The organism is Flavobacterium arsenatis (genome assembly GCF_031456785.1).
GTDB classification, from domain to species: Bacteria; Bacteroidota; Bacteroidia; order Flavobacteriales; family Flavobacteriaceae; genus Flavobacterium; species Flavobacterium arsenatis.
Window position 1 is genome coordinate 1 of record NZ_JAVDVI010000019.1, and the last position, 57671, is coordinate 57671.

Annotated in this window: 38 protein-coding genes (1 of these 38 running past the window's edge); 19 read left to right on the forward strand and 19 right to left on the reverse strand. The window is 36.9% G+C overall.

All coding sequences use genetic code 11. The annotated features are described in order from the left end of the window. Nucleotides 1-94: 94 nt before the first annotated feature. Nucleotides 95-775, reverse strand: coding sequence for a DUF4294 domain-containing protein (locus J2X31_RS16510; RefSeq protein ID WP_310028303.1), 681 nt, complete (start codon nucleotides 773-775; stop codon nucleotides 95-97). A gap of 87 nt (nucleotides 776-862) precedes the next feature. On the opposite strand from J2X31_RS16510, the gene J2X31_RS16515 reads away from it, so the two are divergent. Beyond that, nucleotides 863-1951, forward strand: coding sequence for a M42 family metallopeptidase (locus J2X31_RS16515; RefSeq protein WP_310028305.1), 1089 nt, complete (start codon nucleotides 863-865; stop codon nucleotides 1949-1951). A gap of 49 nt (nucleotides 1952-2000) precedes the next feature. On the opposite strand, the gene J2X31_RS16520 is transcribed toward J2X31_RS16515, so the two are convergent. Next, a complete protein-coding gene (locus J2X31_RS16520; protein ID WP_310028307.1) occupies nucleotides 2001-2492 on the reverse strand; it encodes a DUF2135 domain-containing protein in 492 nt (163 codons plus the stop codon). A 245-nt stretch (nucleotides 2493-2737) separates the two neighbouring features. Here J2X31_RS16520 and J2X31_RS16525 point away from each other — a divergent pair, with 245 nt between their 5' ends. Next, entirely contained in the window at nucleotides 2738-4165 is a 1428-nt protein-coding gene (locus tag J2X31_RS16525; RefSeq protein ID WP_310028309.1) for an L-serine ammonia-lyase, read from the forward strand. 28 nt (nucleotides 4166-4193) lie between these two features. On the opposite strand, the gene J2X31_RS16530 is transcribed toward J2X31_RS16525, so the two are convergent. Then, nucleotides 4194-4616 carry a nuclear transport factor 2 family protein gene (locus J2X31_RS16530; RefSeq protein WP_310028312.1) on the reverse strand — a complete coding sequence of 141 codons (423 nt, stop codon included), beginning with the start codon at nucleotides 4614-4616 and terminating at the stop codon, nucleotides 4194-4196. A 171-nt stretch (nucleotides 4617-4787) separates the two neighbouring features. On the opposite strand from J2X31_RS16530, the gene panB reads away from it, so the two are divergent. The 7 genes from panB to ypfJ all read left to right on the forward strand — a co-directional run bounded on the left by panB (nucleotide 4788) and on the right by ypfJ (nucleotide 15288). Further along, the gene (panB, locus tag J2X31_RS16535; protein ID WP_310028313.1) at nucleotides 4788-5606 is read left to right on the forward strand and encodes a 3-methyl-2-oxobutanoate hydroxymethyltransferase; all 819 of its coding nucleotides are present in this window, start codon (nucleotides 4788-4790) and stop codon (nucleotides 5604-5606) included. Nucleotides 5607-5663: 57 nt separating this feature from the next. Beyond that, nucleotides 5664-6353 (forward strand): RluA family pseudouridine synthase, encoded by a 690-nt coding sequence (locus J2X31_RS16540; RefSeq protein WP_310028316.1) that lies wholly within the window; start codon nucleotides 5664-5666, stop codon nucleotides 6351-6353. A 161-nt stretch (nucleotides 6354-6514) separates the two neighbouring features. Beyond that, entirely contained in the window at nucleotides 6515-7873 is a 1359-nt protein-coding gene (locus J2X31_RS16545) for a DUF5723 family protein (protein ID WP_310028319.1), read from the forward strand. Between the two features lie 57 nt (nucleotides 7874-7930). After that, nucleotides 7931-9259: an aldehyde dehydrogenase gene (locus tag J2X31_RS16550; protein ID WP_310028320.1), complete on the forward strand. Its 1329-nt coding sequence runs from the start codon at nucleotides 7931-7933 to the stop codon at nucleotides 9257-9259. Nucleotides 9260-9316: 57 nt separating this feature from the next. Beyond that, nucleotides 9317-10135: a DUF2189 domain-containing protein gene (locus tag J2X31_RS16555; RefSeq protein WP_310028322.1), complete on the forward strand. Its 819-nt coding sequence runs from the start codon at nucleotides 9317-9319 to the stop codon at nucleotides 10133-10135. A 198-nt stretch (nucleotides 10136-10333) separates the two neighbouring features. Further along, nucleotides 10334-14428 (forward strand): PAS domain S-box protein, encoded by a 4095-nt coding sequence (locus J2X31_RS16560; RefSeq protein WP_310028325.1) that lies wholly within the window; start codon nucleotides 10334-10336, stop codon nucleotides 14426-14428. 11 nt (nucleotides 14429-14439) lie between these two features. Continuing rightward, nucleotides 14440-15288, forward strand: coding sequence for a KPN_02809 family neutral zinc metallopeptidase (gene ypfJ / locus J2X31_RS16565; RefSeq protein WP_310028327.1), 849 nt, complete (start codon nucleotides 14440-14442; stop codon nucleotides 15286-15288). Nucleotides 15289-15357: 69 nt separating this feature from the next. Here ypfJ and J2X31_RS16570 read toward each other — a convergent pair whose 3' ends face one another. Continuing rightward, nucleotides 15358-17103, reverse strand: coding sequence for a DUF885 domain-containing protein (locus J2X31_RS16570; RefSeq protein ID WP_310028330.1), 1746 nt, complete (start codon nucleotides 17101-17103; stop codon nucleotides 15358-15360). Nucleotides 17104-17229: 126 nt separating this feature from the next. Here J2X31_RS16570 and J2X31_RS16575 point away from each other — a divergent pair, with 126 nt between their 5' ends. Continuing rightward, nucleotides 17230-17790, forward strand: a complete 561-nt coding sequence (locus J2X31_RS16575; protein ID WP_310028334.1) for a DUF6642 family protein — start codon at nucleotides 17230-17232, stop codon at nucleotides 17788-17790. Nucleotides 17791-17842: 52 nt separating this feature from the next. On the opposite strand, the gene J2X31_RS16580 is transcribed toward J2X31_RS16575, so the two are convergent. From J2X31_RS16580 to aroC, 7 genes are all read right to left on the reverse strand, one after another. After that, nucleotides 17843-19342 carry a glycosyltransferase family 2 protein gene (locus tag J2X31_RS16580; protein WP_310028336.1) on the reverse strand — a complete coding sequence of 500 codons (1500 nt, stop codon included), beginning with the start codon at nucleotides 19340-19342 and terminating at the stop codon, nucleotides 17843-17845. A gap of 274 nt (nucleotides 19343-19616) precedes the next feature. Then, nucleotides 19617-21647 (reverse strand): protein-disulfide reductase DsbD family protein, encoded by a 2031-nt coding sequence (locus J2X31_RS16585; RefSeq protein ID WP_310028339.1) that lies wholly within the window; start codon nucleotides 21645-21647, stop codon nucleotides 19617-19619. Continuing rightward, nucleotides 21644-22957 (reverse strand): tRNA lysidine(34) synthetase TilS, encoded by a 1314-nt coding sequence (gene tilS / locus J2X31_RS16590; protein WP_310028343.1) that lies wholly within the window; start codon nucleotides 22955-22957, stop codon nucleotides 21644-21646. The genes J2X31_RS16585 and tilS overlap by 4 nt, the downstream gene beginning before the upstream one ends. 39 nt (nucleotides 22958-22996) lie before the next feature. Then, nucleotides 22997-24286: an anthranilate synthase component I family protein gene (locus J2X31_RS16595; RefSeq protein WP_310028346.1), complete on the reverse strand. Its 1290-nt coding sequence runs from the start codon at nucleotides 24284-24286 to the stop codon at nucleotides 22997-22999. Between the two features lie 116 nt (nucleotides 24287-24402). Continuing rightward, complete coding sequence (locus tag J2X31_RS16600; RefSeq protein ID WP_310028349.1) at nucleotides 24403-25956, reverse strand: T9SS-dependent choice-of-anchor J family protein; 1554 nt, start codon at nucleotides 25954-25956, stop codon at nucleotides 24403-24405. A gap of 175 nt (nucleotides 25957-26131) precedes the next feature. Continuing rightward, nucleotides 26132-27544 (reverse strand): dicarboxylate/amino acid:cation symporter, encoded by a 1413-nt coding sequence (locus J2X31_RS16605; RefSeq protein WP_310028352.1) that lies wholly within the window; start codon nucleotides 27542-27544, stop codon nucleotides 26132-26134. Nucleotides 27545-27549: 5 nt separating this feature from the next. Then, entirely contained in the window at nucleotides 27550-28611 is a 1062-nt protein-coding gene (gene aroC / locus J2X31_RS16610; RefSeq protein WP_310028355.1) for a chorismate synthase, read from the reverse strand. 662 nt (nucleotides 28612-29273) lie between these two features. Between aroC and J2X31_RS16615 the strand changes: the two genes are divergently transcribed. The 3 genes from J2X31_RS16615 to J2X31_RS16625 all read left to right on the forward strand — a co-directional run bounded on the left by J2X31_RS16615 (nucleotide 29274) and on the right by J2X31_RS16625 (nucleotide 31545). Next, on the forward strand, nucleotides 29274-30101 hold the full coding sequence (locus tag J2X31_RS16615) for a UDP-2,3-diacylglucosamine diphosphatase (RefSeq protein WP_310028357.1): 828 nt from the start codon (nucleotides 29274-29276) through the stop codon (nucleotides 30099-30101). Nucleotides 30102-30139: 38 nt separating this feature from the next. After that, nucleotides 30140-30931, forward strand: coding sequence for a hypothetical protein (locus J2X31_RS16620; RefSeq protein ID WP_310028360.1), 792 nt, complete (start codon nucleotides 30140-30142; stop codon nucleotides 30929-30931). A 107-nt stretch (nucleotides 30932-31038) separates the two neighbouring features. Next, entirely contained in the window at nucleotides 31039-31545 is a 507-nt protein-coding gene (locus J2X31_RS16625) for a hypothetical protein (RefSeq protein ID WP_310028362.1), read from the forward strand. A 78-nt stretch (nucleotides 31546-31623) separates the two neighbouring features. On the opposite strand, the gene J2X31_RS16630 is transcribed toward J2X31_RS16625, so the two are convergent. Beyond that, nucleotides 31624-32463 (reverse strand): universal stress protein, encoded by an 840-nt coding sequence (locus tag J2X31_RS16630; protein ID WP_310028364.1) that lies wholly within the window; start codon nucleotides 32461-32463, stop codon nucleotides 31624-31626. Between the two features lie 234 nt (nucleotides 32464-32697). Here J2X31_RS16630 and mnmE point away from each other — a divergent pair, with 234 nt between their 5' ends. After that, the gene (gene mnmE / locus J2X31_RS16635; protein WP_310028367.1) at nucleotides 32698-34098 is read left to right on the forward strand and encodes a tRNA uridine-5-carboxymethylaminomethyl(34) synthesis GTPase MnmE; all 1401 of its coding nucleotides are present in this window, start codon (nucleotides 32698-32700) and stop codon (nucleotides 34096-34098) included. 271 nt (nucleotides 34099-34369) lie between these two features. Here the strand turns inward: mnmE and J2X31_RS16640 are convergent, their stop codons facing one another. The 6 genes from J2X31_RS16640 to J2X31_RS16665 form a co-directional block, all read right to left on the reverse strand. Continuing rightward, nucleotides 34370-35497 (reverse strand): glycoside hydrolase family 5 protein, encoded by a 1128-nt coding sequence (locus J2X31_RS16640; protein WP_310028369.1) that lies wholly within the window; start codon nucleotides 35495-35497, stop codon nucleotides 34370-34372. Nucleotides 35498-35538: 41 nt separating this feature from the next. Then, nucleotides 35539-37371: a glycoside hydrolase family 2 protein gene (locus J2X31_RS16645; RefSeq protein WP_310028371.1), complete on the reverse strand. Its 1833-nt coding sequence runs from the start codon at nucleotides 37369-37371 to the stop codon at nucleotides 35539-35541. Nucleotides 37372-37473: 102 nt separating this feature from the next. Beyond that, nucleotides 37474-39087, reverse strand: a complete 1614-nt coding sequence (locus tag J2X31_RS16650; protein ID WP_310028373.1) for a RagB/SusD family nutrient uptake outer membrane protein — start codon at nucleotides 39085-39087, stop codon at nucleotides 37474-37476. A gap of 36 nt (nucleotides 39088-39123) precedes the next feature. After that, nucleotides 39124-42153 (reverse strand): SusC/RagA family TonB-linked outer membrane protein, encoded by a 3030-nt coding sequence (locus J2X31_RS16655; protein ID WP_310028376.1) that lies wholly within the window; start codon nucleotides 42151-42153, stop codon nucleotides 39124-39126. Between the two features lie 233 nt (nucleotides 42154-42386). Next, nucleotides 42387-46526 carry a hybrid sensor histidine kinase/response regulator transcription factor gene (locus J2X31_RS16660; protein ID WP_310028378.1) on the reverse strand — a complete coding sequence of 1380 codons (4140 nt, stop codon included), beginning with the start codon at nucleotides 46524-46526 and terminating at the stop codon, nucleotides 42387-42389. Between the two features lie 35 nt (nucleotides 46527-46561). After that, nucleotides 46562-47533 carry a Gfo/Idh/MocA family protein gene (locus tag J2X31_RS16665; RefSeq protein ID WP_310028381.1) on the reverse strand — a complete coding sequence of 324 codons (972 nt, stop codon included), beginning with the start codon at nucleotides 47531-47533 and terminating at the stop codon, nucleotides 46562-46564. 436 nt (nucleotides 47534-47969) lie between these two features. Here J2X31_RS16665 and J2X31_RS16670 point away from each other — a divergent pair, with 436 nt between their 5' ends. From J2X31_RS16670 to J2X31_RS16690, 5 genes are all read left to right on the forward strand, one after another. Next, nucleotides 47970-49388, forward strand: a complete 1419-nt coding sequence (locus J2X31_RS16670; protein WP_310028383.1) for a carbohydrate-binding protein — start codon at nucleotides 47970-47972, stop codon at nucleotides 49386-49388. A gap of 84 nt (nucleotides 49389-49472) precedes the next feature. Next, nucleotides 49473-51752 carry a beta-glucosidase BglX gene (gene bglX / locus J2X31_RS16675; RefSeq protein WP_310028385.1) on the forward strand — a complete coding sequence of 760 codons (2280 nt, stop codon included), beginning with the start codon at nucleotides 49473-49475 and terminating at the stop codon, nucleotides 51750-51752. Nucleotides 51753-51951: 199 nt separating this feature from the next. Beyond that, on the forward strand, nucleotides 51952-53400 hold the full coding sequence (locus tag J2X31_RS16680) for a hypothetical protein (RefSeq protein WP_310028388.1): 1449 nt from the start codon (nucleotides 51952-51954) through the stop codon (nucleotides 53398-53400). A 34-nt stretch (nucleotides 53401-53434) separates the two neighbouring features. After that, nucleotides 53435-55630, forward strand: coding sequence for a glycoside hydrolase family 3 N-terminal domain-containing protein (locus J2X31_RS16685; protein ID WP_310028391.1), 2196 nt, complete (start codon nucleotides 53435-53437; stop codon nucleotides 55628-55630). Nucleotides 55631-55781: 151 nt separating this feature from the next. Continuing rightward, the gene (locus J2X31_RS16690; RefSeq protein ID WP_310028393.1) at nucleotides 55782-56618 is read left to right on the forward strand and encodes a T9SS type A sorting domain-containing protein; all 837 of its coding nucleotides are present in this window, start codon (nucleotides 55782-55784) and stop codon (nucleotides 56616-56618) included. A gap of 597 nt (nucleotides 56619-57215) precedes the next feature. On the opposite strand, the gene J2X31_RS16695 is transcribed toward J2X31_RS16690, so the two are convergent. After that, a protein-coding gene (locus tag J2X31_RS16695; protein WP_310028395.1) for a flavin monoamine oxidase family protein crosses the window boundary here: on the reverse strand, nucleotides 57216-57671 show its 3' portion. The gene runs 1308 nt beyond the window's last position; 456 of the gene's 1764 nt are visible here — the last part of the coding sequence; the start codon falls outside the window, past its right edge; it ends in the stop codon at nucleotides 57216-57218.

The window sequence follows — 57671 nt, forward strand, 5'->3', positions numbered from 1 at the left end:
GGGAAAATGGACCTATTGGAAGCCCGAAGGTTCGCTCATGATAATTTTGCACATTATATATTAGGTAGAAATTATAGTACCTATATATATTGTGTTATTCTTTTTGTTGTTTTGGTTTTGATAGTTTTTCAATCCAATGGTCGGATACATCCTCATAGTTGATGGGAAATGCGGATTGCTGTTCTACTAGGCGTTTGTTTTTGAAGGCTCTGTTGAGGATGGTTTCGATAAGATAGTCCTCGTTTACTTCCATTGGGTCGTATTTTGTTTTGAGCTCTATGTCGAAAAGCTTTGCGGTTGTGTTGGACACAAATGCTTTCCATCCTGATTTTAAATCCTTTATTAAATCGAATGTTGTGTTTCCTGTTTGACGATGGATTAGCTTTACGAGAATCTGTCCGTCTTTTCGTGAGAGCTTCTTTAATTGTACCTCGAATTCTTCGGTGATGTATTTTTCGGTGATCTTGAAATACTTTTTCTTTTCCTTATTGGTTTTCAGGCTGGCCATACCTTTATTTAACTGTGTGAGTCTTTCGGAAGCTGTTTTTGCATAAGGATATACCTTATATACTCTCCTTTGCAAGATAAGGAATCTTTTTTTTGCGTCTTCGTCAATTTTTATCTGATTGGGATTGATGATTACCTCTTCTAATAGTATTGGTTCACCAAGTGTGTCCTGTTCTTTAAGGTAGTCGTCCCTTTTATCTTCCTGTGCGGTTGCAATTGTTGCTAATGTGAATGTGATTATAAACAGTAGACTTTTTATCAGCTTCATTGAGTTGGGAATTTATTAGGTCAAAATTATACATTATATATATACAAGTGTAATGCCAAATTGATAATTTAGCGAAAAATTTATTTTATGAGTACAAAATCGATACTAAATGAATCATCGCTTTCCTTTTTAGAAGAATATTTAAACAATGCATCTCCGACAGGATTTGAAGCAGAAGGGCAAAAACTTTGGATGAATTATTTGAAACCTTATGTAGATACCTTTATAACGGATACTTATGGAACGGCTGTTGGTGTAATAAACCCAGATGCTCCTTATAAGGTAGTGATTGAAGGACATGCGGATGAAATTTCCTGGTATGTGAATTATATTACGGATAACGGTTTGATATATGTTATTAGAAATGGTGGATCCGATCATCAGATTGCTCCTTCAAAGAGAGTAAACATACATACTAAAAAAGGAATAGTAAAAGGTGTTTTTGGATGGCCGGCTATCCATACGAGAAATCGTGACAAGGAAGAAAATGCAAAGATTGATAATTTGTTCATAGATATAGGTTGTGATACTAAAGAGCAGGTTGAAGCAAAAGGCGTTCATGTTGGCTGTGTAATCACTTATCCTGACGAATTTATGATTATGAACGATGATAAATTTGTTTGCCGTGCGATTGACAACCGAATGGGGGGCTTTATGATTGCCGAAGTGGCGCGTTTGCTTCACGAGAATAAAAAGAAATTACCTTTCGGATTGTATATCACCAATTCTGTTCAGGAAGAAGTTGGGCTTCGTGGTGCTGAAATGATTACGAAAACCATCAAGCCAAATGTAGCCATTGTAACCGATGTTTGCCACGATACCACTACTCCAATGATCAATAAGAAGATTGAAGGTGAAATCCAAATCGGAAAAGGTCCGGTTATTACTTATGCACCAGCTGTTCAAAACAACTTGAGAGATTTGATCATTGATACTGCCGAAAACAATAAAATTCCTTTTCAGCGTTTGGCTTCTTCGAGAGTTACTGGAACAGACACCGATGCTTTTGCTTACAGCAATGGTGGAGTTGCATCGGCTTTGATTTCGCTGCCTTTACGATATATGCATACAACCGTGGAAATGGTGCACCGTGACGACGTAGAAAACGTAATCAAATTGATTTATGAAACGTTGCTTAATATGAAGGATGAGGAAACTTTTTCTTATTTCAAATAAATAAAAAGGGTTCAGGTTGAACCCTTTTTACTTTCAAATTAAGCATAAATCAATTTTCGTGCTCGAACGTCCATTGCTGCGTTGTTCCTTCTGCATTCATGGTTCCAGTTTTGGTTTGCAATACGACACCGTTTCTAACTACTCTTAATGTAAAATTAGAAGATGCTCCATCTTCATTGCAAGCTCCAAAATAGTCTACCCAAAACTTATAGGTTCCTGAAGGTGCTGTTCCGTTTTCCCAGAAAATATTCTCATTTGGACCTTGAGGACAATCTTCACACAAGCAATCAACATCTAATGTTCCTTGATCAGCAGAAAGATTGCCATAAAAAATAATGGCACCGCTTGGTGTCTGTACATATAGATCTAAATCTACATTTTCTGGATTGGTAAATTGCAGGTTGAATCTTGGATTTCCATCTTGTCCCACCAATTCATCCGTTGTTTCCCCTTCTCCTTTTGAATCATCGTCCTTATTACAGGAAGATAGTGTTACAGTGAACAAGAATAACATTGCTATCGTTAAATAATTTCTTTTCATAATTTTTCGTTTTAGTGTTCAGCAAACTTACATCTGATAGAACATCCAAAAAATACCTATATATGGGTATATTTCAAAATCAAACTAACGCATAAAAAATAACCACGGATACATTTGAGGTTTGAGATTTTATAGATTAAACAATTTCCATATCCTTCTTTTATTAATTCATCAAAATTTCAATCTGAACTATTAAAAAATAAACTATTATACGTCTATATTTGCGGTATAAAATTGTTATGATTATGGAAGAATGTATTTCTGTTTTTGATATGCTTAAAATTGGTGTCGGACCTTCAAGCTCACATACGCTTGGACCTTGGCGTGCCGCAGAACGCTTTTTAGCAGAATTGAGAGACGAGAATTTACTTCAAAATATAGATAGAGTAAAAGTCGATTTATATGGTTCGCTTTCCTTAACAGGAAAAGGCCACGCGACTGATTTGGCTGTAATGCTTGGTTTGAGCGGTCAGGATCCTGAATACATTCCTATTCAAAATATCGATAGCATTATAAAATCGATTGAAAACAACAATGAAATCAATCTCGGCAATGAGGTTCTTATTCCTTTTTCGTTTCTCCAAGACATTGTCTTCAATAAAAACTTCCTTCCATTTCATGCAAATGGCCTCACTTTTACCGCCTCTACAAAGGATGACAAAGAATATGCCTCTACCTTCTACTCTATCGGTGGTGGTTTTGTAGTGAAAGAAGAACGTGTAAACGCAAAAAAGAAAATTGAAATCAAATGTGCATTTCCTTTTCCGATTCAAAATGCGGTTGAACTTCTAGATTATACTATTTCCGAAAACAAAAGCATTTCTGAAATCGTATATGAAAATGAAAAATCGATGCGTTCTGAAGAAGAAATCCATACCGAATTGATGCGAATTTGGAACACCATGCTCGAATGCATGTACATCGGCTGTCATTCAGAAGGGATTCTTCCTGGGGGATTGAACGTTCGCCGTCGTGCTTTTGACATGCATCAGAATCTCATTGGCTTGGCCAACTATAACACACCTCAAGAATGGCTTGAATGCATTAGATTAACCGAAGTGAAGTTTCGTCAGATTCTAAAATGGGTAAGCTGTTTTGCCTTGGCCGTTAATGAAGTGAATGCGGCTCTAGGCCGAGTTGTAACGGCTCCAACCAACGGAAGTGCCGGAGTTATTCCTGCAGTTTTGATGTATTATATGGTAATTGAAAACCATCAAGCCACTGAAAAAGAAATCAAGCAATTTCTGATGGTTGCGGGTGAAATTGGCAGTATCTTTAAAAAAGGAGCAACAATTTCTGCCGCTATGGGAGGTTGTCAGGCCGAAATTGGCGTTTCATCGGCTATGGCGGCGGCGGCCTTGTGTGAATTGATGGGTGGAAAACCTGCTCAAGTTTTAATGGCTGCCGAAATTGCAATGGAACATCATTTGGGATTGACCTGTGACCCGATTGGCGGTTTGGTTCAAATTCCTTGTATCGAAAGAAACACTATGGGAGCCATTAAGGCGATAAATGCGGCAGAACTTGCATTGGAAACTGATCCTGAAAATGCAAAAGTTCCTTTGGACAAGGTAATCAATACGATGTGGGAAACGGCAAAGGATATGAACAATAAATATAAGGAAACTTCTGAAGGCGGACTTGCGATTGCTGTTAATATGGCGGATTGTTAGGAGGAACTCATTGTCACGAAATAGATAATCATCGGATATTATAAATCAAACTTATAATTTTCCATTGCTTTTCATCATAAAACAATTGAAAAACATCAACGCCTTTGTGGCTTAATTTCCCATTTATATAAAACTCGTAAGGAGACCAAACGGAAGCCAATTTTCCATCGATTTTTATGTCATAAGACAATAAATTTTCTTGAAACTTCATGTCTTTTGGAGCACCTGCAATTGATTTCAAAAAATCTGAAAAAGATTCCGTAAAAACTTGATTCTTATTTTCTTCTATGATTTTCAACATCATTTTATCATCACAAAAATCCTTGATCTTGATGGTGTCTTTTGCGTGAAAAGCCACAAAAAATTCTTCAATAACTTTCTTTACATCAGCTTGTTGAGCATTTGCAAACTGAAAAGTAAAAAACAGCAGTATTAAAATCAACTTTCTCATAATTAGATATTTAAAAAATAGTATTGTAAAGTTAGCTAAAAAACGCATTCGATGTTACAGCCTTACCAAAAGCAATTTTGTACATTTACAGCTTCTGAAAAATTAAAAATTAAAAATTCAGAAATCTAAAAATCCGATCCCGAAGCTTCGGGACTAAAATCCTAAATTGAAATGTCTGTAGCTAAAAAAGATTATAAAAGAATCACGACCAAATCGTTAATTGAAATGAAAGCCAATGGCGAAAAGATTTCGATGCTGACGGCTTATGATTTTACAATGGCAAAAATCGTTGATACGGCTGGTGTAGATGTAATTTTGGTTGGAGATTCAGCTTCGAATGTGATGGCGGGCCACGAAACAACTTTACCAATTACTTTAGACCAGATGATTTATCATGCTTCGAGCGTCGTTAGGGCGATTTCTAGGGCTTTGGTTGTTGTAGATTTACCTTTTGGAAGCTATCAATCGGATCCAAAAGAAGCACTTCGTTCATCGATCAGAATCATGAAAGAAAGCGGTGGTCACGCCGTGAAATTGGAAGGCGGAAGCGAAATCAAAGATTCTATAAAAAAAATATTGAATGCAGGAATTCCAGTTATGGGACATTTAGGATTGACGCCACAATCCATCTATAAATTCGGAACTTATACGGTTCGTGCAAAGGAAGAAGAAGAAGCAGAAAAGTTGATTGAAGATGCAAAACTGTTGGAAAGAATCGGTTGCTTTGCTTTGGTTTTAGAAAAAATTCCAGCTCATTTGGCAGAAAAAGTAGCTAAAAGTATTGCCATTCCCGTTATCGGAATTGGTGCTGGTGGTGGTGTTGATGGGCAAGTTTTAGTTATTCACGATATGTTGGGTATGAACAATGAATTTAGTCCGAGATTTTTAAGGCGTTATATGGATTTATATGAAGGAATGACCACTGCAATTGGCCAATATGTGGCGGATGTGAAAAGCAGTGATTTTCCGAATGAAAAAGAACAATATTAAAATGAAAAAGAACAATATTAATCAGATTAGAAAATTTGGTAATTTGATAATTTGGTAATGAAAATAGTTTCCGATAAAAACAACCTACAGATTCTACACGAAGACAATCATATCATTGTCATCAATAAGCGTGTTGGCGATATTGTTCAAGGCGACAAAACGGGCGACAAACCTTTGAGTGAAGTCGTGAAGGAATACATCAAAGACAAATACAATAAACCTGGTGAAGTTTTCCTTGGAGTGGTTCATCGGCTTGACCGACCAACTACTGGAATTGTAGTTTTTGCCAGGACTTCAAAGGCATTGACACGATTGAACGAATTGTTTGCAAACCGGGAAACCCAAAAAACCTATTGGGCTGTTGTGAAAAATAAACCTGCCGAAAAAGAAGCCAAACTCGTTCATTATCTGAAAAGGAACGAGAAAAACAATACCTCAAAAGCACATTCGCGAGAAGTTCCGGACAGCAAAATCGCAAGTTTGGATTATAAAATCATCAAGGAACTGAACAATTATTTTGCTTTAGAAATCAATTTGCATACGGGAAGACACCACCAAATTCGAGCTCAATTATCAGCCATTGGTTCTCCAATTAAAGGCGATTTAAAATATGGCTTTGACCGAAGCAATCCTGACGGAGGAATCCATCTTCATGCCAGAAAATTGGTTTTTATACATCCTGTTTCTAGGGAAGAATTGAGCATAACGGCTCCAGTTCCCGATGAAGTGGTTTGGAAAAACGTATAAGATTTTTGTCGTTCTCTCTCAAAAAGCAAAACCTTTCATAATTACTTAAAGTGATATTTTATTAGGGATATCATCTACCTACTATTAGGTATTTTGTAAAATAGATGTTAATTAAATATTAATTTGTTTTATATTTGATGCAACAAAAACATTTTACCCCTATGAAAAAAATTACGCTATTAGTATGTTCTCTTGCCTTTGTATCAAGTTATGGACAAGAGCATTTTTCAGGAATAACCACTTCAAAAAGGGTTGGTATCCTGAACGGAAATATGAACCCTTCCGAATTTTCCAATTTGAACAGCAAATTTGAGGTGCAGATTTTTGCAGCAAGTATCCATGTTTCAAACAACAAAGTCGGGTTTAGCGATATAATTGACGGAAATGATATTGAAAGTAAATTATTTTCTGGAAGCGACAATGTGGATTTCAGTTTAGATTCAGAAATTGCATTGCCTGGTGTTGCTTTTAAATTACTAAACTGGGGTTTTGCCGTTACTTCCAAAGCTCATATTAAGGCAAACGTTATCAATCTTGAGTCAGAATTGGGTGATGCAATTGTAAACGATGCAGATGCAGTAGAATTGGTTACAAAAGCCATCAACAACAATGGAAACCAACGCGTGAATGCGACTATCTGGGGAGAATTAGGTTTTTCAGTTGCACGAAAATTATGGGAAAATGATAAAAACAGAATTAATGGAGGACTAACCTTAAAACTATTGTTTCCTGGATCTTATGCAAATATGGGTTTAGGCAACTTTAAAGGTGATATCAATACCAGCCTTACCGAAAACAGGTTGAATAATGCAAGCGGAAATTTGAATATTGCCTATTCTGGAAATTTTGGCGAAAGCTTCTCTGATTCAAGTGATTACACAAGTTCCTTATTTGGGAATCTAAATGGTATGGCTACTGATTTTGGTTTTGATTATCAGTTAAAAAATAGCATTGGTAATGGCTATAAACTAAAAGTTGGTGCTTCTGTAAAAAATATCGGAAGCATGACTTTCAAAGGAGATGATAATCTTTCCGCTAACTATAGTTTGAACATTAATGATCCGGACGGGCCAAATGCGGGCTTGGACTTGAATGAATTTAACGATGTGGAAGGACTAGACGACATTGAAGACATATTATTATCTCACCCGGAATATTTTACAAAAAAAGAAGACAAAAATGACATTAAAGTAAAGCTTCCAACCGTTTTTAATCTTTATGCGGATCTAAAAGTAATCTCGAAATTATCAGTAACCTTTTTTATGCAACAACGAATGGGAGACAACGAGAACGACGACCAAATTACAGCACATAATTCATTCTCCATCACACCTAGAGTCAATCTTGGACCATTTGAAGCTTTTCTTCCGATAGGAAACAACGAAATCTCTGGCACAACGGCTGGCATAGGTTTCCGATTGGGTGGCTTTTTCCTAGGATCAAGTTCAATTATAACGGCTGTAACAAACGATAGCAAACAGGCTGATGCCTACTTTGGATTTAGATTTGGTTTCTTGTAAAGAGTTGATTGCCTAATCCGAATTTTAAAATTAACTTGCAGTACCAATAATTTTAAGATGGATTATAAAAACAACATCAATTTCAGGAAACAATCCTTAATAAAGCTTTTATATACAATCAAGTTGTATGAAAATGAAATTACCGAAGCTTTATACAAAGATTTTAAGAAACCTGCCTTTGAAACTTTCGTTACCGAAACAAACATCGTTCTCGATGATTTGAAATATACCATAAACAATATCAATAGCTGGGCAAAACCTAAAAAGGTTTTGCCCTCTTTTTTGAACTTTCCTTCAAAAGAATATATTTACAGCGAACCTTACGGGAATACTTTGATTATTTCTCCTTGGAATTATCCATTTCAGCTTGCATTGTGTCCGTTGATTGCGGCAGTTGCTGCAGGAAATAAAGTTACACTAAAACCGTCCGAGCTTACTCCAAACACCTCAAGCCTAATCTCTAAAATCATCAGGGAAACTTTTGATCCAAAACACGTTATTGCAGTTTTGGGCGATGCAAGATTATCTGAAGAGTTGTTAAAAAAACGTTGGGATTATATATTTTTTACTGGAAGTGTAGCCGTTGGAAAAATTGTTTATAAGGCTGCTGCAGAATATCTAACACCTGTAACATTAGAACTTGGAGGGAAAAATCCGTGCATAATCGATGACACAGCGAATTTGGATTTGGCGACAAAAAGAATTGTTTGGGGAAAATTCATCAATGCGGGTCAAACTTGTATTGCTCCAGATTATCTTTTGGTCAAGCAAAGCATCAAAAATAAATTCATATCGTTACTTAAAAAGGAAATCATCAATGCTTATGGCGAAAATCCCGAACAATCTCCTGATTTTGCAAGAATCATCAATAAAGACCATTGGAAAAGACTGATGGGCTTGATGGAATTTCAAGATATTGCTTTCGGCGGAAGCCATAATGAAGATGAAAATTACCTCTCTCCTACTCTGATTGACGAACCAAATCTGGAGAGTGCCGTCATGAAAGACGAAATCTTCGGACCAATATTGCCGATTCTTTCCTATAATAGCAATGACGATTTAAAACGAATTATCTCTAAATCCGAAAAGCCACTTTCCTTGTATGTTTTCACAGAAGACAATGCTTTCGCCGAAAAGATAATCCAGCAGTATTCCTTTGGTGGAGGTTGCGTCAATGATACGGTGGTGCATTTCTCTAACCGGAGGCTTCCTTTTGGTGGTGTTGGAAATTCAGGCATCGGTGCCTATCACGGCAAATTGAGCTTTGATACATTTTCGCATAAAAAGGCAATTGTCAAAAAAGCAAACTGGCTCGATATTCCGTTCCGATATGCACCATATAAAAACAAATTGAAAAGCATTAAAAAAATTCTGAAATGGATATAAAATTTTTATCTTCATACCCGATTAAAAACGAACTAAAAATATACCTTAAAAAGTTAAATGAAATCAACATTACAGAAAGTAGAAGAAATTAAAAGACAGGGATATCGTCTTGACATTGGTGAAGTTATTAGCCAAACATTTGAAAATTATAAAAAAATAGCATTGTTGTCGGGTGCGGTTATTTTGCTATTGACCCTACTTTTTTTTGTTGTGGGAATGGGAATTGTTGGCGTTTTAGGACTTGCATTTAGCTTTACCGATTATCTAACAGAATATAGTGGTGGAGGTTTTGGGGCCACAGCATTGCTGGTAAATTTAGCGGCACAAACGCTAATTTATGCCTTGATTGCCCCAATATCTGCCGGATTGTTGCAAGTTGCCCATAATGCAGAAACCAAGAGAGAATTTGAGTTTTCAACCGCTTTTATGCATTATAAAACCAAGCACTTCGCACCTTTATTTTTGGCCACGGCTTTAATAATTCTTGCTTCATCGGGATTTGGAATCTTGATGCAAATCAGTCAGCTTTACTTTTTTGACGTGACGCTAACACTTGTCCTTACATTTTTATCCATCATCATTTCATTAGCAATAACAATATTGACACTTCTTACAATTCCATATATAATTTTTGGAGATCTTACCGCGATGGATGCTATAAAAGCAAGTATCATAACGGTATCTAAACGTTTCTGGATTATTATTTTGCTGATGATCGTCTTCTTCATTTGTGCTCTGCTAGGATTTTTCGCATTCTGCATTGGTCTCTTTTTTACCCTTCCTATTTTTATTTCAGCACAATATATCATTTTTAGAAACGCCTTCCCGATGGATGAAAAAGACGAGCTTGACGAAATTGGTTCTTCTGAATATTAGAATTCGAACTTAAAAATAAAACATTCCATTATCTGACATAGATTCTGGAATGTTTTTTTTTGAAGAAGGCACTTTATCTTGAATCGCTATTTTTTCCTATATTTACTCTAGTTATTTTCCCGAGAAATAATTATTAAACTAACCCCAAGTTGTTTTATGTTCTCATTCAACAGGTATTTTTTGCTTTTTTTACTATTTATGAACATTGAAGCAAATTGCCATTGCCAGACACTTCTATTTTCTAACCCTTTATTTAGTTCCAAAAATTTCGAATACAAAATAATTCAAAACGATTTTCCTGACAAAAACCATCCAATTACAAACCATTTAAATGGTTTTAATGTTGATACGCCATTCTATTTCAATTGGTGGTTTGTTCTGATAGTTGCCACAGTTACTTCTATAATTTTCCTAACGATACTAAAAAGGATCTCCTATTATAATAAAGATTTCATATCCAATTTTTCTGAAAACAAGACCAATATAGAGCAATACAGGATTTACCTGATTTTCTTTGGAATGATATTTCCAATCACCGAATTATTGCTCGAAATATTCAAAATACGACTCAAGAGCGAGTTTATAGAGAATACATCGATTGGTCTTTTTTTGCTTTTCCTTTATTTTATTAGTGATAAGATAACCTTTGTTCAACGCTATTTCCAGAACATTTTTGTTTCAACTTATGTATTCTTGTTGAGTTATACGATTTTCAAACTCTGCTATTTCCCCTTTGAATTGATAACATTTGCGGAACTTATCATCATGTTCTTTTTTGCTCCAAACGTATTTTATTCCTTGCGGAAATATTGGGGTTTTGTAATTGTTTTTATGTCTGTTTTCTTCGCACTTTATTTGTTTGGCTTGATTCGAACCGATTTACTGATCATCTTCCTGTATTCTTTCATGTTTATTGTCCTGATCCATTACATCAGGCATATTGCTATTTTAAATTCACAAGAAAGATTGCTTTTTGCAGACGACATTGTCAATAAAGGAAATACTTTAATAATTGGCACCAATACCAACGGCGAATTAACCTATTGCAACGATATAATAATTTCTGTTCTAGGCTACAGGCCTGAAGAAATCATGGGATTGAAATTTTGGGAATTAACAGAAAGTAGTGAAGTCATCAATCTAGAAAATACGGCAAACAGCCTGGAAGAAGATTTACATATTCAGAAATTAAAAAGCAAAAATGGAGCATTCAAATACATCCAATGGAAGAATAAAAAATACAACAAAAACCTCATTATAAGTGTCGGGCAAGAAGTTACCGATCAATATAAAATTCAGAATCAATATAAAAATTTAATCCAAACGGCTACTGATATTATCTTCGAAACAGATGTTGATGGCAACTTTACCTTCATCAATGATTTTACAATCTCTCATTTAGGATACAGCAAAGAAGAAATTATTTCGAGAAATTATTCGGAATTTATTCATGAAGATTATCGGGAAAAATCCATGGAATTCTATGAGAATCTTATTGAGAATGAAAATGATTTCCCAACAATCGAGCTACCCCTAATTAGAAAAGACGGTTCAGAAATATGGGTGTCTCAAAAAGTAATCATCCTGCGGAATCATTTAGGAGAAATCACAGGCTATTCAGGCATTGCACGAGATATTACGGTGTTGAAAAACATAGAATTTGAAAACCAAAACCGTCAGATCAAAATCCAGAAATACAATGCAACAATCAATAAATTATCCACTACAAATTTCGCTAGTTTTAACAACATAAAAAGCATAATAGAGCTTGTTCTAAAAAATGCCTCAATTGATACGGGTGTAGACAGGGTCAGCTATTGGGATTATTTCCCTAATAAATTAATCTGCCATACGTTTTATGATTTGAAATCAGATTCTTTTTCGGATGGTCAGATTTTCGAAAAGAAGGATGCACCACATTATTTCGATAATCTTGAAAAAAACAAGATTATCATTGCATCGGATATTTCGATGAAAAATATTGATGATATCTTCTTCAATGAATATTATACGGACAACAAAATAAAATCGATGATGGATGTTTGCATCATCCAAAATGGTCAGATTCAAGGTGTTTTGTGCTTTGAAACCTATAATGAGAAAAAATTCTGGGACAACGAGGACATTAATTTTGTACGATCAATTTCGGATATTATTTCCTTGGCAATAGAGTCGCAAATGCGTTTGAATGCCGAGAAAAAGTTAGAATACAAAAGTGATTTGCTTTCGGCTTTGGCTTTATGCACCGAAAAATTTCTGTTGAGCAAAAGCTCTAATGATATGTTTTCGGAAACCTTTGAAATTATTGGGAAGGCCACAAAAGCAGATCACATTTACTATTATGAAAATGACTTTAAAACCAATCTGATACATCAAAAATACAAATGGGCCAACGAGAATGTTGTACTTCAGATTACCAAACTGCAATTTTTTAATCATGAAAAATTCAAAGAAATAATTGAATCCGCAAATAATAAAAAACCACTGAATGCTATTATTGCAAATCTTGAAAATGGTTTCCTGAAGGATTTGCTTGTTGCAAATGAAATCAAATCAATTCTTATTTTGCCCATTTATTACAAAGACACTTTTTCAGGTTTTATTGGTTTTGATGATTGCAACAACGAAAGAGAATGGACCGATGATGAAATCAATATACTTCAAACACTTGCCAATAATATTTCGGCAGTTATAGAACGGAAAATAAATGAAAATACTATTTATGAAAGCGAGGAAAAGTTTAAACTCCTTGCCAATAATATCCCAGGAACTGTTTATTTATATGAAAATGATGTAAACAACACCAAGATTTACATCAATGATGAGATTGAAAAACTAACTGGTTATGAGAAATCCTATTTTCTGGAAAACAAGCTGAATATTATCGATCTGATTCATGATGATGATAAAGAACGGATTCAATCGGCCACAAAAGTTGCTTTAGAAAATCAAGAAGCTTTCCGTTTTACTTATCGTATAAAAAACAAAAACGGAAATTATATTTGGGTGGAAGAATTTGGAGATGTCATTACGAAAGAAGGCAAAATCAATTACATTGAAGGAATTCTGATTGATATAACCGAAAGGAAAGAAGCCGAATCTGCTATCATTGCAAAGGAAATGGCGGAATCTGCCAATAAGGCAAAGTCCGAGTTTTTGGCCAACATGAGCCACGAAATCCGAACGCCTTTGAATGGTATAATTGGTTTTACGGATCTTTTGATTAAAACCGAACTTCAGCCAACACAGGAAAAATATATGCTAACCATCAATGAATCTGCCAATTCGCTATTAGATATCGTTAACAATATACTTGATTTTTCTAAGATTGAAGCCGGAAAACTAGAGCTGGACATTAGAAGAAACGACATCTATGAAATTTTGAAACAAGTGATAGATTTGATTCGTTTTGAATCCGACCATAAAAAATTGGGCCTCAGGATCAATATCGATTCTGAAATTCCAATTTATGTTTGGTTTGATTCTGTTAGGGTAAAGCAAATTTTATTGAACCTTTTAAGTAATGCCATAAAATTCACCATTAACGGTTCGATTGAATTAAAGGTTTCAGTGATTGAAAATACCAACGATATTCAAAAAACAATACGCTTTTCGGTCATCGATACTGGAATTGGAATTGCAAACCAAAACCAAGAAAAGATTTTCAGGGCATTTTCGCAAGAAGACAATTCAACGACAAGAAAATTTGGAGGAACGGGCTTGGGGCTCACAATTTCAAATCAACTCCTAAATTTAATGGATAGTAAATTACAACTCGAAAGCGAAATCAATCAGGGTAGTAATTTCTATTTTGACCTGACGTTAAAAACAACTAATCAAACGGAATTTGAACAAGAAATAAAAATGATGGAATCTAAAAAAAATAACGTAGCTTTAAATTCAAATACAAAAATTCTTGTAGTTGAAGACAATAAGATAAACATGTTGCTAACGCGAACCATATTGAAAAGTTTGTTTCCTGATGTCCTACTTCACGAAGCAACAGATGGCAGCGAAGCAGTTAGGCAATTTGAAGAAATTCATCCGGATATTGTTTTGATGGATATTCAAATGCCTGTCATGAACGGTTATGAAGCCACAAAAGTGATCCGTCTGACCGAAGCTGGAAAAAATACGCCAATCATTGCCTTGACAGCGGGTACTGTAAAAGGTGAAAAAGAAAATTGTCTGGAAGCAGGTATGGACGACTATATTACAAAGCCGATTATTCGAATTGCTTTAGAAGAGGTAATCTTGAAATGGACAAAAAACAGAGGTGCTGAAAAAAATTAAAAACATAAGTTATGAAATGGCAAGGAAGAAGAGAAAGTGGTAATCTCGAAGACAGAAGAGGAATGTCTGGCGGAAAAGTAGTGGTCGGAGGTGGTATAATTGGGGTAATCATCCTTTTGATTACAATGTTTGGAGGACAGGATGCACAGAATTTAGTTCCTGTAATCGAACAGCTCAACCAGCAACAAGGACCTCAAACAGAAAGAGAATTGACACCCGAAGAAATTGAAACAGGTAAATTCATAAGTGTCCTATTAGCTGACAATGAAGAAGTTTGGGGCAAGATTTTCCGTGAAAACGGAATGACTTACAAAGAACCAAACCTTGTTCTGTTTACCGGACAAGTTGAAACCGCTTGTGGTGGAGCCACTTCAGCATCGGGACCTTTTTATTGTCCGGGTGATCAGAAAGTGTATATGGATATGGATTTCTTCAAGGAATTGAAAACCAAATTTGGAGCCCAAGGAGGCGATTTTGCTGTGGCTTATGTTGTGGCTCACGAAATCGGACACCACGTTCAAACGCTTTTGGGAACTTCTGGAAAAGTCCGTGAAATGCAACAAGGCATGAGCCAAAAGGAAGCGAACAAGCTTTCTGTTGCTTTAGAATTGCAAGCCGATTTTTATGCCGGAGTTTGGACACATCACAATCAAAAAATGACACAAATGCTTGAGCCCGGAGATATTGAAGAAGCTTTGAGTGCCGCAAATGCCGTTGGAGACGACGCCATCCAAAAAAAGATGCAAGGTCAGGTTGTTCCGGATTCTTTCACCCACGGAACTTCGGAAGAAAGGATGTTTTGGTTCAAGAGAGGTTTTGAAACAGGCGATATCAAGCAAGGAAATACTTTTGAGAATTAAGCTAGAACAGAACCTTTATGAATAGAAAACCCTGCAAATTGCAGGGTTTTAATGTTTTAAATATTTGGTTTATTTCTTGTCTTTCAACATTAATTCCTTGATATACTTCACAGGAGCACTACCATAACTCAAGAATTTTTCATGGAATTTTTTCAGGTTGAAGGCTTCCCCTTGCTCCTTTTTCAATTCCTCCCTGAAATCATAAATCTCGGTATAACCCGTAAAATACGAACACAATTGCACTTGTGATAAAGTGACACGTCTCCATTTTCCTTCTGCTTCTGCCGTTTGCTGGAACGCTTCTTTGGTTAATAGATTAAGTGCTTCTTCTTTCGACATATTTCTTGTGTGAACACTGTTGTCCAAAATCGTGTTGCAAACCGTTCTCAAGTTCCATTTGTAATACATCAGCCACATTTCGTCGGAGTTTTTATAACCGCTTTCCAGCATCATTCTTTCGGTATAAACCGCCCAACCCTCAATCATAGCTCCGTTTCCAAGGATTGCCTTGATGATGCTTGGCGATTGATTGCTGTAGACCAATTGGGTATAATGTCCCGGAATTGCTTCGTGGATGTTCAAAATCTGCAAAATATAATCGTTGTATTCTCTCAAATAACTTTCCGATTCTTCTTTAGACCAACCCGAAAGACTTCCAACATTGTAGTAGGTATTGGCATTTTTGTCATAAGGTCCAGGTGCCGAAATCGAAGCTCCAGCAACACCTGCCATATAATCCGGTTCTTTCCTTACCACCAATGGTTTCGATGGGTCGATGTATAGCAAATCTTTCTCCTTCACATAAGCTGTCAATTCTGGAATCTGCTTTTCTATCTCCGATTGGAATTTTTCAGGAGTGGTATGTTGTAACGAAATCTTGTCGATCACTTGCTTGATTAGAGCCAATTTATCAGTAGGTTTCGGAGCATTCCCTAAATATTTCGACCATAATTTATCGGCAAGTGTGAACATCTTGTCGTGCAATTCCTTTTTCTGTGAGATGGCTTTTTGGTAGATTTCTTCGGCACTATAACCTGATTGTATATCTAGATCAAACTTCTTGGCATACAATTCTTTTCCTAGGCGAAACGAACGTGGTGTCTTGTTTTCCAGTTTTTGCAACCACGAAGCATAATCCTGAATCGCTTTTACGGATAATTTTGCTTTTGCAACTATTTGCTCTTTTTCTGCTTGAGGTAATTTGCTTTTCTCCAAAGCCGTTTTCAAATCGACTTCAAAAACAGAAATTCCTCCAAGATTCTGTGCAATCGCCAATTCCGTGTGTTCAAGAGTTGGATTTTTAATGTTCGCTTTTGCTGCTTCATAATAGGCGGGAATGTTGTTCATCTTTAAGTTGAAATTACGGAGCCTGTTGTCCAACGAATCGTAATTTCCATTTAAGATTTCAGCAAAAACTCCACCAACATTATAGACTGAAGGATCCCATTCGGATGATTTTATTTCATTTATAGAAAAAATTGAACTTTCTAATAGATTTTTCATCATATAAAAATCCGTCTTGTTGTTGTCCGAAAGGCTTTCCAAATCATATTTCGAAAGTGAATCCAGTTGTGCCTTGGAAATTTCAAGTACTTGTTTTTCAAAGTCGGCATTGGGAATCACCAAAACACTGTCGTATTTGTGATACCCTTTATTGGCCGCCCAATCTGGATATAATTTCCATAAGCCTTCTACAAAATATTCTTTGTAGGCATCAAATTTTTTATCAGTATTTGCATCAGTTGCGGTATTCTCTTTTTTATCACAGGAAAAAAGTAAAAGTGCAATTGAAATGGATAGGATTGTTTTTTTCATCTGTTGATTTTTTGTTTCGATAAAGATAAGGAAATGTTTAATCTAAATTTAACTACCTGTCGTTCCTGAATCCTTAAAATGCATTTCCCTTTTTTTTACCTTTGTAAAATTCCCTACATTCATTTTATGAACCAAGACAAATTCATCTTCTGCCTCGAAGCAGTTCCCGATATAGAAACAGAAACCACAACCGAAATCCTGCAAAACCTAGAACAATTAGCACTGGTTACAGGAATCGACAGCATTTATAAAACCTGTGACACCATCGAAGGACTTGAGGAAAGTCTTGGCGTTTTGCTTTATGAGGACCATAACTTCAAGAATTACGAAATCATTTATCTCGTGATGACTGGGGAAGAAAACAACATCTGCCTCAACAATTATTATTACAGCCTGGAAGAAATTGCCGAAATTTTCGAGGGAAAAATGAAAGGCAAGATCATTCATTTTGCCAATGCCAAGCCTTTGGACTTGACCAATGATGAAGCCCAATATTTTCTTGATGTTACTGGAGCTAGAGCCATTTCAGGCTATGGGGAAGTTTCTAATCAACTTACCAGCATCCAACTTGACAAGGTATTTTTTGGTCTTTGTCAGGAAGAAGATGACTTGGTAGAGATTGTAGAAGCGTTGCATGAAAAACATTACACAGTTTGCAAGATGCTCGATTTCAGAATGTATTATTAAAACCAAAAGCCACTTCGCAAAGTGGCTTCTGATAAATATATAGAAAGTTGAGTTAGTTTTTTTGTGGTAATTCCCTAGTCAGCCAACCGCTTTTTGCAGCTGTTAGGATGGAATAGGTTCCAATCCAGAACAATCCGAAAGTGTATAATATACTATAAGAATAGGCCCATAATGCTTCCGATAAATTATGCTTCTTCGCATAAAACAATACCGGAAAACTCGACACGATTAATATTCCCAACAAGGTTGAACTTACAAATAAAATCGGATGCATTGCAACAAAGAAAAGCATAAATAACAAGAACGGAATTGTCATAGCAATCGTTAGGAATTGACTCAGGAACAATAATCTTGCTCCAAATTTAGACTCTTTTCTGAAATTCTTGAAGACAAATTTTGCCATCATCAAGTTTTCACGAACATTGCTTCTTCCCCATCTGATAAACATTTTATACAAACCTTTGTATTGTTCAGGAACATCTGTCAAAACGTAGGCATTCTTCTGGAATAACACATGGTGTCCTTGTTTTAAAATCATATTGGTCATGGCTCTGTCTTCTCCAATATCCGAAGGTTGCCCCATAAATTTTTGGTCGATCCATTCTGGCAAACAAGCAAAAACGGCTGTCTTACGGTAGGCGGCCAAAGCTCCTGGCGTACAAAGTACAGAACCCAGCATGCTTTCTGCAGAACGGACAAATTCAAAACTCATCACAAAACTCACGTTCAGCATTTTAGGAAGTATGGCTTTTTTATTGTTCAAGACACGAACATTTCCAGCAACAGCCCCACAATTCTCATTGGTCACGAAAGGACTAACCAAGTTCCTCAAAGTGTCAGGCTTAACAATAGAATCGCTATCAATCGTTACAAAAACATCTCCAGTTCCAAGGTTGAAACCTCTGTAAAGTGCATGACGTTTACCTTGATTTTTCGGTTGTTGAAGTATGGTCAATCTATCACCCAGCTCCTTTTTCGCTTGTTGCATCCAATACCAAGTATCATCCTTACTTCCGTCATCAATCGCAAGCAATTGTAATTTGGTTTCTGGAAAATCACTTGCATCAATGCTCAATAAGGTCTGATAAACCAATTTTCCTTCGTTATATGCCGGAACAATTACCGTAGTGGTTGGCAACAGTTCATCCGATACCGATTCGATTGGCTTATATTTTAAATACAAATAGCCTTTGTAAAGGAAAAAACTGGCCTTGAAAGCCAATAATGCAGTAGTGATGATTAGAAATCCTAAACCTAAAGTCGATTCCATTCTCGATAGATTGAATGCTTCAAATTCTGGTTGCAAATCATATACTAAAAAGGCTCCTGTAAACATCAAAAGAAAAGTTCCTGTCAAAACAATGACATTCATTTGGGAAACATTTTCAAAAGTCCTATTAAGAAATTCTTCGATTTTTGCATAAGGCGAAAAAGTATTCCTTAATGCCTCAATATTCATTTGAAAGATTGAATTAGCAAAATTATTTTCATTGATGCTAATATTGTTTTTAGAAGAGTATAATTGCTCTGAAGTAATGGCTTCGCTTTTCATATTGAATCTGCTTAATTGATTGTACTTTTAGTTTGATTTTATTTTGTACAGAAAAAGCAAGACTTATGCCATTGAATTTATTCCAGTAAAATCAAGGGTTTAACCTTATTTTGAAGCATAAATTTGTGTATTTTTTACCCAATCTTGGCACAATGCCCCAATTTGGAGTTTGGAAGTTTCAGTAGTTGTTGTTAGATTTTTTTAAACAAAAAAATAAGGTGTGAAAAATTTCACACCTTATTCGTATTTTGAATTTTTAAAATTTATAGAATATTTATTTCTTGAAGTTCTTCAAACCATCTTTTAGCCAAATCAAATATTCATCCATGCTAACATAACTGATGGATTCTTTAGTTTTATTCAAACTGTTTCCTTTTAAATCTGTCAAAACATATAACGGTTGTGTGTTGGTTTTATATTTTGTAATCATAAAATCCGTCCATTTGTCGCCAATGGTTTCAATTTCCGAATCTGTTTCTTTTGAATAAAATTGTTTGTCTTTTGGCAAAGGTCTTTTATCATCAACATACAATGAAATCAAAACAACATCTTCTCTCAAAATCGGCAAAATAACCTCATCCGACCACACATTGTTTTCCATCTTCCTGCAATTCACACAAGCATGTCCTGTAAAATCCAGCAAAATTGGTTTGTTTACGGATTTTGCATATGCCAAACCTTGTTCATAATCATCAAAGGCAATCAAATTATGAGGACCATATTTTGCACCTTTGGGTAATTTAGATAGAGATCCTCCACCAGAAGTATTCCCTACTCCATTCGGGCTTTCGCTATAGGTCATAGGAGGAGGAAAAGCACTAATGATTTTCAGTGGTGCTCCCCAAAGTCCCGGAATCAAATAAATCGTAAAAGTCAATACCAAAAGTCCCATCATCAATCTTCCAACCGATATAAAAGGCAACGGACTATCGTGCGGCAAGGTAATTTTTCCAAGCAAGTACAGGGCTAGGACACCGAAAATTGCAATCCAAATCGCCAAGAAAACTTCTCTTTCCAATATATGCAATTGCAAAACCAAATCGGCATTAGACAAGAATTTAAAGGCCAAAGCCAATTCCAAAAACCCTAAAAAAACCTTCACGGTGTTCAACCATCCTCCCGATTTTGGCAATGTATTCAGCCATCCCGGGAACATTGCAAACAACATAAAAGGTAAAGCCAAGGCCAAAGAAAATCCAAACATCCCTACAATTGGACCGATTCCTCCTTGAGAAGCAGCTTCAAATAATAAGGTTCCTACGATTGGTCCCGTACAAGAAAATGATACGATTGCCAAAGCCAAAGCCATGAACAAAATACCAACTATTCCACCTCTATCCGCTTGTCTGTCTACTTTGTTTGCCCAAGAATTTGGAAGCATGATTTCAAATGCTCCTAAAAATGACGTTGCAAAGAACACCAATAATAGAAAGAAAATAAGGTTGAACCAAACATTTGTAGCCAAATCATTTAATGCATCTGCTCCAAAAATGGCCGTCACAATACTTCCCAATGCAACATAAATTACAATGATTGATATTCCATAAGTAATTGCATTTCTGATACCTGCTGCTTTTGTTTTACTTTGTTTTGTAAAAAAACTAACCGTCATTGGAATTAAAGGAAAAACGCAAGGCGTCAACAATGCTGCAAAACCCGATAAAAAAGCAATAAAAAATATCGAAATCAATCCTTTCTTGTCTTCTTCTGTTTCTTCAACTTTAGGCTGATCTTCTTGAACTTCAGCTACAACTGCAGTTTCTTTCGCAACCGTATCAACCGGAACAATGCTAATCGTGTCTATATTTTTGGCAGGCTTTTCAGTTGTTATTGGGGCTTCAACTTTATTGGCTACAATCTTTGGCAGATCAAACTTTAATTTTTTATTTCCGTTGATGCAAACTTCTTTACAAACCTGATAGTCCACTTCTGAATCAATGCTTGAAAGTTTAAGATTGATGATTTTTACTTTTTGTTTTACCCAAAATTTATCCGAAAAGAAAATTTCATTCACCCCAAACGTATCGTTGAAAGCTGTTTTGGTTTTACTTTCAACTGCTTTTCCAATCAATTGATAATTTCCTGATGCTTCTTTAAATTTTATTTCCAATGGAATTGGACCATCTTCTGGTGTAAACTGCGAATACAAATGCCACTCTGGATCCAAATCGCCTTCAAAAACCAAATTGAATTCGGTTTCTGAAATTTTCTCGACACGGGTTGACCATTTTACGGGATTGAGAATTTGAGCATTAACTTGTGTAAAAGCTAAAAAAGTGAGTAGTAAAAAAAATATTTTTTTCATTCTTGTAACGCTATTTGTATGATTTGTTTTGTAGTTGTTTCAATTTTAAATCGTTCATCCTGCCTGATTCCAACAACCCAGACAATTTGATTTTCAGAACATAAAAGCAAAGTGTTTTCTTTATCAATAAGGGAAAATTTCTCGTCTTTAAAAAATTTGCTCAACTTTTTAGACTTTCCATTCATTCCCAATGGATAAAAAACATCCCCTTCCTCCCATCTCCTGAGAACCAACGGATATTTTAGTTTGTTTTGGTCCACAAATATAGTTGTATTTGTGGTAGTACCGATACTCGAAATTTTACAAAAAGACAGTTTTAAGTGAAAATTAACTTGTTCTTGGTTTTCTTCAATCCAATATTTTTCTTCCCTATCAATTTCAGTTTGAGGCGACAGAATCAAATATTCCCTATCCTTCAAAAGCTTGAATCCATCTGAAAAGATCTGTTTTCCCGATTGGCTTTCCACTAAATTGTAAATATCATTCCAAGCCTTGAAACCGAAAGGATTTAGCCATTGGTACAAATAAGCTTTATAATTCGGCAATTGAAGCAATTCCTTTAGGTTGATTTTCTTCTGGTTTTCTTCATCCAAAACCACTTTTCGGTATACAATCCTAGAAGCATCATCTACCAATGACATTGATTGTTGCAAATTCTCTACTGTGTTTTGAAAGGAAGAAAGCAAATTCGGGTTCAAGGATTTAAGTACGGGAACAATTTCCTGGCGGATTTTATTTCGAAGGTATTTATCCGAAGCATTGCTGCTGTCTTCATGCCATTCGATTGAGTTTTCCTTGGCATATTCCAGAATTTCATCCCTAGAATAAGGCAATAACGGACGAACAGTTTTATCATTCTGAACTGGAATTCCAGTAAAACCTTCCAAACCAGAACCTCTTGATAAATTAATAAGGAAAGTTTCAATATTGTCGTCTGCGTGATGGGCAGTCAAGACATAATCGTATTGATTGGATTCCAAAAGCTCATAAAACCATTTGTAGCGAAGTTCCCGGGCGGCAACTTGGATGGAAAGCTTGAAGTCTTCGGCGAAAGCCTTGGTATCAAATTGAGTAACAAAAAGCGGAATGTTATTTTTTTTCGAATAATTTTCGATGAAAGCCTGATCGCCATCACTTTCCTGACCTCGTAATTGAAAATTACAATGGGCAATGGCGATTTCAAATCCAGATTTCCTGAATAAATCCAATAAAACCATACTGTCAATTCCGCCACTGATGGCCAGTAGAAGCTTCTTATGGGCAAGAAAAGATAAATTTTGGGATAAGTGTTTTTGAAATTTCGAAATCATCTTCAAAAATAAGAAAAAGATTTCGGGTTTCCATATACTTTAAGATTTCAAAACCGTGTGCATCGCTTTTGCCTTGAGCAGGCATTCCTCGTATTCATTTTCGGGAACAGATTGAGAAGTGATGGCACTTCCCACAGAAAAGGAAACGTATTTATTTTCTTCGTTATATAAAATACTCCTGATGACAACATTGAAATCGAAATCGCCTTCTGGGGTAAAATAACCGACAGCACCGCTATACAAACCGCGTTTGGTTTCCTCTAAAGTTTCGATGATGTTCATGGCCGAAATTTTTGGAGCTCCTGTCATGCTTCCCATCGGAAAAGTAGTTTTAATGGCATCAACTGGTGAATATTGAGGATCGAGCTTGGAGGTTACCGTAGAAATCATCTGATGTACTTGAAGAAACGAATAAATCCGGCAGAGTTCCTTTACTTCCACCGAACCTTTTTGGGCTGTTCGAGACAAATCATTCCGAACAAGATCGACAATCATGATGTTTTCGGAACGTTCCTTCGGATCTTTTTGAAGGTTTTCTTTGGATTCTTCATCTAAAATTTCATCCGAAAATCTTTTGGAAGTTCCTTTGATAGGTTGAGAAATTATTGTTTCGCCTTCCTTTTTCAAATAACGTTCTGGCGAAGCAGAAAGCAAATAGTGGTTTTTATTCTTAAAGAAAACTGCAAAAGGCGATTTTGATATTTCGTTCAACTTTAAAAATTTATCCATCGGATTGATTTGAGCATCTTCTGCATAAAATTCCATACAAAAATTAGCTTCATAGATGTCGCCACGATTGATGTGCTCCAGCATTTTCCCTACTTTGGAAACATATTTTTCTTTAGAAATTCTTTGTTGAATATTCAATTCAACTTCAAAACCATCGGGAATGTGAATTGTATTTTGAATCTCTTTGATATCTTCTTCAAATTCATCATCACACATATTGAGGTATTGAATTTCAAGCTGATTATCTTTTAAAAAAAAGATTTTTTTAGGCTGGAAGAAAAACAAATCCGGAAAATACAATCCATCGTGATTTTTTGATTTTAGTTCTTCTGTATCGTTTTTTAAATCATACGACAAATAACCGAAAAGCCAATCTTTTGTAGTTTGCTGATATACTTTTAAATCCTCAAAAGCATTATAAAAATCGGTTTTAATGGAGGTAAAAGCATCTAAAGCCAAAATCATATCGTAGTTAGAATAGTCATTTGGATAATTGTTACTGTCCAGAAAAACAACTTCGCGGAATTGTTGGCTCCAGGACAAAAGTTGTTTTTTGAATTCAGATGGATTATCAATAGTGAAAAAAAAAGTAGTCCTCAAAAAAAGTAATTTAGTTGGTAAAATTACAATAAATTATCTTTCAGATGATGGGTTTTTAAACGAAAAAACTCCCCAATTGCTTGAGGAGTTTCAATGTTTTTAAAAGAAATAGAAATTTATTCCTTAATAATTTTTTGAGTAGAGATTCCTTGTGGAGTTTGAATTTTTAATAAATATACTCCAGAAGATAAATCTCCTAATGAAATTTGCAAATTAGTAGCATTATTGCTAACATTCTTAACTTGTCTTCCATTTAAGTCATACACTTCTACAGCCTGAATTGTTTGAAATTCATTAGCAATTGTCAACAAATCTTTCACTGGATTTGGAGAAACAATGAATTTTTTAGCCGTAAAATCTTCTGTTGATAATGTTGATGAAAGAGCAAAAGTATCCAATCCTAAAGAAACCGTTGCTGTTTGTATTGGCGAAAAATGATGGAAACCAAAATAATAAACACCACTAGTTGTTGGTGTGAAGGTTGCAGTAAATTGAGTCCAAGTAGTATTGTTAACAGTGGAAGATGTCCATAAAACATTAGTATGGTTTGCCGCAACAGCTGTATTTCCTACTGTTAATTTAATACTTTGTCCGGGAACTGGATTTGCAGCCGTAAAATTTCTCAAATAAAATGTAATTGTATTAACTGAATTCTCCTGCAACATAATTGGGCGTGAAAACAACCATCTATTTGTTGCTGCTGTTGCAGAGTTGTTAGAAAAAACCATCTGAGTTCCAGCTTGAGGATTACCTGCTGTTGCATTGGTAGACCAAGTTCCTGACCATGAATCAGCTGTGAAACCAGCAGCATTGTCAAATCCGTAAGAATAAGGAGGTAACACCGCGGTCACAACCACTCCCAGATGACCCCATACTGACGAAACCGTAGAAGAACATTTGGAACGAACATAGAAATAGTATTTTGTTCCAGGCGTTAAGTTTGAAATGGTTCCAGTAGTTACACCAGCTCCAACAGATAAGGAAGGTATAGCATTACTTGTAGGTGCAGTTCCAGATGCGGAATGAAAAATATCATATCCTTCTGCTGGTGCAGGAGTTGCTGCTGTCCAAGAAACTGTAACTGAAGAAGATGTTGGTGAAAGAGTAAGTGGACTAGTAGGTTCTAGACAAGCTACTGTAGATCCCAAAACCACATTATCAATATCAAAAACAAATTGATCTGTCGTAGTACTTTGGAAACCAACATAAAGTGTCTGACCAACATAATTTGCTAGATCAACTGTATATTTATAAAAAGTTGAACCACTTGCTGGTGCAACTGAAGCGATAAGAACCGTTGAGAACGCTGCTGCTGTTGCAGTAGTAGTGGATGCTTTTACGGCAATAGTCTCTGGATAAAGAGGATCTCGACTTCGACCCCAAAAAGTTAACTTATCTGTTACTCCCGCTACAACTGTAAATTGTGGCGTTACCAAAAAATCATTATGAGCAGTAGCACCATAATTAATAGAAAAAACATTCGTCCCATTTTGTGCTTGAATAGCATTACTGGTTGATAGATCTGTGACCTCCCATGTTTCGGCAGCATCTCCTCCTGCAATAACAGTCCATCCTGCTGGAGTAGTAGTACTTCCTTCAAAACTTTGGGAAAACTGGGCAAAATTTTGGCTAGTTACTGAAACAGCCAATAAGAGTAAAATTTTTTTCATGAAATTATTTTTTTTTAAATTATTACAGCAAATTTATATATTTTTTATAAACAATGAACAATTGTCCTACATAATATTTTATTATATATCCAATTTAACTGTTAATTTACATTAAATTCATTCAAAATAAAGATAGGTACTTTTTATTTTAATATTTTTGACTGATAATTATCTATCAATCCCTATAAGGTGCCGCTTCGTCAAATTCGCCTTCCCATTTTGCAATGACAACAGTTGCCAAGCAATTTCCTACTACGTTTACAGATGTTCGGGCCATGTCCATCAACTCATCGATGCCTAAAATTGCCGCAATTACAAAAACAGGAAGTCCAAACTGATCGGCTGTTGCAATCAAGATGATAAGCGAAGCTCTTGGAACTGCTGCAACTCCCTTTGAAGTGATCATCAACGTAAAAGCAATTATCAATTGTTCGCCAAAGCTTAAATCAATTCCGGCTGCCTGTGCTACAAATATCGATGCCAATGAAAGATAAAGGGAAGTTCCGTCAAGGTTGAAGCTGTATCCGGTTGGAATTACAAAGGATACAATTTTTCGCGGTACGCCAAATTTTTCCATTGCACTCATGGCTTTTGGTAAAGCCGCATCCGAACTTGTAGTGGCAAAAGCAATGGAAACGGGTTCCTTGATTGCCATTATAAATCGTTTCACTGGGATTTTCAAATAAAGAGCAATCGGCAATAATACCAATAACAAGAAAAAAGTAAGTGCCAAATATAAGGTTCCAAGAAGCATGAATAAATTCTTTAGGATATCAACCCCAAGATGTCCAACCGTATAGGCCATTGCCGCACCTACTCCAATTGGAGCAAAATACATAATCAGATTTGTGAATTTGAACATTGTTTCCGAAAGGCTCTCGGTGAAATCTACCAAAGGTTTTCGCTTTTTTTCTTCTACCAAAGCCAAGCCAATTCCAAAAAGAACTGAAAAAACAACAATTTGAAGTACTTGGTTTTCATAGATGGATTTTACAATGTTTTCGGGAAACAAATCTTTAAAAAAGCTTGTAAATTTATAAACCCCATGAACATGTTCTGGCAAAGATTCAAGTATGGTGTTGTTTTTAGTTATGGTTGGCAATTCTTCCTGAGGCATGTTTGCTATATCAATTCCGACTCCAGCTTTTGTAATATTTATAGCTGCCAAACCAATAAAAATGGCACATGTTGTAGCACAAAAAAAGTAGAGCATCGATTTCCAAGCCATTCTACCCACCTGTTTCAAATCGGAATGTCCAGCAATTCCATAAACCAATGTTGCAAACAATATTGGTCCTACAATGGTTTTAACCAATTTTATGAAACCACTGCTCAAGGGTTGTAGTGCTGCTGCAAAATTTGGGAAATCGACTCCTATGAAGATTCCCAAAACCATACTGGTTAGTATCCAAGTGGTTAGATTTTTTCGGTGAAGTGCATTGGCAATCAATAAGGCTCCGACTGTCCAACGAACGACCATCATAAATTCATTATTGAAAGTAGCAATATCAAATTCGTATAATAAGGTTATAATTAGGGCAATGATAACGGCAATAAAGGTTACAATACTGATTTTGGATTTGAACATAGCTATTATTTATAAGTTTTATTAATCAGATAGAAATCGGCCAAGACAATTGACGCCATGGCTTCTACAATTGGAACTGCTCTTGGAACTACACACGGGTCATGACGGCCTTTGCCGTGCATTTCTACACTATTTCCTTGATTGTCTATTGTTTCCTGCTTTTGCATTATTGTAGCAACAGGTTTGAAGGCAACACGGAAATAAATGTCCATTCCGTTTGAAATTCCGCCTTGGATGCCGCCTGAAAGATTGGATTTTGTTGTTCCGTCGGGATTATAAAGGTCGTTGTGTTCGCTTCCTTTCATTCGGGCTCCACAAAAACCACTTCCGTATTCGAATCCTTTTACCGCATTGATGGAAAGCATTGCTTTTCCTAATTCGGCATGCAGTTTGTCAAAAACAGGTTCGCCAAAACCTATGGGAACATTTTGCAAAACGCATGTTATTGTTCCGCCAACGGTATCGCCTTGCTTGCGGATTTTGCGGATATAGTCTTCCATTTTTTGAGCCGTGGCTTCGTCTGGACAACGAACTGGATTACTTTCGGTTTTAGAAAAATCTAAATCTTGATAGGGCTTGTCTATGAAAATATCGCCTACTGAAGAAACGAAGGCATTGATTTTTATATCCTTCAGGATTTGCTTTGCAACTGCTCCAGCCACTACCCTGCTTGCGGTTTCGCGGGCCGAACTTCTTCCACCACCACGGTAATCGCGGATGCCGTATTTTTGTTCGTACACGTAATCGGCATGGCTGGGACGATAGGAGTCCTTGATGTGTGAATAATCGTCTGATTTTTGATTGGTGTTTGGAATGATGAATCCGATTGGTGTTCCGGTGGTTTTTCCTTCAAAGATTCCGGAGAGGAATTGTACCTCATCGTCTTCCTTTCTTTGGGTGACGATGGCGGATTGTCCGGGTTTTCTTCTGGACATTTCATGTTGAATTGCTTCAAGATTGAGTTCGATTCCTGGAGGGCAACCGTCTATAATTCCGCCCAAAGCCTCGCCATGGGATTCTCCAAATGTGGTTATTTTATATAGTGTTCCGTAGCTGTTTCCGGCCATTTTTTATTGTTTTGAACAAATATAGAATAAAAGTTGAAAGTTTTTAGTGTTTAGTGGTCAGTTTTCAGTGGTCAGTATTCAGTCGCAGTTTTCAGTGGTCGGTGATCAGTTGTCAGTTGTCGGTTGTCGGTTGTCAGGACATTAGGAATGCAAAAGGTTTTTTATACTTGGATGTATTGGGAAGTTCTTTTGGTGCTCTGAATTTTGACGGTGTTTATGGAACAGTTCCTGTGTCCTAAATTCTGCCGAACAGTTTCTTGGAACTGTTCCTGTGCTATAAATTCTACCGAACAGTGTCTTGGAACTTTTTCTGTGTATTCATTTTATTAGCTTATGGATTGGGTTTTAAAATAGCTTTATTTCTGAACTACTGATTTCCTCGTGCGAAGCTAGCCCAGATTACTTCACATTATATTATTTTCAGAGGAGTTCAGTGAATTTCATTTGTAGTGGAAAGCCCGGAATTCTAGAAGCTATTTTTTCCTGACCCAAAAGAGCGACCAACGGAAGCTCCTTTTGGGGCTTGGAAAAAAAGCTTCTAGAATGAGGACTTGGAACGGAAAGCTGGATGGGCTCCTGAAAATAAATTGTTTTCTTAACCTTGATTTTATTTTCAATTAATGGATGAGTGGTTAATTTGTTAAACTTCAAATTGATTCAAATTGAAAAAGAGACCTGTTGAACTGGTGGTTATTTCTGATGTGCATTTGGGCACTTTTGGCTGTCATGCTAAGGAATTGCATCAATATCTAAACTCGATTAAACCGAAAACGTTGGTGTTGAATGGTGATATTATTGATATTTGGCAGTTTAGAAAATCGTATTTTCCGAAATCACATCTTAAAGTTGTGAAGAAATTGATTGATTTTGCTTCGAAGGGAACCAAGGTGTATTACATCACAGGAAATCATGATGAGATGTTGCGGAAATTTAGCGATGCTCACATGGGGAATTTTAGTGTGGTGGACAAATTGGTGCTGGAATTGGATGAAAAGAAGGCGTGGATTTTTCATGGAGATGTTTTTGATGCTTCCGTCCAACACTCGAAATGGATTGCAAAATTGGGTGGCTGGGGTTATGATTATTTGATTTTAATGAACCGATTTGCGAACTGGTGCTTGAATAAATTGGGGAAGGATCCGTATTCGTTTTCGAAAAAAATTAAGGCCAGCGTGAAGAAAGCCGTGAAACATATTTCGGATTTTGAAACCACTGCCACTGACTTGGCTATTGAAAACAAATATGATTATGTGGTTTGTGGCCATATTCATGAACCTAAAATGATTAGGAAGGAAAACAAGAATGGCGAAACGATGTATTTGAATTCGGGGGATTGGATTGAGAACTTGACGGCATTGGAATATAACAAAAAGCGTTGGAAACTATATAGATACGAAGAGGATTATTTTCATGTTGAAGAGGATTATTTTGAAATGGAAAACAGGTTCAGCCAGCAACTTGTGTCCTCTTTCTTGTTTGGAAAAGAGTAAAATGGTTATATTCGCTTTCTAATTTAACCTTTACGAATATGAAACACAACTATTTACTTGCTGTTCTTGTGATGGCATTCCTAACTTCTTGCTCCACTTCGGATGATAGTGCTACACCCGAAGAGCCTACTGCAAACAATTATTTTCCTATTGAAAATGGGGATTTTTGGGTTTATGATGTGAACGGAGATTTCCCCGGACGTGACTCTTTATATATTGCAAACGACACGACTATCAACAACACGCCACACAAGAAATTTAAAACGAAAGATCTTCCGTTTGGGTTCTATTCTAGTTCATTGACTGGAAATGGGATTAGAAAAAGTGGGGACAAACTAATGGTTTCTGGTGCTATAGATATCGACCTAATTGAAGGTTTTCCTGTTGATTTAGCTGTTTCGGATTTTATTATCTTTAAAGAAAATGCTTCGGACAATGAGCAATTGAGTTCTATTTCGGGATCAATAAATTATCAGTTTGATGAAATTCCACTTACTTTCAATTATACGATGAAAAGCGTTTTTGCCGAGACTTTAGCTTCTTTCGCTGTTCCTGGACACGACACCTATCAAAATGTGAAGGTGATTAAAGTGATTGTGAATTTGAATGTTGGCGGGGTTGTTTCGTTTCAAGGAGTTAACTTCCCTTTTAATGTGATGAATTCTCAGGATGTTGTGGTTTCCACTCAATATTATGCAAATAATGTTGGTATGGTTTATAGCACTACCGACATACATTATGAATTGGCCAATATGGAAATTGCACTACCAATCCCTTCTACAGCCACTCAAAACATAAAGGAATATCTTGTAAATCATAGTGGTGAATAGTTAGAATCTACGAATTTTGTAATGTTTTAGCTTAATGTTGATAGGATATGTGCCTGTTAATGGCTTGTTATTTGCTTAACTTTGCCAATAACTTAAAACAAAAATTTATGAAAAAAGTAATCTTATCAGCTGTTATGCTAATTGGTTTGGCATTTACATCACAAGCTCAAGAAATTTCTAAAAATGCATTAGGTATCCGTGTTGGAGATAATGACGGATTTGGTGGAGAGATTTCTTACCAAAGAGGTTTAGGCGACAATAATCGTTTAGAATTGGATTTAGGTTGGAGAAACAGCCGTCACGTTGATGCAATAAAACTAACAGGTTTGTATCAATGGGTATGGAACATTGAAGGAGGTTTCAACTGGTATGCTGGTGTTGGTGGAGGTTTGACGAGTTGGAGCTATGATGATAAGCACGGTCCGTTTCCTGATAACCGCGATGATAGCGGTTTAGGTGTTTTTGCCGCTGGAGATATCGGTATTGAGTATGTTTTTGATTTCCCATTACAATTGTCTTTGGATTTCAGACCAGAAATTCACTTCGGATCTGAGGATTGGAGAAGAGATAATTTTGGACCAGACATCGCTTTAGGTATCAGATACAGGTTCTAATACCAGAGCATTATAAATTAAGAACATCCGCCTTTGAGCGGATGTTTTTTTGTGTAATTATCAAAAACTTTAAATTTATTAGTCGTTATGAAGTGCCAATAATGGAATCTTGGTATGGAAAGCCATTTTCTTGGTCAAACTTGTATGGAACAGACCTTCCCAAAAACTTCTTTTTTGGTTGAGCATCGCCAAGATATTGATTCTGTAAAGGTTAACAAAATCGATAATCGTATCTTCAACATCCTTGCTTTCAATAATGTGAAAAGTTACTTTTTCTTCTTTAAAAATCACTTTCCAATCGGCAATTATCACTTCATTAACTTCGTTGTCGCCATTCTTTACAAACAGACATTCAATATCGGCTTTAAAGCCTTTTGCAAGTGGTAATAATTTACGTAAGGCATCCAGTTCTTCGATTGTGAATTGAGTTGTAAAACCAATTTTCTTGATGGGTTCATATTGGGAATTTGCAGGAACACCAAGTACTAAAGCATTAGTTCCCGTCATTACACTGGCAGTTGTAGATCCAATAAAAAATTCTTTTAAACCAGTTGCACCACCTGTTCCCATCACAACATAATCAATGAATTCATCTTTTACGGTTTGAATGATATTGGTAACCAAATCGCCCTGAAGCATCATGTTGCTCATTTTTATATGATCCAGTTTATGTTGCTCTGCAATTTTTCTTAACATTGGAATCTGGTCTTTGAAGTTCTCAAAGTTGTTCAGTTCCAAACTTTCGTAAACTTCTGCCTGATAAACAGGAACATCGGTATAACTCATATCGATAATAGGCAATTCATAAACGTGAAGCGTAATCACTTCTGCTCCAATATTTTCAGCTAATTTCAAGGCATACACAAAGGCATTGTTTGAAGTTTCTGAAAAATCCGTGGGAAACAATATTTTTCTCATGACTGTCGGGGTTGTTAGTTAACCATCTAAAGTTACAAAAACATTCAGGTTATTGTCATGATAATTATCAGTTTTACATTTATTTAACGGAAAAATGATTTAAAAAAGACAAAAGAGATAAAAGGGATTTAAAGACTTAAAGACGACTCCTTCTATCTTTTAGTCTTTCCATCTTTTAGTCTTTCGATCCTTCTTTAAATCCTTTTGAGTACTTTTGCACAAAACAATTTAGTTATGATCAATCAGGATTCCATCGTGGCATTGGCAACACCTTCTGGAGCGGGAGCGATTGCCGTTATCAGGATTTCGGGTGAGAATGCAATTGCCATTGGAGCCAGCGTTTTCCAGTCGGTTTCGGGAAAAGATATTACGAAACAAAAAACCCATACGATCCATCTCGGACATATTTTTGAAGATGAAAAAATCTTCGACCAGGTTTTGATTTCCGTTTTTAAAGGTCCAAATTCCTATACAGGAGAAAATACGATTGAAATTTCCTGCCACGGATCGACCTACATCCAGCAACAAATTATACAATTATTATTGCGAAAAGGTTGCCGAATGGCTCAAGCGGGAGAATTCACCTTGAGGGCTTTTTTAAACGGTAAATTAGATCTTTCTCAAGCAGAAGCTGTTGCTGATTTGATCAATTCGGATAACGAAGCTTCTCATCAAATTGCGATGCAACAAATGCGGGGTGGCTTTAGTAACGAGATTGCCAAATTGCGTGAGGAATTGTTGAATTTTGCATCGCTAATCGAGCTTGAACTGGATTTTGCCGAAGAAGATGTAGAATTTGCAGACAGAACTCAATTTTATGAACTTTTAAACCGAATTGAATTTGTGCTGAAGCGATTAATCGATTCCTTTGCCGTTGGAAATGTAATAAAGAATGGAATTCCTGTTGCCATTGTTGGCGAGCCAAATGTTGGAAAATCGACACTTTTGAACGCCTTGTTGAATGAAGAACGTGCCATTGTTTCGGACATTGCAGGAACAACACGCGACACCATTGAAGATGAATTGGTAATTGAAGGGATGAGTTTTCGATTTATTGATACGGCTGGAATTCGCGAAACAAAAGACGTTGTGGAAAGCATTGGGATTAAAAAAACCTTTGAAAAAATCGAGCAAGCACAGGTTGTTCTTTACCTGATTGATGGAAGATGGAAGATGGAAGATGGAAGTCAGAATCTACTTCAGGTGAAGATAGAGGTTGAAAAAATTAGAAATCAATTTCCGTTGAAACCACTCATTGTTATTGCAAATAAAAAAGATTTGCTTTCAACTGTTGAAATTAAAAACTTACAATCCGAAATACAAAATATCCTATTGATTTCTGCAAAAAACAACGCAGGAATTGAGGAATTAAAAAACCAATTGCTTTCGTTTGTAAATACAGGTGCTTTGCGAAATAATGAAACAATCGTTACCAACACCAGACATTATGATTCACTCTTGAAAGCCTTGGAAGAAATTCAAAAAGTAAACTATGGCTTGCAAACTAATCTTCCAAGCGATTTGATGGCGATTGATATTCGGGAAGCTTTGTATCATTTTGGAAACATCACAGGGGAAGTTACGAATGATGAATTATTAGGGAATATCTTTGCGAATTTTTGCATTGGAAAATAGCGAGCACAAAACAACAACAAACAAACCAGTTAAATTGTCTTAAAAACAGCAATTTAGCTGGTTTTTCATTTGCCGATACTTTGCGTCGTTTGCAGATGTTCACACTTTTTATGTACCCCTATATCCCTTTCCTACCTATCCTTTAAAAATAAAAATTATTATATTTTTGGCAATTTATGGATACAGTTTTGATAAAAAATACTGGTCCAGATAAAAAAAACGCCTGAAAATCCTTAGATATACAAGCGTTTTTAGTTTTATTCAATTAAATTTATTGCAACATATAAGGAACAATGTTGTTTGTGAAAATTGTTCCTGAGCTATTAACCAAGCCGAACCATCCTCGATCATCCCAAACACTGTAGGACATTTTTTGTCCCAAAGTACTAACGGCCATCGTTCTATAATAACCTCTAACTAAATCCGTGTTACGTTCGGCTGTATTGTTGCTTCTTCCTACGCCAAACTCACCATAATTGATCGGGACGTTTAGCTTGATGGCATGAACACTAACATCCTGAATTCCTTTTTCAATGGCTGCAGTCCCTGGAAACGCGGCATTGCTGCCCGTTTCGCCACAAAATGCCCATGGATTATAGCTGTGAACCTGAATGGCAAGATAATGATCTGAACCAGCACCCGGCAAGCTTGCAATATTGGGATAAACCTCCTCTATATTCACGGCATTACCTTGACCGTTTAGCCCTACCATTATAATACGGGTGGCATTATTTCCTCCCGTAGCCCTAATGGCGTCATATCCTACGAGGTTTACTCTCCTTGTATAGGAAATTGCTGTTAGATCAGATGCGTCAGGAAACGGACCATTACCATCGTTTTCTCCTAAAGTTCCTTCGGGTTCATTCAGCACTTCAAAAATAAGCTTGTTGGGATAATCCTTGAAATAGGTTGCAATTCCTGTCCATAAGGTTTGGAATTTAGTATCATACACAGCCGTTCCGTCATAATGATCTTTTAGCCAATGCTCATGATGCGTGTTTAAAACAACATACATATCAAGGCTTAAAGCATAATCAATAACTTGAACAAGTTCTAAAAACCTTGGATGGCTGGTATTAACATTTCCATTCTCGTCTGCTAGATGATCCGCAAATCTGTCCATCCAAGTGGTTGGAATCCTAACGTGCTTCATCCCTGCATTTTTATATAGATCGATAATGGGCTTGATGGTTTCAAATGTTGTGGGATTGTTGCCATTGTCAAACACATTTCCTAAATTGAAACCTGCACTCATGTCCAGAATAACTTCTTTTGCAGTAGGAAATTCTGAATTGACAGGTTCTTCTCCCACTTCTTCACCTTCAACAAAAACAATCCTTTCGTCATCTGAGCATGAGGAAGTGGCGAAAAAAATCAATAGACCGAAAATTTTAAGCATATTTTTCATTTTGTATTTTTTTAAATTTTAAACAAGAACAACTACTTCTTCTTATCTATGGTTTTATATTTATAATAGTTTTGTAATATATAAAAGGCCTTCTTCTTTTTTCCTGTTTCGGAAATAAGCCCTTTTCTGTTCCAAAAGTTTTGATGGATGGGGTGTTGGCGTCGTGGCGATTTAAAATCTACAAGTATCCATGGCGTCATACCTCTAAGTCCATCAATTCTTTCGAGCATTTCGAGCTGTTTGATATAAAATAATTCCTGAAATTCTTCGGACCAAATGGTATCTTCATCGCCATGGAATCCCGCTACAGCTTCTGCTCCAAACTCTGAAATTACCACAGGCTTATTAAACTTAATATCAAAGGAATATTTCGGAAGCTCCTTTGGCTCAGACCAATACCAGCCTCCATATTCATTAAAACTTGCAAGATCTAGTTTCTCTCCAAGAGCATCATCAACCGTTGCAATATATCCTTCCCGATCTACTTCTAAAGCTGCGGCAATCAATCTAGTATCGTCAAGGCTTCTAGCTTTATCTATTAGTTTTCCCATAAAGATATTTCGTTCGTTGCTGATTGGAGTTTCGTTTCCTACCGACCAAATGGCGATACTTGCCCTGTTTTTATCCCGTTCGATACCAACTGTTAATTGGTTTTCGGCATTTTTATAGGTTTCAGGATTCGACCATGAGATAGTCCAATATACAGGAACTTCCGCCCAAACAAATAGCCCAACTTCGTCTGCCAATCGAAGCATTGCTTCATTATGGGTATAATGTGCCAAGCGAATGTAGTTGCATCCTAGATCTTTTGCCCAATTTAAAATCATCCTCATATCGCCTTCTGATCGTAATCTTCCGCCTAAAAGAGGGTTTTCGTCATGAACGGATATTCCTTTTAGGAAAATCGATTTGCCATTAAGCAAGATGTCCTTGTTTACCGTTTTTATAGTTCTAAAACCTATTTTGTCTGTAATTTTATCTGTACTGGAAGTTATCGTAACCTGATAAAGTTTAGGCATTTCTGGCGACCAATATTGGACTTTCTTTAACGGAAAAGTAAATTTCACATAACCATTTTCATCGGTTGTAAAGGTGGATTTAATTTTAAGTTCTGGAATTTCCAAAACCACATTTTCCTTTTTGTTATTGCCTTTTACTTGAATAAATCCTTCAATATTGTCTTTATCCGCCTTAGCGAGTTGCACCTTATAATCTTCGATATAGGACGCTGGAGTTGTTACAAGCGTGACATCTCTGGTAATACCTCCGTAGTTCCACCAATCAGTATTGATGGTGGGTACTTCATCTTTTTTTCTTGTATTGTCAACCATTACCACTACAAAATTATTCCCGTCGTTTAATTTATCTGAGACATCAAATTGAAAAGGTGTAAAACCTCCTTTATGAACACCCAATTTTTTTCCGTTCAGGTACACATGAGATTCATAATTAACGGCTCCAAAATGCAGGAAGTATTTTTTATCGCTTTTGAGCGAAACCGTAAAATCTCTCTTGTACCACAATGTGCCTTCGTAAAATAAAAGTCTTTCGTCTTGAGAATTCCAATCGCCAGGTACTTGCAATGTGGGTTCAAAATCAAAATTATATTCGGCTTTTGAATTCTCCATCGAAGTTAAATTGTCATAGAATCCGCCTTTTCCTGACTTGCTTTCGTCAAAAGGCTTTTGCCTGTAATCCAGATAGCCCATCTGATACGGATCGATGATGTATTTCCAAGAACCATTTAGGCTCAAACGTTCCCTGCCATAAATATTTTGAATAGTTTTTTGACTGTTTCCACTAAAGTGAAATGAAATAAAAGTGATTAAAACTAAGACTATTTCCTTATAATTTTTTCTTGACATTCTTTTTATATTTAAGATTAAAGCCTGAGAGGTATAGAAACCTTCATGACTAAAAAAGGTTTCTATGTAGTTCCCCCAGACAAACTAACCAAAATTTGTTTACTAATAACCTACATTAAATTCTGAACCACTCTCTCCCATAATATCAATCTGACTTTGGGGCACCGGACAGTTGATGTAATGAGGAAGCCAAGGTGTCTGGCTGTTGGCGGCATCATTGGCTTCGGCAGCAGAAGTGTCCCCATTTCTATAATAAAGTGTAATTCTTTCTCCTAACAAACCCAGACGCTTCAGCAAAAACCAACGGTTATTTTCAAACGCAAGTTCCCTGGCCGATTCTTCCAAATAAGTATTTAGATCCCAAGCTGTAAAATCTACTCCAGGTGCCGCGGCATTTGGGTTTAAGCCATATCCTCTTCTTCTTACTTTATTGAGGTATTCAAGGGCAATATCTGAATTGCCAAGGTTATGATGTGCTTCTGAAGCCAACAACAGCGTTTCGGCAAATCGATAATAGATGTAGTTCTTGAAACTCTCGTCCTGATTAGGCAATTTTGTATTGAAATCGGCATATTTTTTCAGGCTCCAATGAAATCTCCTGTAATTGTCTTCCGGTTCGGTAATGGGTTGGCCAAATCTTGGATGCTGTGGATTATTTACCACATAGCTCGTGTAGTTTTCAGGCCAATAATAGGTTATAAATCTTTTGTCATTTACTTTATCATACAAACTATTTAAATAATTGTTAGGATAAAACCATCCTAAGGCTTGTCCGCCATATTCAGTGGCGAGAATAACTTCATTTCCTGCAACAGGATCAGCACCCGATTGTTTTTCGTATATCCTTTGGTTGAAGACGCTTCCAAGCCAAAAACCTCCACCTCCTGCTAGATTGTCGCCTTCTCCAAGAGACTGGTTTCTTTGGTAAACAAATAGGGCTTCGCTATGGTTTACATCGGCTCCAAACACCTGGCTAAGTTCAACGAGGCTATGAGTTCCGTCGCTAATGATGGCATCGAACTGATCGGCTGCCTCCTGCCAATCGCTTTTCCACATTGCCGCCTTTCCTCTCAAATGTATGGCAACACCTTTTCCGTAACGGCCCGTTGGAACCTGCCAGTCTAGATGTTCAACAGCAAAATCCAAATCAGAATTGATTACACCAAAAATTTCTTCATCTGTTGCTCTTTTATAGTCAACCGGGTCATTGATGTTTTGAGGTGTTGTAGGTATTGTATCTAATACAATTCCGCCATACATTCTGATCAAATCCAGATAAAGCTCTCCTCGGATGACCCTTGCTTGAGCCACCAATTTATTTTTTGCAGCTTCATCCATTTCAACAGATCTCGCACTTGTGATGATTGCCGATGCCCTGTCGATGATGCGATAGGCATTGTTCCATTTATCAGCCGGAAATCTTGCTGGTGTGTGAGTGGACGGACCATAAGGTGTAAACCAAGTTCGGTGTAATCCTAAATCTGTGGCAGCCAAAAAGAATACATTCGATTGCAAATTCGTATTATCTCCGGCTGGAGCATTATAGACCCTCATCCTGTTGTAAAGTGCATTCACCCCTACTTCCAATCCTTCGGGTGTAGAGTAAATAAAATCTACAGAAACATCTAATATCTCTTCCTCTAGAAATTCCTCACAGGATACTAGCGTAAATGCCAACAGTAAAGCGGAAAAGAATAAATATCTAAGTTTTTTCATAATCTTTAATTTAATATTTTATCTAAATAATTTTTCTTAAAATCCAATTTGAAGGCCGGTTACAACAGTTACGGGTTCTGGATATTCATTCGGATTTCTTTCAGGACTGTAGGATTGGAAATCAGTGATGGTAAATAAATTACTTCCTGTTATGTAAAGCCTGAAATTAGAGAGTCCGAATTTTTTAAGAATAGATTCAGGCAACCTGTATCCCATTGTGATGTTCTGCAATCTTACATAAGAAGCGTCCTGCAATCCCATATTAAAGATATTGCTTGGGTCATTTCCTTCTCTTGGACGTGGAAAATCGCCACCTGGATTTTCAGGAGTCCAATAATTCTGCTTGATTCCATTTTTGATTCCTCTTAAAGAACCTCCTTCTGAATAACCATAAAGGAACGGGTTGTTTCTTGTTACACCTTGAACGGTATAAAAATCGGCAGACATATCAAAGTTTTTATATTCGAGATTCAAGGAAAGTGTTCCGAACCAATCCGGTTGCTGTGAAGTGATAACACGGTCGTCATCATTGATAACTCCATCGCCATTCACATCACGTAGTTTTATATCTCCCGGTTGGGCAAGCGGTTGTGCTGAATTGATGATATCCTCCCCTTCCTGAAAAATACCAACTGGCTGATATTGATAGAACACGCCTATTGGCTGTCCGATAAATCTCCTGTTTGCCACATCGTCGTCCTCTACACCATCTCCGTCGGCATCCTTGCCATACAAACTGATAATTTTATTATTATTCTTGGTATAGGAAACACCTACGCTAAACTTGAAATTATCATTTCGGATGACATCACCATTTAGTGTTACTTCAATTCCTTCATTTTCAATCTCTCCTAAATTATTCCATTTAAAATTGTATCCAGAAGACGGATCTAGAGCTTCTCTTACCAGCAAATCCTTTGTTCTTGTATTATAGAACTCAATGGTAGAAGTGATTCGATTGTTAAAAAACCCTAAATCGATTGCGGCATTGAATGTGGTTGAAGTTTCCCATTTCAAATCAGGATTTGGCAAGGTGTTACCCGGTACATAACCTGTAACCGGATTGCCATCGATGATATAATTGCTTTGATCTGCCGTGCTTTGGCTTTGACCTGGCTGTATTCCTTCATTACCAACACTACCGTAACTGAATCTTAATTTCAAATTGCTGACCTCATCTACATCTTTCAGAAAATTTTCCTTGTAAACATTCCAACCTAGGTTTGCGGCAGGAAAATAGGCCCATTTATTATTCTTTCCAAATACAGTCGAACCATCGGCCCTGCCTGAAACTGTAAAATAGTACTTGTTATCATAATCATATTCGAACCTTCCTACGGCAGAAACAATTCCTCTTCTTGTCCCTGAAATAGAAGGAGTGTTTAAAAAAGCTCCTCCCAGTCCGTAAATTCCCAAGATATCATTAGGTATTCTGTCTGCCGTATTCGTGAAATTATTGTACTCCGTTTTGGAAATACTCTGCACGGCTGTAATATTGAAATGATGTGCCTCTTTGAGATCAAATTTATACGTAAGGATATTTTCAATCTGCCATTCTACATTATCCTGAAATTGAATGGCTCCACTACCTTGACCGCTGTTTGCAATTCCTGCCAGCGACTGGGTGGTATTGTATGACAATCTTTTATAATTCCACGATCTTCTACTTGCATTTAATCTGTAGTTGAATCCTTTAAACAATGTTACATCGGCAAACAAATTCAATATATCGTTTCGCTGTTCTATTAAATTTGTAGTTTCATAAATATCAATCAACGGATTTTTATTTTCCGCAAAGCCTCCAGGCAACAAACGAAATGTTCCGTCTTCATTATAAGCATTTCCAAGTGGAGCTGTTGTAATTGAAGTTATGAGGATACCGCTGTTATTGGTTCCTGTTGGGCTATTGGTATTGGGGTTGTTGGTTTCAGAAAATTGAAAAGAAGTATTCAAGCCCACTTTCAGCCAAGAATTTACTTTCTGATCCACATTTAATCTCAATCCCACTTTATCGTAATCGGAGTTTGGAATCACCCCTTCGGTATGGATATAGTTGACACTGCTGAAAATGCTGAATTTATCTGTTCCAGCCGATACGTTGATGGCGTGATTCTGTGTAGTTCCCGTCCGAAGTATCAAATCTTCCCAATCGATATACTCGCCTGATTGTACACTGGCCAATTCCAAGGCAGAGAAAATTTCTTCATCTGGTCGGTAAACACCTCCATTATTGGTTCTAAATGCTTCCCTCTTTAACTGGGCAAATTCGGCTCCGCTGTAGATATCAAAATTTCTGTTGATGTTTTGAATTCCCGAAAATCCATTATAGGTCACGCTCAATTTTCCTTCTTTTCCTCTCTTGGTAGTGATAAGGATTACACCATTCGAAGCCCTTGCTCCATAAATGGCCTGAGCAGCGGCATCTTTCAAAACTTCTAGCGATTCTATATCATTCGCATTGATATCGTTTATACTTCCGATTCTCACCCCATCAGCTATCACAATTGGATCGTTTCCTCCATCTACAGACCGTTGCCCCCTGATTCGGATAGTTGATGATCCTCCTGGGGCTCCGCTGGCAAGTGTCACTTGTACACCAGCTGCTTTTCCACGCAACATTTCTCCAATATCTGAAGTGGCTACCTTGGTCATATCCTCGGCCTTTATCGAAACTACCGAACTGATGACATCACTTTTCTTTTTTGACCCGTATCCTACAACAATTACCTCCTCCAGCATTGAATCTTCCTTTAAAATAATGTCAATCTTGGTTTGATTTCCTACCAGCTGGGAAGCAGTTCTCATTCCTATATAAGTAAAAACCAAAGTTTGGACAGGCGAAGCCTGAATCGTATAGTTACCATCATAATCTGTATTCGTTCCTGTATTAGTATCTTGAATCATAATAGTAACTCCCGGAAGCGGCATACCTAAACTATCCGTTACGGTTCCGCTTACTGTTCTATCTTGGGCACTTGCAGTAGTAAAAACAATACACACTAAGACTAGTAGCTTTATTTGGTTATTTAATTGTAAAACTGCATTTTTTGCTATATTTTTTTTCATATGCTCTAGAAAATTAGTTTATTTTTTAGGATTTAATCAGTTAAGTTGGATTGAAGAACAAATTTGATTTATTAAATTGTAGCACAGGGGATTTATATATTCGTTTATAGGGGTACGAATGTATCAAATAACTTAATATACTGTTTTTCAATAATTTAAAAAATAAAAAAATCCTTTTTGATACCATAAATATTCAAAAAGGATTTTTAAAACCCTATGTTTTTTCAAAAAACTTATTCCTTGGATCCTTTATAGACCGTTGGCGAAACCTTATATACTTTTTTGAACTCCCTGCTAAAATGTTTCCTGTCATTAAATCCAACCATAAACGCAACCTCCGAAATCGGATAGGTGGTGTTCATGATAATATCGGCCGCTTTTTTCAATCGAAGATGCTTGATCAAACTCGCAACCGAATGATTCGTGAGCGTATTTACCTTTTTATAGAGAATGGTTCGGCTCATCCCGATTTCTTTTACCAGCATATTGACATCAAATTCCGGATTTTCCAGATTTTCCTCAATTACCTTCATCAGTTTTTTGATGAAAAGCTCTTCGGGAGTGGTCAATTTGTCCAAATCTGAATCCACTATAAAACTGCCGCTGTATTTCAGTCGCAAGATTTCCTTTGAAGAAAGAAGGTTTAGGATGCTTAATTTCAATACTTGTATGCTGAAAGGCTTTGAAATATAAGCATCAGCACCTGTTGTCAACCCTTCAATCTTGTTATCAGTTGATGCTTTTGCGGTTAACAATATCACCGGAATATGATTCGTGCTTTCGTTCGTTTTGATATACTTGCAGAATTCCAAACCATCCATTTCGGGCATCATAATATCGCTGACGATCAGGTCGGGAATTTCTTTCTGCATATAGGAAATGGCATCTTTGGCATTGGAGAAATCCAACACACTGTATTCCTCGTTTAAGATATTGAAGATGAATTTTCTTACCTCATCATTATCTTCCACAATTAAAACCGTTTTTTTTCCTAAATCAAAATCATTATGTTCAAGTTCAACCTCTTCTTCAGATAAGATTTGAGGCTTGGACGGAACGTTTTCGGCATCAATGACATGCTGACTCACACCCGGACTGCTCTCTATGATTTGATCATCCGTGAGGTGCTGATCTCCTAACAGTAATGCAATTTGGAAAACCGTTTTGGCCCAGGATTCTTTTTCCTCAGGTATGGTTATTTCTCCCTTGTGAAGCTCCACTATACTCTTTGAAAGTGCAAGGCCTACACCACTTCCCATATTTTGAACACCTCGATCATCTACCTGAAAAAATCGATTGAAAATATTACTCTTGCTGTTTTCTGGAATGCCAATACCGTTGTCTTTTATTCTAATAAAAACCTTGTTTTCAGTACCACTTCCCTGCTCTACGGCAAAAACTATTTTTCCATTTTTCTTGGTGAATTTGAAAGCATTGGAAAGCAAATTGAATACTACTTTTTCCATCTGATTCTTATCAAAAAACACGTGTATGGTGTTGGAATTCAGCACAAATTTATATTCGATATTTTTCTCGACCGCCAAGCCTTTGAAGGATTCATAGATTTCAAAGCAAAAAGCCACGATGTCCTGCCTTTCGAAATACATCTTCATATGTCCTTTTTCGGCCTTCCTGAAATCCAGCAATTCGTTTACAAGCTTTAGCAGCCTGTCTGAATTTTGCTGGATGGTTTTTAGTTTTACTTCGGTTTTTGGATCGTTTTGCGAAGAAGCCAGTAATTCTTCCACAGGTCCTTTTATGAGCGTCAATGGCGTCCTTATCTCGTGTGAAATGTTGGTAAAGAAATTAAGCTGCATATTGAAAATTTCTTGCTTCCTTTCATTTTCTATATGCTCCAAAAACAATTCTCTTTTTAGTTTTACCCTGTGTTTTATGAATCGTACAATCACATAAGTACCAAATAGGAAAAGTATGGAATAGAGAGAATAGGCCCACCAGCTTCTCCACCAAGGCGGAAGGATTGTAATCTTCAACGTCTTGATCATTGGGTTCCAGCCTCCATCTTCGTTGGTTGATTTGATGGAAAGTATGTAGGTTCCCGGATTAAGATTCGACAAATTGATGCGGTTTTGAGTTCCCGTGTTGTGCCATTCGTCTTTGCTCAAGGAATTATCCAATTTGTAGGCATACTTGTTTTTCTTGGGATTCACAAAGTTCAAGCTACTGAATTCCAAACCAATATACCCCTGATCATAATTGATGGTAATTTCCGAAGTCTCCGAAATGGTTTTGCTCAAAATAGAGTTTTTCTTTCCGGCTTCCACAATTTCATTGTTCACGATTAGATTTGTAAACACGATCTCGCTGTCGTTTGGCAACTTTTTGATCTGTTGCGGATTAAAAATGGTCAATCCTTTTGCTGCTCCAAAAACCAGTTGGTTTTCATTCAATTTAATCCCGCAGTTATAGGAAAACTGCTTTACCGAAACACCGTCTTTGGCAGAATATTTGGTTATTTCAAAATCAAGTCCTTTAGATTTTGCCAGCTGTTTTTTTATTTTGATCTTGAACAGTACATCCTCAGAGCTTACCCACAAATTACCTTGGGCATCTTCTGTTATACTCTTTATCGGAGCATCGGTAAAGCCTTTCGATTTATTGAATGCGAAAAAATTTTCGGTGGTTTCATCTAAATAAAACAACCCATCATAATCGGCTCCAATCCATAATCTGCCTTTTGAATCAGTGAATAATACGGTAAGGCTATTGTTGCCAATTCGCTTTTTGGTATTGGTTTTATATATTCTGGTAACTTTTTTTGAAGCTTTTTCAAAATAATTCAAGCCGTTTTGAGTGGCTATCCAAATTCCGTTTTTCCTGTTTTCCAAATCCATGACAAAATTATCAGAGAGTGAATTTTGGGATCCGTCTGCCCTATAATTTTCTACCGTTCCCTCCTGCAAAACCCGCTTTACACCGTTTCCATTGGTTCCAACCCAGATATCTCCCTCATCCATCAATAAAGATGTAATGGGGCGTTCATCCTCAAATAATCCATTTGCCGAAAGCGGAATGGGTTTGAATTGTTTGCTTCCCTTGTCAAATTGATACAATCCATTAAATGTGCCGCATAAAAGCTGATTATCTCCTTTGTCAATAAGAGCCGTTATTAGGTTTTTGGTCTTCTTTTCATCTTTATAATCAACCACATAAGATACCGAAGTTTTATTTTTGAGATCTAGATAGTTCAAGCCTCCGCCATACGTTCCAATCCATAAAGCGTCCCGGTTTTGCTTTAGAACAGCAGTTACGATAGCGTTATTCAAACCAAAATTAGGCTTGATGGCTTCACCTATCGTAGTAAAATTAGAATTCGCCTTATTATAAAAATTGATGCCTCCGGCCGTTGTTCCTACCCAAATACAGCCGTGCCTGTCCTTCAGAAAGCACTTTACGTCGTTATCGGTCAGGCTGGAATTATTGAGCGGGTTGTGTTTATGCCTAATAAATTTTTTCTTCTTCTTATCAAAAACACTCAAACCATCTTTAGTGGCAAACCATGTATTATTTTCGTCGATTGCAATAATATCGCTGATCCAATTTGAAGAGATGGAATTTGGATCGTTAAAACTATACTTGTATTGAACCAGAACATCATTGGCTTTAGAATAGAAAAAAGCACCTTCGCTTTCGGTTGCAAACCACAAATCGCCATTGGCTTCCTTGACGATTTTCCAAATCTTTGCCTTTAAGAACTCTTTGTTTTTAGTGAATCCACTTGGCAAGCCTTTAAGGTCTGAAGTAGCAGGATCAAAACATTGGATGCCAAGGGAAGTCCCTACTAAGATTCCATATTCCTTATCAAAGAATAGAGAAAGTACCCTGCTATGGTTTAAAAGGAAATTAGAATCGCTCTTGATATTCTCTAATAAATTTGTCTTTTTGTTTAAACGTTTGACGCCTCCAAAAGTTCCGATCCAAAGGTTTTTTTGACCATCTTCTGCAAATGAGCTTATATAGCTTTTTCCTCCTTTTGTAGTAGAAACATCAATTTGGGTGAAGTTGTTTGAATTCTTATTAAACAGATTAACCCCGTGGTTGGTACCGATCCAGAGGTTTTCGGCACTGTCTTCAAAAATCACATTGACGTGATTATTGCTCAAGCTCCCTTGAAGGTTCTTGTCCCTGATGTATCTGTAAAAACTATAACCGTCGTATCGAAACAAGCCGTTTTCGGTTCCGATCCAGATAAAGCCTTTTTTGTTTTGAACCATGCTGGAAATCATGCTTGGCGAAAAATCTTCGTTGTAATTTATCTGTTCAAAATACAATCCCGAATCCTGTGCCTGTACATTCAAACAGCCATTGAATATCAGAAGAAAAAGTAGTATATATTTTTTAAAACACATCATAAGTAGCTATAGCATTGAAATTAAGTAGCCTAATTTTAAATTGGAGCTGAAAAGGCTTGCATGATCTCATTGACGATCAAACCTTCCTCAACCGTACAAGGGTTGTTTCTTTTTCCGAGAAAATAATTTACGGTTTGCTGAATAAAAGGTTGCTGTATATGATCGGGATGCACAAAAACAAAATTTTCTGTGGTTCGATTTGATACTATCGAAACCTCATCTCCAAAAAAGGAAAATGTAATGTAGCCTTTGCTTCCATAAATCGTACAGTTGTCAGTTTCAGCAACATTTGAAACATCAAAACTCCAAATACCCCTGAATTGTATACCATTTTTAAAGGCCATTATTCCGTTTACTGTATCGCTGACAGTATAATCTGCTTCCTGATTCACTGCAAATCCCTTGACGGATTGATAGGCTCCAAAGAAATAATACATCAAGTCAATCTGATGTGGAGCGATGTCCTGAAAATAGCCTCCCCCTGAAATTGATGGATCAAGCCTCCAATTTGCATCCGGCTTATGTTCCTTGAAATATTTTATATCCACACATTGGACTGTTCCTATACGATTTGAATCAATCAAACTTTTAACCTTTACATACATTGGCAAATGCCTGCGATAATGGGCAACCACCAATTTGTTTTTACTTTCTTCTACTGCCTTTTTCAATTCCAAAGCTTCATTTACAGAAAGCACCATGGGTTTCTCCAAATAAACATCCTTTCCGGCTTTCAAAGCCTGAATTGCCATTTTCAGATGTGAAGAAGGCGGAGTTGCAATATACACGGCCGTAATATTTTCATTTTTCAAGAGTTCCGAAGCATCATCATACCACAACGGAACTTGATGCCTCTTGGCAAAATCTTCGGCCTTCTTTGCATCCCTTCGCATCACGGACAACAATGAGGAGTTATTGCATTTTTGAAAAGCAGGCCCACTCTTGACTTCGGCAACGTTTCCGCAACCTATGATTCCCCATACGATGTTGGCTTTATTTTTTTCCAATTGAATATATTTATAATTAATCACTGCTGAAAGTACGGAATTCGCATCAAAAGTTGAAGCTTTATCTCCAAATAAAGTATCCTGTCTATTATATTTTTTACTTTTTTATATCTTGCAAACCCAATAGAGAACTAAACAAAAATAGCAACTCTAGTAAAAAGGGACTGTTTTAAATATTTCTTTTTAGGGGTAAGAATGTACCGATTACGAAGCATAAAAACACGCTTAAAACAATAAACACCTAACAATCAAAACGTTGAAAATGAATATGTCTTTGTATCCAATTAATCTATAATCCAAAAAGCGAGAAAAAGGCAATAGAATAAAGAAATGTACAATTGTCCCCCTAAAGAAAAATTATTAGAACCCATTTAACCCTATTAAATTAAAATATTTGTTAAAAATTTATTTTATTACAAACTAAATATAGTTAACTATGATTTTAAAAAATAGCACCCGGTATTTCTTTTTATTTCTTGCCGTTTTTATTTTCTCTTGTGAGAATGACGATGTGAGAGAAGTGACTTTATATGACAAAGGTCTGACAGAAGCCAATGCATCCAGTACCACTATTAAATTTGGGGAAACCATTGAATTTACAAGTACTTCTACTAAAGCCCTTACAACCAATTGGACTTTCGCTGGAGGTGCACCGGGAACATCAATCAATCCAAATGTTACTGTAACCTATGCTAATCCTGGAACTTATGAGGCACAATTAGTTGTAAAGTATATTGACAACACGATCGAAACAAAAACTTTTACCATTGTTGTATCTGGAATCGATCCTCCACTTCCATTTGGCGGTGTTGCCGTTGATTTGGAGGGAACAATTGAAGCCGAAAACTATGATTTAGGTGGCGAAGGCGTTGCCTATCATGACAATGAAGAAGAAAATATCGCCATAACCAACGGAAGTGCTTCTTATAGGGAAGACGATGGAACCGATGTAGAAGTTGGAACCACAACTACACACATTAGCAATACCAACGATGGCGAGTGGACAAATTATACCGTAAATGTTCTAGAAACCGGCAATTACAACTTTGAATTTATGGTGGCATCGGGAAGTCCGACAGGCGGAAAATCAATCCGTCTTCAATCTGTAAATCAAAGTACAGGCGTTACTACAAATTTAGGCGAAACGGGAAATTTTGCCAATACAGGCGGATGGACAACTTTCACAAGCAAGACCATCTCTAATGTAAGTTTGACTGCCGGATCAAACACTTTGCGATTCCATTTCACCGGAGGCGATACCAATCTGGATAAAGTAAACGTAATTGCCGTTGGACCAGTACTCCCTATCAATGGATTAGGCGTTTTCACTGAACGTGCTATCACGGCTAGCAACCTTGGCCAAGCACCTGTCAACAATGGTAATTTTATTATTACTACGGTAAATACAGGAGCCTATGAAGGAACCAATGCCTATCTATATAGTTTCAATGTGAATTCAGGAAATAATGTAACCGGATATGCCTTGTCCGTTATGTCACCTTCCACTTCGCCACTTGATGCAACTCCTTACAATTATTATAATATTGCCCTAAAAACAACTTCTACAAAAAATTTGAGGGTTCGTATGAATACCAGTGCTGGAAATTATTGGATTACATTAAACAGCACAACCGACGAAACCTACGGAATGGCGAGGGATGGTGCTTGGCATGCCTTGAAAATTCCTTTGGCTGATTTCAAGAAAGATGGCAGTGGCGAAAATATCCTTCCAAATAAAGATAAAATTGTAGCCTGTCTTGTTATGAGAACCGATGATGCCGATTATCCAACTTACAGTGGCTTAACAGGTGCTTTTGATTGGTATGTAGATGATATCTTCTATTCTGTAGATTAATAAATAATTGATTTTTAAATACTTTAAAACCGTGAACAATTTTGCTTCACGGTTTTTTAATGACTAAAACTTTAAACCATCAAAATGAAGAAAACAAGTATAATCACAGTGGTATTTTCCTTATTTTCAATTTCGGCAAATGCACAAAGCAAAGCTCATTTGGATAAGAAAAAGCCAATCGAAGAACGCATCACTTTATTGATGAACCAAATGACTTTGGAAGAGAAAGTGGGCCAGATGAACCAATACAACGGTTTTTGGGATGTAACCGGTCCAGCTCCAAAAGGTGGTTCGTCTGAACTGAAATATGAACACCTTCGCAAAGGCTGGGTTGGTTCAATGCTTACTGTTCGTGGTGCCAAGCAAGTTCGCGCTGTGCAAAAAATTGCGGTTGAAGAAACACGACTTGGAATTCCGTTAATCATTGGTTTTGATGTCATTCACGGTTATAAAACGTTAAGTCCCATCCCTTTGGCTGAAGCCGCAAGCTGGGATTTGGAGGCTATCGAAAAATCGGCTGCAATTGCCGCAGATGAAGCATCGGCTTCTGGAATTAATTGGACATTTGGTCCAAACGCAGATATTTCACGTGATGCCCGTTGGGGACGCGTGATGGAAGGTGCTGGTGAAGATCCGTATCTGGGAAGCAAGATTGCAACCGCCAGGGTAAAAGGCTTTCAAGGCGAAAATTTAGCTGCAAATAATACGATTGCCGCTTGTGCAAAACATTTTGCCGGTTATGGTTTTGCCGAATCAGGAAGAGATTACAACACGGTAGATATGAGCCATTCCATGCTTTACAACACCGTTTTACCTCCATTTAAAGCGGCAAAAGATGCAGGGGTTCGAACTATGATGAACGCTTTCAATATTTTAAATGGAATTCCTGCTACTGGAAATTCTTTTTTGCAACGAGAGATCTTGAAAGGAAAATGGCAATTCGATGGATTTATTGTTTCCGACTGGGCTTCGGTTCGGGAAATGATAGCACACGGTTTTGCCAAAAATGAAGCCGATGCTGCCGAAAAAGCAGTTAAAGCCGGTTCAGATATGGATATGGAATCGCATATTTATGTTGCTGAATTGGTGAAATTAGTCTATGATAAAAAAGTAGATGTTGCCTTGATTGATGATGCTGTTCGAAGAATACTTCGAGTAAAATTTGAGCTGGGTTTATTTGATGATCCGTATAAATATTGCGATGAAGCCAGAGAAAAAGCGGTCATCGGAAGCAAGGCTAATCACGATGGCGTTTTGGATATGGCTAAAAAGTCGATCGTATTATTGAAAAATGAAAATAATTTATTGCCCCTAAAAAAATCCGGACAAAAAATTGCCTTGATTGGTGCTTTGGCCAATGACAAGAACAGTCCGTTGGGAAGCTGGAGAATTGCTTCGGATGACAACACCGCCGTTTCAGTTTTAGAAGGAATGCAACAATACAAGGGAAACCAGCTCACGTATGAAAAAGGAACCGACGTGACGGTTGGAAAAACAACTTTCGTGCAAGAACTGATTTTCAATACAACAGACAAAAGTGGTTTTGAGAAGGCAAAAAATGCCGCAAAAAATGCCGACGTCGTGGTAATGGTTTTAGGCGAACACGGCTTTCAAAGCGGTGAAGGTCGAAGCAGGACCAACCTTGACTTGCCTGGAAACCAACAGGAATTATTGGAAGAAATTTTCAAGGTAAATAAAAATATCGTTTTGGTTTTGAACAACGGCCGACCTTTGACAATTCCTTGGGCAAGCGAAAATATTCCTACGATTGTGGAAGCTTGGCAATTGGGAAGCCAGACCGGAAATGCAGTGGCACAAGTTCTTTATGGAGATTACAATCCGAGTGGAAAATTGCCGATGTCTTTTCCTAGAAATGTTGGTCAGGTTCCAATTTATTACAACAATTACAGCACAGGAAGACCTATCGACAGTGATAAAAACGTATTCTGGTCGCATTATTCTGATGTAGAAAAAACGCCACTCTATCCTTTTGGCCACGGATTGAGCTATACCATTTTTGAATACAGCAACTTAAAAATCAACAAGACTTCTTTTGCCAAAGGCGAAACTATAAAAATCAGCGTAACCATTTCAAATACTGGCAAATACGACGGCAAAGAAGTCATTCAATTGTACATCAGAGATTTGGCGGGAAGCTTGGCAAGACCTATAAAGGAACTTAAAGGATTCGAATTGGTCAACCTTAAAAAAGGAGAATCAAAAACCATCCATTTTACTTTGACAGAAGCAGAATTGGGATTTTATGACAACGATGGAAACTTTCTGGTGGAACCGGGAACTTTCAAGGTATTTGTCGGAACCAGTTCTACAGATGTCTTAGAAAGTGAATTTGAATTGAAATAAATTGCAGATAGATTGTTTGTTTTGTGAAAGAAAAGCTGCCTGATTATTGGGTGGCTTTTTTTATGATATTTTTTTCACTACAACGTTTTATCTCCTTTTAATAATGGCTTAAAGACAAATCTACCCTCATATAAGCATATTTAAAACCTTTCAAACCTACATAAATTTCAACCTTTGGTTCATTAAATTTTTTACCAAAATGAAAAGAAAACCTACTACAAAAATTGCGATCCAAATTATTTTTATAGGATTGTTTACAGCTGCAACTTTTGCCCAAAATAATGTCAGCAAAACCAAATTAAAAGTTTCAAACGACTATCACGAAGTAATGGCTAGAAAAAATGCCGACGATACCATCTGGAAATCCTATAAGGCAAAAACTATCGATAAACTTCCTGGTTTCAGTTATACAAAAGATCCCGAAACTGATTTATACGGAGCTTGGAAAATCAATCCTTCTAAAGCAACCGGATTTTTTAGAACCGAAAAACGGGGCGATCGCTGGTGGATTATTGATCCAGATGGAAATCCATTTATCCACAAAGGAGTTGCTGTATTTAGTCCAGGAACATCCGAAAATCAACAAAAGGCATTGGTTTCAAAATATAAGAACGAGAAAAATTGGGTTTCAGAGGAAAGTGATTTTTTAAAGCAACAAGGATTTAATGGAACGGGAGCTTGGTCAAAAGTAGATTTGATGCGACAAACCAAAAATCCATTAGTCTACACTGTTATTGTAAGCCCGATGGGTGCTTACAAACAACAGCACTTGAAAAAATTTGGAGGCAAATATGAAGAAGCGGGCTGGCAAAATTTCCGCTATGATTTGGCCATGGTTTTTGATCCGGAATTTGATGCTTTCGTAGAAAAAGAAATTTCGAAAATAGCAAAATATAAAAACGACAAATACCTGCTTGGTTATTTTACGGATAATGAATTGCCTTGGGTTGACGATGCTTTAGACAGGCATTTGGAGAAATTAGACAAAAAAGAAACAGGCTATATTGTCGCAAAGAAATGGCTTGACCAAAGAAAAGGGAAAGATGCTTCCGTGGAAGATATTACGGAGGAAGATCGTCAGGAATTCACAGCGTTTTATTTTGAAACCTACATTAAAAAGGTTTCCGAAGCGGTAAAAAAATACGATCCAAATCACTTGTATTTAGGATGCCGTTTCAATCAAGAATTGGATGAACTAGACAATCCGAAAATCTTTGAAGTGGCTGGAAAATATATGGATGTGGTTTCCATCAACCATTATAGGAAATGGGAACCTGTTCAATCCACCCTTGAAAATTGGGAAAAATGGTCAGGAAAACCTTTTATAATTACTGAATGGTATGCTAAAGGAGAAGATTCTGGATTGCCTAATAAAACAGGTGCTGGATGGAATGTACCTACCCAAAAAGACCGAGGCTATTTCTATCAAAATTTCATCATCGAATTATTAAAAAGCAAGTCCTGTGTGGGATGGCACTGGTTCAGATACCAAGACAATGATCCTGAAAACTTGAAAACAGATTACTCAAACCGTGATTCTAACAAGGGAATTATTGACAGCAAATACAATTATTATAAACCTTTGATTGAAAATATGAAGGTTTTAAATGATCATACGTATGAGCTCATTCAATATCTGGACAAATAAAAAATTACAAAACCCAACTGCATTCCTAATTAAAATGAAAAAAACGCTTATCACTGTCCTCCTCTTTTCTATTCTACCGCTTGCTGCACAAAACAAAAAAGCAATCTACAAGGATAAAAATGCTCCAATCGAAACACGTATTGAAAACCTCATCAGCTTAATGACTTTGGAAGAAAAAATCATGCAGATGAACCAATGGACATATGGAAAAAATGCGAATCCGAACAACATTGGTGAAAAGATGAAGGAAGTTAGTCCCACAATTGGATCGCTACTTTACAGAAGCACCAATCCTGAATACCGCAACCAGGTCCAGAAAAAGGCAATGACAGAATCCCGACTGGGCATTCCGATTATTTTTGGTTTCGATGCCATTCACGGCTATCGAACAGTTTTTCCTATTCCGTTGGCACAAGCTTGTTCTTGGAATACCGATTTGGTAAAGGAATCATGCTCTATCACTGCAAAAGAAAGCTGGCTTTCAGGTTTAGATTGGACCTTCTCCCCTATGTTGGACGTAGCCAGAGACGCTCGTTGGGGCCGTGTTTCCGAGGGGTATGGAGAAGATACCTATGCTAATTCGGCTTTTGCTGTTGCTGCTGTAAAAGGCTATCAAGGTAAAAGCCTATCGGATAAATACACCATTGCTGCTTGTTTGAAACATTACATCGGTTACAGTTTATCAGAAGGAGGACGCGATTATCATTACAGCGACATTTCAAACCAAACATTATGGGAAACTTTTATGCCTCCGTTTGAAGCCGGAATCAAGGCTGGTGCCGCAACGGTAATGAGTGGTTTTAATGATATTTCGGGAGTTCCCGCTTCTGCAAATTATTATACCCTGACCGAAGTTTTAAAGAAAAAATGGAAACACGACGGATTTGTTGTTTCTGATTGGGGTTCGGTTATACAATTAGTGGATCAAGGCGTTGCAAAAGATATAAAAGAAGCCACGCTGAAATCGTTTATGGCAGGTGTCGAAATGGATATGGTTGACAATGCCTATGTTGATTTCTTACCAGAGTTGGTTGCCGATGGAAAAGTGCCGATGGCTTCGATTGATGAAGCAGTAAGAAGAATTTTACGCGTGAAAATGAAATTAGGACTTTTTGAAAATCCGTATGTTGATGTCGTGCCAGAAGAAAAGCGTTATTTATTGCCAGAATATTTAAAAGTAGCCGAAGAATTGGCCGCTGAATCAATGGTTCTATTGAAAAACGAAAAGCAAACGTTGCCGATTACTTCCAAATATAAAAGTCTGGCAATCATCGGACCGATGGTAAAAGATTCCGTTCACATTATGGGTTTTTGGGAAGGAATGGGACGGCCTCAAGATGTTGAAACAATCTATGAAGGTTTGCAAAAAGAATTTAAAAAGAAAGTAGTTTTGAATTATGCCCTAGGTTGTGATTTTGATGGCGATGACAAAAGTGGCTTTGCAGATGCTTTAACGGAAGCAAATAAATCAGATGCCGTAGTCATATTCTTGGGAGAAAAAGCAAACTGGAGTGGCGAAAACGGTTCCCGTTCTACAATAGCATTGCCCAAAATTCAAGAAGATTTGGTGGCCGAATTGCAAAAATCAGGAAAACCAATCATCTTGATGCTTTCCAGCGGAAGACCTTTGGAATTGATCCGATTGAATGAAATGGCAGATGCAATTGTGGAAATCTGGCAACCTGGAACAACTGCTGGTTCTGCAGTCGCTGGAATTCTTTCAGGAAGAAGAAATCCTTCAGGGAAATTATCAATCACATTTCCTCAAACTACCGGACAAATTCCTATTTACTACAATATGCGTGAATCTTCGCGACCAAAATCAGGACATTATCAAGATATTCCAAGAGATGCTTTGTATTGGTTCGGACACGGTTTGAGCTATACGACTTATGACTATTCTCCCATAAAATTATCGGCTACAAAAATTAGAAAAAACGAAAAGCTAGTTGCCGAAGTTGAAGTAACAAATTCTGGAAATGCAACAGGAAAAGAAACCGTTTTGTGGTTCATCAAAGATCCATTCGCAACTATTTCCCGACCTATGAAAGAGCTTAAATCATTCGAGAAAAAACTCATCAAAGCTGGAGAAAAAATAGTGTATCGTTTTGAAATCGATCCGATGAAAGATTTGAGTTATGTGGATAGTTTTGGCGAAAGGCATTTGGAAACGGGCAATTTTTTCGTAATTGTAAATGATCAGAAAGTACAATTTGAACTTATCGATTGATGCCAACCGCACATTAGGTAAGCCCTATCCTACCTTTCAAATAAATTCTACATTTTAAACACAATTGACCCCCTAATCACGTATGATTATATTCCGTCTAAGAAAGGGATAATTGTAATTTTCGGGAATTAATAATTAAAATAATTACAAAATGAAAAAAATTACTCTTATCGCATTTTTGCTGCTTTCAACTTTTTTGAATGCACAAACAACTTTCGCTATTTATACGGAAGACCCTACTATTGAAGCTGGTGTAAATTCTCTAAGATTCAGCAACGGTCAAGGATTTGCTTTAACCCAACCAACAACCGCTCCTTATGAAGGTAACGAAAATTACCTTTTTGCCTTCAACGGAACAAGTTCTTACTTTCACGGAATTTTATTTCCAAGAAATGCGGCCAATACAGCAGATGCGGCTGTAAGCTTAGTACCTTATTCCTACTATAATCTTTCGCTGAAAACAGCTTCTGCAACACCTTTTTATATCCGTATGAGAGGTAATAATATAACAGCAAAAGTCCTTATTGATCCCTCAGCAAACAGCTACGGCTTTAGCAACGACAATCAATGGCATTTACTTTCTATTCCGATTGTTGATTTTATTCCTGAGTCGGATGCCTTTAGCTTGGCTACCATCACCGAAATATTTGTGTTGAGAAGCAATACAACAGGAACAACGGCAGGATCTGCAAATGATTTTGAAGTGGATAACATCTATGCCTCAGTTGAAGAGGTACTGGGTTTAAAAGAAGAAAAGTTGGCAAATTTCGGCATGTATCCAAATCCTGCCTCAAACAGCCTTTCCTTCAATTCTTCTGAAACGATTGACAAGATTTACATCTATAGCATGCTAGGTCAACGAATAATGGAAATGAGTCCGAAAGTCAGCACTCTTTCAACTGATATTTCGGGATTGCAAACTGGTGTATATATTGTTACGGTTGAAGTTGACGGAAAATCATCAACAACCAAGCTTATTAAAAGATAGGTCAACATTCTTATCATAGAATAGTAAAAGTTTAAAGAAGCAGAGACAACTTCAATAGGCTGTCTCTGCTTCTTTAAACTTTTACTCTTTCAAATTAGTAAGTCAATATTTGTCAAGTCTTAAAGGTCTTAATTTTCTAGGATGTTATATTTTTATGCATTTGTAACTCAACCGTTCTTAATGTCCTTTATCTCTTTAAAATTATGGTTTGTTTGAGTTTTTGATAAATTTTGTACCCCTCTTGTACCTCGCGCTCAATGTCATTAAGTTAAGCTCAATCTTGTCCTCCCGACGAAGGAGGGAACTCACAAGTAGCTCTATAAAGTGAATTTGACAATGCGATTCCTCCTTCGTCGGAAGGACAAAACAGACGGTTTATTTCCTTAACTTAATGACATTGACCTCGCGCTACCTGTGAAGTACTAAAGATACTAGAAAGTTAATTTTTGCATCGGAAAATAAAAATAAGAAAACCTAAAAAACCAGTTAAAATGCTTTTATAGAAAGTTTAACTGGTTTTCGTTTGCAAAATCATAATCTACCAACAAAACTTTAAATGCATTTATTTTGCTGTGCAATCCATCAGGTACCTGACCATTACCATCCTAAATAATAATTAGGACTTAACCATACCGGACGATCGAGTCCAAAATAATCGTTCAGCATTTTCTCGGCTTCACAGAAAGCACCTTCCACCCAACCTTGCTGATCTGAATAGGCTTCTCCACAAATATGGATTTGTTCGTTGGCAAAGGGTTTCCTCATATAAGGCATTACCTTTTCAACCGAGTAACCGGCTTTCCATGCATGGTATCCGGCACCAAAGGGATCATCTGTCCAATCTCTGAAATAGGTTACATAAGGTTCTGGTATCGTTACCTTATCACCGTGCAACTCGCGCAGTTGGTTCATTACTTCAGCAACCATCAATTTAGTGGCCTGAACATCATCAAGCTGGTGCAGTTCCTTTAACGATGCTGATTTGGCAGGTTTTACTTCAAAAAGGACTTTGTCATCCGAGAGTGCTTTCCAGAATGTTTCGGTTTCCATATC

Excerpts from the sequence above, each read along its gene's own strand:
- J2X31_RS16690 (WP_310028393.1), top strand. The coding sequence starts at position 55,782 with ATGAAAAAAATTACTCTTATCGCATTTTTGCTGCTTTCAACTTTTTTG.
- J2X31_RS16680 (WP_310028388.1), top strand. The coding sequence starts at position 51,952 with ATGAAAAGAAAACCTACTACAAAAATTGCGATCCAAATTATTTTTATA.
- bglX (WP_310028385.1), top strand. The coding sequence starts at position 49,473 with ATGAAGAAAACAAGTATAATCACAGTGGTATTTTCCTTATTTTCAATT.
- J2X31_RS16545 (WP_310028319.1), top strand. The coding sequence starts at position 6,515 with ATGAAAAAAATTACGCTATTAGTATGTTCTCTTGCCTTTGTATCAAGT.
- mnmE (WP_310028367.1), top strand. The coding sequence starts at position 32,698 with ATGATCAATCAGGATTCCATCGTGGCATTGGCAACACCTTCTGGAGCG.
- J2X31_RS16620 (WP_310028360.1), top strand. The coding sequence starts at position 30,140 with ATGAAACACAACTATTTACTTGCTGTTCTTGTGATGGCATTCCTAACT.
- J2X31_RS16510 (WP_310028303.1), bottom strand. The coding sequence starts at position 775 with ATGAAGCTGATAAAAAGTCTACTGTTTATAATCACATTCACATTAGCA.
- J2X31_RS16555 (WP_310028322.1), top strand. The coding sequence starts at position 9,317 with ATGAAATCAACATTACAGAAAGTAGAAGAAATTAAAAGACAGGGATAT.
- J2X31_RS16585 (WP_310028339.1), bottom strand. The coding sequence starts at position 21,647 with ATGAAAAAAATATTTTTTTTACTACTCACTTTTTTAGCTTTTACACAA.
- ypfJ (WP_310028327.1), top strand. The coding sequence starts at position 14,440 with ATGAAATGGCAAGGAAGAAGAGAAAGTGGTAATCTCGAAGACAGAAGA.
- J2X31_RS16570 (WP_310028330.1), bottom strand. The coding sequence starts at position 17,103 with ATGAAAAAAACAATCCTATCCATTTCAATTGCACTTTTACTTTTTTCC.
- J2X31_RS16550 (WP_310028320.1), top strand. The coding sequence starts at position 7,931 with ATGGATTATAAAAACAACATCAATTTCAGGAAACAATCCTTAATAAAG.
- J2X31_RS16580 (WP_310028336.1), bottom strand. The coding sequence starts at position 19,342 with ATGAAAAGCGAAGCCATTACTTCAGAGCAATTATACTCTTCTAAAAAC.
- J2X31_RS16560 (WP_310028325.1), top strand. The coding sequence starts at position 10,334 with ATGAACATTGAAGCAAATTGCCATTGCCAGACACTTCTATTTTCTAAC.
- J2X31_RS16660 (WP_310028378.1), bottom strand. The coding sequence starts at position 46,526 with ATGATGTGTTTTAAAAAATATATACTACTTTTTCTTCTGATATTCAAT.
- panB (WP_310028313.1), top strand. The coding sequence starts at position 4,788 with ATGTCTGTAGCTAAAAAAGATTATAAAAGAATCACGACCAAATCGTTA.
- tilS (WP_310028343.1), bottom strand. The coding sequence starts at position 22,957 with ATGATTTCGAAATTTCAAAAACACTTATCCCAAAATTTATCTTTTCTT.
- J2X31_RS16520 (WP_310028307.1), bottom strand. The coding sequence starts at position 2,492 with ATGAAAAGAAATTATTTAACGATAGCAATGTTATTCTTGTTCACTGTA.
- J2X31_RS16685 (WP_310028391.1), top strand. The coding sequence starts at position 53,435 with ATGAAAAAAACGCTTATCACTGTCCTCCTCTTTTCTATTCTACCGCTT.
- J2X31_RS16645 (WP_310028371.1), bottom strand. The coding sequence starts at position 37,371 with ATGTCAAGAAAAAATTATAAGGAAATAGTCTTAGTTTTAATCACTTTT.
- J2X31_RS16515 (WP_310028305.1), top strand. The coding sequence starts at position 863 with ATGAGTACAAAATCGATACTAAATGAATCATCGCTTTCCTTTTTAGAA.
- J2X31_RS16630 (WP_310028364.1), bottom strand. The coding sequence starts at position 32,463 with ATGAGAAAAATATTGTTTCCCACGGATTTTTCAGAAACTTCAAACAAT.
- J2X31_RS16655 (WP_310028376.1), bottom strand. The coding sequence starts at position 42,153 with ATGAAAAAAAATATAGCAAAAAATGCAGTTTTACAATTAAATAACCAA.
- J2X31_RS16670 (WP_310028383.1), top strand. The coding sequence starts at position 47,970 with ATGATTTTAAAAAATAGCACCCGGTATTTCTTTTTATTTCTTGCCGTT.
- J2X31_RS16540 (WP_310028316.1), top strand. The coding sequence starts at position 5,664 with ATGAAAATAGTTTCCGATAAAAACAACCTACAGATTCTACACGAAGAC.
- J2X31_RS16525 (WP_310028309.1), top strand. The coding sequence starts at position 2,738 with ATGGAAGAATGTATTTCTGTTTTTGATATGCTTAAAATTGGTGTCGGA.
- J2X31_RS16530 (WP_310028312.1), bottom strand. The coding sequence starts at position 4,616 with ATGAGAAAGTTGATTTTAATACTGCTGTTTTTTACTTTTCAGTTTGCA.
- J2X31_RS16625 (WP_310028362.1), top strand. The coding sequence starts at position 31,039 with ATGAAAAAAGTAATCTTATCAGCTGTTATGCTAATTGGTTTGGCATTT.
- J2X31_RS16575 (WP_310028334.1), top strand. The coding sequence starts at position 17,230 with ATGAACCAAGACAAATTCATCTTCTGCCTCGAAGCAGTTCCCGATATA.
- J2X31_RS16605 (WP_310028352.1), bottom strand. The coding sequence starts at position 27,544 with ATGTTCAAATCCAAAATCAGTATTGTAACCTTTATTGCCGTTATCATT.
- aroC (WP_310028355.1), bottom strand. The coding sequence starts at position 28,611 with ATGGCCGGAAACAGCTACGGAACACTATATAAAATAACCACATTTGGA.
- J2X31_RS16650 (WP_310028373.1), bottom strand. The coding sequence starts at position 39,087 with ATGAAAAAACTTAGATATTTATTCTTTTCCGCTTTACTGTTGGCATTT.
- J2X31_RS16640 (WP_310028369.1), bottom strand. The coding sequence starts at position 35,497 with ATGCTTAAAATTTTCGGTCTATTGATTTTTTTCGCCACTTCCTCATGC.
- J2X31_RS16600 (WP_310028349.1), bottom strand. The coding sequence starts at position 25,956 with ATGAAAAAAATTTTACTCTTATTGGCTGTTTCAGTAACTAGCCAAAAT.